This window comes from Bacteroides timonensis (assembly GCF_000513195.1).
Lineage (GTDB): Bacteria > Bacteroidota > Bacteroidia > Bacteroidales > Bacteroidaceae > Bacteroides > Bacteroides timonensis.
Window position 1 is genome coordinate 1 of the sequence record NZ_CBVI010000076.1, and the last position, 51,371, is coordinate 51,371.

Consider the following 51,371-nt stretch of genomic DNA (forward strand, 5'->3'; position numbering starts at 1 on the left):
AACGCATCCCCATCGGTTATCGAAATTCTTTAATAGCAAGAAGATGCCTTCTCGCTATACTATCCGGTATTAATCTTTCTTTCGAAAGGCTATCCCGGAATAACCGGTAGGTTGGATACGTGTTACTCACCCGTGCGCCGGTCGCCATCAGTCTATTGCTAGACCATGCTGCCCCTCGACTTGCATGTGTTAAGCCTGTAGCTAGCGTTCATCCTGAGCCAGGATCAAACTCTTCATTGTAAAAGTATTGTTATTACTAGTATGAATACTAGTGATTTTGCTCTGTTCAGGACGCTCGGTTTATTAAAAGTTTTCAAATTACCTATATATATAAGTTACTTGACGGTTCTTTTTTTTATACCCAGAATGTACGTTCGGTTATTAATTATTCATTACCAACCACTGTAGCATTCTGCTCTTGTACTACTTGTATTGTTTATGTAAATTCTTCAAAGATCGCTTCTTTTTAAAACTGCTTTTCTTTTCAGAAAGCGGATGCAAAGGTAAGAACTTTTAAGTATATCTTCCAAATAAATTCGAAAGTTTTTTTCTTTTTTCTTTTTCTCGTCGTCTCTCTTTGCGAAAGGGAGATAAAAGAGGAAAGAGAAAGGAGTTCTTAGCAACACCGGTTTCTTAATCAGCAAGTCAATTATCGATTGCCTTCGTTCGGAAAGCGGGTGCAAAGGTAAGAACTTTATCACATATCTTCCAAATGTTTCCGGAAGTTTTTTTCTTTTTTTCTTTTAAAATGCTGTATTCTTGGTTGGAATTAAGGCAAAAGAAAAGAAAAACGTTGGAGTTCCTACGCCGTTTCTGTCAGAATGTCAATTTCAAGGCTTACCGTCTCTTGGAAAGCGGATGCAAAAGTAGGGCATATTACGATTCAATCCAAATATATCTATCACTTTTTCACCATATTTCTGAAACAATTTTGTAACTAACTGATTGATAAGGATGTTGTAGAACATAAATTTAAAAGGAAGTATGAAAGGGGGTGGAAGGGGATACATTATATATATACGTGCGCGTGATGAAGGCGAAAAGGAACAGGAGGCTATGATATTATAATCAAGTACAGATATGCTATATAATAAATTTGGTATAAACTCGGTACAGATTCGGTACAAATTCGGTTAATAATGCTATTTTAATAGTTTAAACCGAATTTGCTACATAGATAACAAGAAATTAAAGAGAAAAAGGTACGGAAGAAGAGAACCGGGAGAGAAGAAGAAAGAAACGGAAAGTGAAGAAGAAAAAAAAGAAAAAGAAGTATTCTCCCAGTTATTTATGATAGCTTTGCAGTCAGAAATAAAATACAAAGAACTATGGCAAAAATAAAAGAAGATATTTTCAGCGGCTTTTCAGGGAAATTAGGAAATGTGGTAGGATGCAAAGGAAAAAACGGATATTACCTCCGTACAAGACCCGAAAAATACAGAGATGCAAAAAGCAAAGGACAAATGCAGCAGCGAAGCAAATTCATGTTGGCCAATGAACTCTTGAAAAACTTCACTCCATTGTTACGTATCGGATACAGGTATTGTGACGGAAAACGTTCGGGCTTTACTGCCGCAATGTCATACGTCATGGCCAATGCCATATGTCAAGGCGAGGAAGGAACAAGCATTGATTACGAAAAGGTAAAAATAGCACAAGGCACACTGACCACCGCAACGGAAGCCAAAGTAGAGTTGGAAAAAAGCAAAGCCATCTTCACATGGAAGGACAACAGCGGCCGGGGTGACGCACAGCCGGAAGACAACGTGATGACACTGGTGTACAACAGGATGAAAGGGCAAGCTGTTTATCAGCTCCACAGCGCACAGCGCAGCGACGGTTATTGCGAGCTCCCCTTACCGGAAGAGTGGCAGAAGGAGGATCTCACAGTATACATAGCTTTGGAGAATGAAGAAAGAATGTGTGTATCGAACAGTGAATGCCTATGGAATGGCGTATGCATAGAAAGAAATACGGATTAATTGCAAGGCAATAAAAAGCACGTTGCAATATAATACATTAATTTTCATCTATTTATCTCACCTTAAAAACAAGAAACAATATGTTCACAACTACTATGAATGATGCCGAGATACAACGGGAAGCCCGAAAAGATTTCTTTGAACTCAGCACCAAAGTACGCATTGCCACCGAACGCTTCAATCGCAGGCATTGTGACTTGATAAACTACAGCCAGCTTCAACTAAACGACGTTCCCGTCAGCCTGATAAGCAAAAGTGTGGAAAGCCGCAAATGGCGCACAAGAAGAAATAACACATGGACATCTCACTTCAGATTCAAAAATGAAATTGCAGGAAGCCATATAGAGATAGAATACCACCTCTATACAGCCGTACTTCGTACCGGCGGAACAGAATATATCTTTCTGAATAACCTTATCTCTCCTGTCGTCGAACGTTTTACCATGCATTTTATCGAACGTTACAAAGAGCGTCACCTCAAACCGCACGGCATTGATACGAGGAGCATGCCCGTCCCACTCCACTTCAAGATAAACAATCCGGATTGCATTATGGGACGTTATTACAAGACTACGGATATTGACATAGAAGAAGGTACTCATAAAATGTTTTGGATTGCCCCGGAAGGCATATATGTAACTGATTATATTGAGGGAATGCTGACTTACATCACTTTTATGGACAAAGACGATTTGTCACCCCTTAAAAAACAGGTTTATGAAGAGGAAATTGTATGGGACCTGATGCGTTGCGTTGTCGATAAAAGCCGTAGCGAAGAAGAACGTACAAGAGCCTCCTTCCGTTTGGCAAGTACCGCCAACCTGGGACGCATCTTCGAGCGATTCGCCAAACGAAACGTAGCGGATGACGACAACGGTGAAAAGCAGAAACTGTTGCTGCGTATCAGAAAGGAAATGGCAGGACAAGAAGCCATGTTTCAGGAGGTGAAAGAGCAGGCCCAACAGCGGGAAAAAGAAAAGTTGCGAAAAAACAGAGTTACCGGAGCACTCAATACCAATAGTCTTATTGACGAAGTGGAAATCAAAAGTTACGATATACAGCACTTCGACAAATAAACAAAAAGCGGCTCAAAAAAAAGCTGTAAATGTACCGTTCGGAGAACAAGCAAAACGGAAGCGGGCCGCCACGGAATCGCTTCCACGGCAGCCCTTCTTCATTGAAGTAAAGTAACAGAAAGAGAGTATGATACAGTTTTAATTCTGTCCGCCTCCCAACGCTTGGAATAGGTTAATTAAGCTTTGTATTTCGGTAAAATGATTAGCGGTCTGCGACAATTGTGCGCTAAGCAATGTCTGCCGGGCTGTGAGTACTTCCAGATAAGTGGTATTGCCATGCTCCATCAGCAAGGAAGTACTTCTCAGGGCGGTTTGTAAAGAAGCGACCTGTTTATCCAACAGAAGTTTCTTGCCCTGGCTGGTCTGATAAGCCGTTAAAGCATCGTTCACCTCGCTGCCTGCATTGAGCAAGGTTTGCTGGAAGCCAAGTGCGGCTTCTTCCTGCTGCGCACGGGCAATGCGATACTGGGCAACTACCTGTCCGCGGTTGAAGAGCGGTTGCGTCAACGATCCTACAGCAGATGCCAGAAACTTGCCCGGATTGAGTATCATCACTCCGGCAGAGTTCGTCCAGCCGGCACTTCCACTTAAAGTAATGGAGGGATAGAAAGCCGAACGGGCCTTATTGGTACCATAGAACGCTGCTTCGAGTGAACGCTCGGCACTGCGGACATCGGGACGACCGGAAAGCATCTGCACCGGAATACCTACCGAAAAGTCGGCGGGGAACTGCTGCTGCGCCAGACTACCACGTTCATAATGACGGGGTGTTTCAGCCAACAGAAGGGCAAGACTGTTCTCTGTCTGGTTGATTTGCTTCCTCAAGTCGAGCACGGAACCCTGTACCTGATAGTACGTCGCCTCCATCTGCGATACGGCCGATTCATTCGCCATTCCGGCATTCATCAGGGCACGAGTAGACGCCACGGTTTCTTTCCACGCTTCTTCCGTTTGCCGGGAAATGGCAAGTTGCTCGTCGAGCATCAGCAGCGTATAATAGGTATTGGCTATCCCAGCTATCAGTTGGGTACGGACAGCCTGACGATAATCCTCACTTTGAGCATAAAGAGCTTGCGACTGTTTCTTGGCATTGCGCATACGGCCGAAGACATCCAACTCCCAACTGGCAGTGACGGGCAACGAATAAGTTTGCGTTGCCTTTTGCGTATCGAAACTACTCACGGTTCCCTGCGGAGCAAGAGCAAAGGCAGGCAGGAAAGCTAGTTTGGCAGACATCAGTGTTGCCTGTGCTTCCTCTACGCGAAGCTGGGCAGACTGATAATCAGTATTGGTCTGCAATCCCACTTCAATGAGGGATTGCAGATAAGGATCGGTGAAGAGTTCCCGCCAATCCATATTGCCCAGACTGGCGGTGTCTTCGGCCACTACTTCCCCGCCATAAAGCTGGTCGGGGACGGAAGTAACGGGCTCGTATTTAGTATAGATGCCACAACTGCTCAGCAGCAGGCCGGTGACAGCTAATGTGATGATTTGCTTTTTCATTCTTCAGTATCTTTAATATGTTTCCTAGAATTGATTTTATCAATAATGCACCATAGAATAGCAGCAATGCAATACGCTATCAACTGCTCTACCCAAAATATGTCACCTTGATACATCATCTTTTCTTTCATTTATTTATTATTCCGTTCAGCTTCACTCTTCTCCTTCTCAAGCAACACTTGTACGTCTGCTTCTTCCTCCATCGGCGGACGGATCTTCTCCTGCAAGAATTCAAAGATGATATAGAAGACAGGTACTACGAACAGCAATGCCAGTGTACCTACAAGCATACCTCCTACAACACCCGCACCCAGCGAACTGTTACCATTAGCACCCGCACCGGAAGAGAACATCAACGGAAGCATACCAAAAATCATTGTCAACACCGTCATCAGGATGGGACGCAAGCGGACCTGCGCGGCAGAATAAGCTGATTCCACAATACCCATTCCTTTACGACGACGCTCTATGGCGTATTCCGTAATCAGGATAGCCGTCTTGGCCAGCAAACCAATTAACATAATCACACCTGTTTGTAGGTAGATGTTATTCTCCAGCCCGAGCAATTTGGCAAACAGGAATGATCCCATCAATCCGAACGGTACGGAGAAAATAACGGCAAACGGTACAAAGAAACTTTCGTAAAGACATGCCAGAATCAGATAGATAAGGAATATGCAAATGGCATAGATGAAAATAGTCTGTGCACCACCACTACTTGCTTCTTCGCGTGCCATACCACCATATTCATATCCGTAGCCCGTAGGCAAAGTCTGTTCGGCCACCTCTTCAATCACCTTCTGCACTTCACCGGAAGAGTAACCTTCGGCAGGATTTACATTGGCAGAGATAGAGCTATACAGGTTGAAACGATTGGTTGTTTCCGGTCCCAACACTTTCTTCAGTGTTACAAACTGACTTACCGGAGCCATTTCCGTACCATTCCGTACAAACATATTGTCCAGAGATTGCTCGTCCAGGCGGTATTCAGGCGAAGCCTGCATCATCACACGATACACTTTACCGAACTGGTTATAGTTGGATATGTACGCACCACCGCAATAGCTGCCCAATGCATCGAGCACTGCTCCCGGAGAAATACCGGCACGCTTACATTTAGCCGCATCTACTTCTACCGATACCTGCGGGAAATTGATGGCATATGCCGTGTAAGCCATAGCTACTTCCGGACGCTGATTCAACGCACCGAGGAACTCCATTACCGACTGGTAGAATGTTTCCATATCGCCACCCGTCTTGTCCTGAAGGTTCAGTTCGAGGGAGTTACCCATACCATATCCCGGAATCATAGCGGGCTGGAAACTGAATACCTGTGCTTCCTTAATGCCATAGAACTGTCCATTGAGGCGGGCAACCACGGCATCCGAACTGTGCTCCTTCCCTTTTCGTTCGCTCCAGTCCTTCAAGCGCACAATGATTGTACCGTAAGAAGTTCCCTGACCGGATATAAGTCCATAGCCTGCTACACGGGCATAATGTTCTATTTCGGGCGTATCCTGCAGAATATCTTCCAGTTTATCCATTACCTTCGTTGTTTCATCAAGCGTGCTTCCCGGTGAGATACTGACGTTCACCATGATGACACCCTGGTCTTCCTGAGGAACAAGTCCCGTTTTGGTAGTGCTCATCAGATAAACCAACAATGCAATAGCGGCTATCAATGAAGTCCATACCATCCAGCGGTGGCGGATGAAGAACATCACACCTTTCTTATATTTACCCAGCACAGCGTTGAACGAGGCATTGTAAGCTGCGCGTACCCGTCCGTTAATACTCTTGGCACTCTTGGTCCCGTCCGACGGGCGCATCATGATAGCACACAAGGCCGGGCATAGCGTCAAAGCCGAAATCATGGAAATACCTACGGCAGTTGCCATCGTGATACCGAACTGTGTATAGAATACACCGGAAGTTCCTCCCATAAATGTTACAGGGATAAACACTGCCATGAATACACAGGTACAGGAGATGATAGCCATCGTCACATCGCCCATCGCATCTTTGGTAGCGAGATAAGAAGATTTGTATCCGGCATCAAATTTGGACTGCACCGCTTCCACCACCACAATGGCATCGTCCACCACCGTACCAATGGCAAGCACCAGTGCAAACAGTGTCAGGATGTTCAGACTGAATCCCGCAGCCACCAGGCAGGCAAACGTACCTACCAGCGACACTATAATGGATATGGACGGGATGAGTGTACTCTTCAAGTCCTGCAAGAAGAAATACACCACCAAGATAACCAGGATAATAGCGATGATTAATGTTTCTACCACATTGTGGATAGATGCGAACAGGAAGTCGTTGGAACTCATCATCGTGACGAACTCTGTTCCCTCCGGCAGACTCTTTTCCATCTGCTTCATCTGGGCAGTAATTTCCTTATTCACAGCGGTTGCATTGGAGCCTGCCGTCTGGAATACCATGTAAAGAACCGCCGGTTTGCTATCCATCTCACTGCGGAAGCTATAAGTCATCGTACCCAATTGTACGTCGGCCACATCTTTCAGGCGGAGTACAGAGCCGTCTTTCTGCGAACGGATCACCGTATTCTGGAACTCTTCCACACTCTTCAACCGTCCGCGATACTTCATGGTGAACTGGAAGACATTCTTCGAACTCTCACCCAGAGAACCGGTAGGAGCTTCAATGTTCTGCTCACCCAGCACGGCAGTAATATCCGAAGGAACCAGGGCATATTGTGCCATCCGTTCCGGCTTCAACCAGATACGCATACTGTACGTATCACCCAATTCCATTACATCCCCTACCCCCTCTACACGTTTAATCTGAGGCAGTACATTGATGTCCAGATAATTGGCAAGGAACGTCTGATCATAACGCCCGTCGTTGCAGACCAAAGCACCAATCTGGAGGAAACTGGTCTGACGCTTCTGCGTACTCACACCGATTTTGGTTACCTCGGCCGGCAGTAACCCCTGTGCCTTAGCGACACGGTTTTGCACATTCACTGCCGCCATGTCCGGGTCCGTACCTTGCTTGAAGTAGACCTGTATAATAGCAAGGCCGGAGTTGGATGCCGTAGAAGTGATATACATCATATTCTCCACACCATTGATACTCTCTTCCAGCGGCATGATGACGCTGTTCATTACCGCCTCGGCATCGGCACCCGTATACTGGGCACTTACATATACTGTGGGAGGTGCAATGTCCGGATACTGCTCTACCGGCAGCGTAAGGAGCGAAATAAGCCCTATGACCAGAATCAGCACGGAGATGGAGATAGCCATCACCGGCCGCTTTATAAATACATTTCCTTTCATAATTTGTCTCCCTTCTTATTTTACTTGTGTGCCCTCGCGCATTAATCCGGCACCTTCCGATATAATTTCATCACCGGATTGTAATCCGCTGAGCACCACATATTCGCGCCCGTCGCTTATTCCGGCTACAGTGATCAGTGTAGAGACGGCTTTACCGTCCACTACCTTATATACCACAACTTTGTCCTGCATCTGCACAGTGGCTCCCTGCGGAATGGCAATGCAATCCTTATAGATGCTGGGCACCACTACCGTACCGGATGCTCCGCTATGAAGCAGGCGTGATTCGTTAGGAAATACCACGCGCGCCATTACAGTGCCCGTCTGACGGTCGATAACTCCACTAATGGATTCTATGACACCTTTCTTATTATATACCGAATTATCATTCAGTATCAGTTCCACTTCCGGCATGTTCTTCAGAGCTTCATCCATGCTACCATACTGGCGTGTAAGGGCAAGTAACTGATTCTCAGTCATGGAAAAATAGACATACATATCCGAATTGTCACTGACCGTAGTCAACGGATACGGCAGGTTGGCACCTACCAATGCACCCACGCGATAGGGTAATGCACCCACTACTCCGTCACTGGGACTTTTCACTTCAGTATAGGAAAGATTGTTGCGTGCGTTCACTTCCTGGGCTTCGGCCTGCGTCAGCTGTGCTTTGGCAGTGAGATAGGTGTTCTCAGCTGTTTTCAGACTGAACTCTGAAACTACTTTCTGTGCATACAACTCTTTATTGCTGTTGTAGGTGAGTTCGGCAGTCGCCATTGCAGCACGTGCGGCTTCCACATTGGCAACGGCAGTCTTGAGCGCAGCTCTGTAGGGAATCTGATCGATAACGAAAAGCAACTGCCCACGGCGAACTGTCTGTCCTTCAGTCACACAAAGTTTTTCGATAGTACCCGATACTTGCGGATAGATATCAATGTCCTGCCGCCCACGGATAGTGGCCGAATACGAAGTGGAAAGTTCTTTATCCGCCGCTTTTACTTCCATTATTGCATAAGAAGGTTTCACTCCCGCATCCGTTGCCTGTTTGCAAGATGCCACCCACACTGTACAACCGACAATCCCTATCAGCCGTAACCATTTTTTGTTCACTGTAATCATACTTACTCTAATTGTCTTTTTATTAAAACTGGGACAAATGTAGGAGAAAGGAACAAAGCCATAGTGATCAATTTTCCCCCAAGAATGTCCCATTTTCGTTATTCATCACTTTTAAAGCTAACTAATTATCAATAAGCATCATATAGAACAATATTAAAGGATAATAGGACATCCTGTTTTCCCCATAATTTACCAACTTTGCAAAAAGAAAAATGAAATAATATGGAAAAAGAGAACATTAAGACCGTAACCATAGAAGACTTTAAGAACAGTCAGCATATTCTTGACTATATAGATGATGACTTTGCGATAGTCAACAGTCTGGATGAAATACCTTATAATAATGAGGTTGTCAGACTGGAATGTTTCCTTATTGCCGTTTGCATAGAAGGGTGCATACAACTGGATGTCAATAACCGGACTTACCAGCTACAGCCGGGCGACTTACTGCTTGGCCTTCCCAACACCATTATCGGACACACAATGATGAGTCCTAAATACAAAGTAAGGCTTGCAGGATTTTCCACCCGATTCCTGCAACGTATCCTCAAAATAGAAAAAGATACGTGGGACACTGCCATCCATATCCACAACAATCCGGTGAAATCTGTGAACAGGGAAAGTGATAACACCATTTTTAAACACTATGGAGACTTAATCCTGGCGAAGATTAACGATGAACCCCATTGTTATCATAAAGCGGTGGTGCAGCATCTGTTTGCCGCTATCTTTTGCGAGATGATGGGGTATCTCAACAAAGAAATCGCCGATTCGGAGAAAGCCAAACTACCGAAAGAGGGCATCAAGCAGGCTGACCATATTCTACGGAGGTTCATGGAACTGTTGTCGAAAGACAATGGTATGCATCGTTCAGTGACTTACTTTGCCGATGCACTTTGCTATACGCCCAAGCACTTTTCGAAGGTCATCAAGCAAGCATGCGGGAGGGCTCCTCTGGATTTGATAAATGAGACTGCGATAGAGCACATCAAATACCGACTGAAGCATTCGGACAAGTCTATCAAAGAGATTGCAGAAGAATTCAACTTCCCAAATCAATCTTTCTTCGGGAAATATGTAAAAGGACACCTGGGCACATCACCCATTCACTATCGGAGCACAAAAGAGGAATAATTTTCATTTCTGTAGGGTTATGAGCTAAATTGATACGCGGACGACGCGGACAAACGCGGATTTTTATTTTTCATCCGCAGATGACGCAGATAACGCTGATGCCTTTTTATCTTCCGTTAAACATAGCGCAGCTTTAAAAGATCGGCGTTATCTGCGTTATCTGCGGATGAAAAGTTACTTGCACACCGAAGGGAACCAACGGTCAGCGAAGCTAAATCTTACTCCGCGTTCGTCCGCTCTATCAGCGTCGTCCGCGTACCCATTCTCCCCCTAAATTATCATTTAGCTCATTACTTTCCGGTTATGAACAAAACGATAATCTGATATGATAAACATCTTCAATATAAATAATAAATATTTATAAAACAAAACATTTGCGAGATCAGTCGCATACTTAGGGGGTCTCAGTATGATACTTAGGGTATCTCAGTATCATATTGAGGTACCCTAAGTATGATACTAAGATACCCTAAGTATAACATGCTTGATAATCAAGTATTTACAAAGTTGATTTTCGATGGTTATAAATTAGGACAAATAAACAGCTAAAACAATGAATTAATTCGTTTCTATACGGTTATGAACTAAATGGGAATTTATCTTATACTTTTTCTTTCGCTTGTCCGAAAGAAAAAGTATCAAAAAGAAAGGACCCGGGCTGAGTCTTCGGTGCTACTCCGATACTGCCATGCACAGCCGGGGCTCGAACTCGCTATGCTCAGACAATCGCCCCTTACCTGTGACTGACAGCACCTCCGCTTACCCACCTACGCCTATGCCCGAGAGCTGCGCTGTGGAAGCGGCTGCGCATTATTACATCCGGCACTCTCACCCGCATGGTCTCCCGGCCTCACTGTAGGGGCCTTAAGCGAAGGTAGTGTTTTCAGCGTTAAGAAGGGCAGCCTGTTTGAGCGTAGCCAGTTCCTGCCCTTTAGCTGAAAATACTACCGGAGTAGCCCCGGAAGTGCAGCCTTGATTTTTTATTTGGTATCTTTCTTTTGCATCAAGGCAAAAGAAAGTACATTAAATTAGCATTTAATTCATTTCTTTCCGGTTATGAAGTAAAACAGCTCTTATTGAATCCATTTGCCCACTTTATTTGTTACTTATCTGAACAATTAGTAACAATCCCCGATTATGAAATATAAATCCTTGTCCTTATTAATTATAGTATTGTTTTCTGCCTGTACGCTCGGAGCACAGAACCGTAAGAAAGTGGGAATAGTATTGAGTGGCGGCGGCGCCAAAGGAGTAGCGCACATTGGAGCGCTGAAAGTGATAGAGGAAGCCGGTATTCCGATAGACTACGTAGTGGGCACCAGTATGGGCGCCATCGTGGGCGGCCTGTACTCCATTGGCTACACCCCGCAACAACTGGACAGCATTGTCAATGCACAGGACTGGAAATATCTGCTTTCCGATGCCCTTGATCCGGAAACCACACTGCTGAGCGAGAAGCTAAGGGAAGAACAATATCTGTTGTCTGTACCAATTGCAGGGAAATCGGCACATGTATCCGATGCCGGAATTATTAAAGGAAGAAATATCTCCCGGCTACTCTCCGAACTGACAGTGGGATATCACGACTCCATTTCTTTCAACCGGATACCTATTCCATTCGCCTGTGTATCGGACAACATCGTGAATGGCAGCAAAGTCGTTTTCCACAACGGTATTCTGGCAACTGCCATGCGCGCCAGTATGTCCATTCCGGGAGTATTCGCCCCTGTTTATCTCAATGGCATGGTATTGGTGGACGGCGGACTGACGGATAATTATCCCGTAGACATTGCCCGGCAGATGGGAGCGGAAATTATTATCGGAGTCGATGTACAAAATCCGTTGATGAAAGCGGATGAGCTGACAAGTATGTCGAATGTACTCGGGCAAATTCTGAATCTGGTGGGAGAAGAGAGTTACAGGAAAAATGTAAAGGACAGCAACATCCATATTCAGGTAGATGTAGACGGTTATTCAGCGGCAAGTTTCAATCACGAGGCACTGGATACCCTGATGCGCAGAGGTAAAGAAGCCGCCATGAAAGACTGGGACAAGCTGATTGCACTGAAAAAAGAAATAGGTATCCGTACGAATTACCGGGCGGAATATCCCGGACCGTTCAAAATACCAACACGGGCTATGCTGGATACGATACCTTCCGTAGCACAAATCACTCCCCATGAAAAGCCGGTCAATACTATAAATATTGGAGGACGGTTTGATAATGAAGAACTGGCAGTATTGCTATTGAATGCGAGGGGTTATTTCGGAGCACAGAAGAAATCGCAGTTAAGCCTCACTACCCGGTTGGGAAAGCGGACCTTTGGAAGGCTTGAATATACTTACTCACCACAAAAAAGCTGGGATATAAATACAGGATATCAGATAGGATACAATGATTTTAATCTTTACGAAGAAGGTAAGCGACTGATGAACCTGACCTACGTGCATCACATGGCTTGGGTCGGATTCACGAAGAGCTGGTATAAAATGCTTGTCAAGGCGGGAATCCACTTCGAGAAGTTCAACTACCATGACTGGCCCTCGGGACCGGACGTTTCCATTACAAGATCCAGTGACAAGGCTTTGCTCAGTTATCAGGCGAGTATCATGTACAATAGTCTGAATAATCAGCGATTCTCTACTCAAGGGATGGAATGGGAAGCAGCGTACAGGCTCTATACAGATAACATGGTAACGTATGGTTCGAACAGCCCCGTGTCCGTATTCCAAACTCATTGGAGCGGATATTTCTCACCGAACCGGGTATTCACCATCATGCCATCGGTGTATGGAAGGGTGGTTGGAAAGAATACGCAGTCATTGGCCATATCTAACTTCGTGGGCGGTAATGTGCCGGGACGGTATATGGAACAACAGATCCCTTTTACAGGTATCAATCACATCGAAATGAGTCCGGATGCCATCTTGACAGGAATGTTGGGAGTCAGGGCAAGAACTTACAAGAATCAGTATATCGTAGTTCGGGGCAGTTATGGACGGACAGCCAACAAGATAGAAAATCTGTTTGGCGGAACAAATACACACGGATTGGCGGGCGGCAGTATAGGATACTGCTACAATAGTATCATAGGACCTATCGAGGTGGAACTCAACTATTCCAATCAGGCAAAGAAGTTGGGATACTATATCGGGGTGGGATTTACGTTTTAGCGTTATTCTTTCGCCTCTTCCTGTGGAATACGAATAGCCGTGTACAACTCCAGTACGGCAGCAACCGTCAGACATACAATCCATTCGTTTCCATGAGTAAAGAACATGAATGCACCCGTAAGTACCAGCAGCAACGCACCGAATATTTGTTGGCGACGAAGACGCTTCACATTGGCTCTATTGCTCTTGGAAGGTGAATTGATCTGTGCCAACGCCACCATAGTGGCACCAATCGTATAAACATAGGGAGCAGGCTCCCAACCGGTAATATAGACGGCAGCACCAAACAGCACCATCAAAGCGCCTACAGTAAACAAAGCTGGTATCAGGGATTTCATTTTTCGATGTCTTCTTCAAATACGTAAATATCCTCATTCGGTTTCTTCATCAGGTACTTCTCACGCGCTATGCGTTCGATGGCACCGGAGTCCACAGCCAGTTCGTTCAACCGCTCTGTGTTCTCTTCATATTCTGCCCGGTATTTCTCTATCTCATTATTCAAACGGCTGATTTCATTCGCATAGCCCATGCGGCGCACAATGCTGTTCTCGTCCAGAAAACCGACAATAACCACAAACACCACAAGCGTAATCAGGTATTTACGCCTGCAGACAAAGGCCCAAAGTGTCGCTAATTTATCCATTGATAAACAAATTAAAGAATGAAAGAATTAATTATTAAAGAAGCCCGGGAGAGATTCTTCGCCTACAAAGATAAGAGGAATAACTGAGAAATTCCTTTTTTTTGTGTACATTTGCACAAATTGTAACGGACAAGAATATCCCAAATCATGGAAAACTATATCGTATCGGCACGAAAATACCGCCCTACCACCTTTGAGTCGGTAGTGGGACAACGTGCCCTGACCACTACGCTGAAGAATGCCATTGCCACCGGCAAACTGGCACACGCTTACCTGTTCTGCGGCCCACGCGGCGTGGGAAAAACCACTTGCGCCCGTATTTTCGCCAAGACCATCAACTGTATGACTCCCACGGCTGATGGAGAAGCGTGTAACCAATGCGAATCATGTACGGCATTCAACGAACAGCGTTCATACAATATTCACGAACTGGATGCCGCGTCCAACAACTCCGTAGACGATATCCGCCAGCTGGTAGAGCAGGTACGCATTCCGCCCCAGATAGGTAAATATAAGGTATATATCATCGATGAGGTACACATGTTGTCCGCCTCGGCTTTCAATGCTTTCCTGAAAACGCTGGAAGAACCGCCTCGCCACGCCATCTTCATTCTGGCTACTACGGAGAAGCATAAGATTTTGCCAACCATCCTTTCCCGCTGCCAAATCTATGATTTTAACCGTATCGGTGTGGAAGACACCGTTGCCCATCTGGCATACGTAGCGTCAAAGGAAGGAATTACCGCCGAACCGGAAGCACTGAATGTGATTGCCCTGAAAGCTGATGGTGGTATGCGTGATGCCTTGTCTATCTTCGACCAAGTGGTCAGCTTTACCGGCGGACACATCAGCTATAAGAGCGTAATCGAGAACTTGAATGTACTGGACTACGAATATTATTTCCGACTGACAGATCATTTTCTGGCAAACCAGGTCAGCGATGCTTTACTGCTGCTGAATGATGTGCTGAATAAAGGATTCGATGCCAGCCATTTTGTAACAGGACTGTCTTCTCACTTCCGCGACCTGTTGGTAAGCAAAGACCCCGCCACACTGGCATTGCTCGAAGTAGGTGCCAGCATTCGCGAACGTTACCAGTCTCAGGCACAGAAGTGCCCGTTGCCCTTCCTTTACCGGGCTATGAAGCTCTGCAACGATTGTGATCTGAACTACCGTGCCAGCAAAAATAAGCGCCTGCTGGTGGAACTGACTCTGATTCAGGTAGCCCAGCTTACCGCCGAGGGGGACGATGCAGGCGGTGGGCGTGGCCCTAAACAATCTATCAAACCCATATTCTCGCAGCCTGCCGCCGCTCAGCAGCCACAGGCCGCAAATGCTATGCCCCAACAGCAGGCTACAACCGCTGCTCCGGCACAGCCCCGACCTGTACAACAAGCTCCCGCAGCCCAGGCTGCCCCTCTCTCGCCGGAAGTTCAGCAAGCTTTTAGCTCGCAGACCACCATGCGCCCCACTCCTACTGCCGTATTGATGGCGCAAGGAAAAGAGGAAAAGAAAATACCGGTCATGAAAATGTCCGGTCTGGGTGTTTCCATCAAGCATCCGCGGGCAGACGAAGAGCAACAGAAACGTACTGTTTCCACCGTTCAGCAGAATGCACAACCCGAAGAAGATTTCATCTTCAACGAAAAGGACGTGAACTACTATTGGCAGGAATATGCCGGTCGCTTGCCACAGGAGCAGACTGCTCTTGCCAAACGTATGCAAGTAATCCGCCTGACCATGCTGGATACGACTACCTTTGAAGTTGTTGTAGAAAATGACATTGCAGCCAAAGAGTTTACCGACCTGATTCCTACCTTACAAGGTTACTTACGTAAACGGCTGAAAAACAGTAAGGCCACCATGACCGTCCGTGTCAGTGCCCCCACTGAAAAGGTACGTGCTTACAGCCGTGTAGAGAAATTTCAACTGATGGCTCAAAAGAACAATGCACTGTTACAACTGAAAGATGAGTTCGGTCTGGAGCTTTATTGATAATCATAAGTAAAAGATTGCATTATTTATTCAATAAATAATTTTGTTTTTTTAGTTTTATCACTACATTTGCGAATAAACTAATAAAATATCTTCTACTTTGAGAAAGATTGCTATTATATCGGCAGTGGCTACTATTTTGCTCTTTTCCTTTGCGACGAGAACATACGCTACTCGTACAGACAATGAACATTTGTCTGCATTGCAATCACTTATCAGCAGAGAAATTCCTTACGATGCCAACACACCGATAGACAGCATTATCTCCTGGACAAATCAACTGGCTCCTACTCTGAAATTTCCCCGGACAGAAGAATCCTATTTCACCTTACTGTTATGGCAAGTAAGTGCATACATCATGCGAGGCGACCTCAGTCTGGCAGTAGACCGGGCACGGTATATGTACGAAAGTGCCAAAGATATGAACTCCAACTTCGGTATTGCCCTTGCCAATCAAGCCATCGGTCAGGCATATACTGCCTCTTACATACAGGACAAGGCGTTAAGTTCCTATCTGGATGCCTTGCACCACTTATCCCCGAATAATCCGCAAACTTATCGGCTCCTGGTGAAAATCTCCACTCTTTTGCAACAGATGAACCGACTGGAAGAGGCCATGACGTATGTAAATCCCCTGAACCAGCTTCTGGAACAGCAGCCCGAACATCCGCTCGCCATTCCCATACTCATAGAAAATGCTACTTACTATATTTCCTCGGGAGATCAGCAAACTGCGCTCCGATATCTGCAAAAGGCAGATTCCATATACCAAAACCATACTCACGAACCGGCCCATGGGTTCTCCATCGACTATTATACAGCAGCCTGCTACCGTGCATTGGCAGCAGATGATCATGACAAGCAAAAAGCAGACGAAGCACTTGCCCTTTACAATAAACTGCTCGAACTGGTTTCCGGCAACAAACGTTCCCTGGAGTATCGCTCGATTTCTGCCGAAAAGATATATTTGTATAAATTACTGGGGCGCTTTGATGAGGCTTGCCGGATCTATCAGGAGTTATATACCGTTACTGACACCCTCGCTTCGAAAAGTTACATCCGCCAGATAAATGCATTGAAAGCAACCTATCAGATAGATGAACTGGAACTGGGGAATAAAGCACAGGAAAACAGAATTGTACTTGCTTCCATCTTCATCGGACTTGGATTATTGGCTTTCATCTCCATATTAGCCGTATGGCAAAGAAAACAGAAAAAGAAAGTGGCACTATCCAAGAGGAATCTGGAGCAGTCCCGGTGGAACGCAGAGAGTGCAACGCGCGCAAAAAGTGTATTCTTGTCGAATATGAGCCATGAGATACGTACTCCCCTCAATGCTTTATCCGGTTTTTCTGCACTGCTGACCGAAGAAGGGCTGGATGACGCCACCCGACTACAATGTACTGAGATTATTCAACAGAACTCTGAACTTCTATTGAAGCTGATAAATGATGTGATTGACCTGTCGAGCCTGGAATTCGGTAAGATGCAGTTCTCTATTGGAGAACATGATGCAGTAGCTATCTGTAGAAATGTTACTGACACAGTGGGTAAAGTAAAACAAACACAGGCGGAACTGCTGTTTGTAACCTCACTGGAAGAATTGAAAATAGAAACAGATGATTCTCGGTTACAGCAAGTGTTGATAAACCTGCTGATAAATGCAACTAAGTTCACAGCAGAAGGTGCCATCACACTGAAACTGGAAAAAGATTCGGATGACATGGCTCTATTCTCCGTTACAGACACCGGTTGCGGTATCCCGAAAGAAAAACAAGCTCATATATTTCAACGTTTCGAAAAGTTGGATGAGAACGCACAAGGAAGCGGACTCGGATTGTCTATCTGCCAGCTAATTATAGAGCATATAGGAGGCAGGATATGGATTGATCCGGACTATGACGAAGGTTCCCGTTTCTTATTTACACACCCCATACGCCAGACAAAAGGCACACAAAAAAAGGAGGGTCGCGCATGATAAAGCGTCTGATTATAGCACTGGCATTAGGCACTGGAATTTTATTCACCGCCAATGCCCAAAATAGCGCCGTTAAAGACAGCCTATTGCGCATTTACGTCACTGCGCCGCACGACTCTATGCGCCTGGATGTACTGCATGACATCGCCCGCCTGGACCAGCAGACACCGGTATTCCTCTATTATGAGAATAAATTGCTGCAAGAGGCTACGGAGCAAAACAACCTGCGTTATCAGAGTCTTGCCACCTATGAGCATATCATCTACTTTTTCAATAAACTGGATCTGAAACGCGTAACACAGTGGATGAACAGAATGGAAGTTCTGGCAGAGAAGCATAATTATTACAATGATTACTTCAAAGCCAAGAAGTTACAGATTGAAATGTATACAATCAACCAGCAGATAGAACTTGCCATCCATGAGGCGAACATCATGTATGATAAAGCTAAAAAACTGAATGACAGCAATGGTATGCGGGAAGCCTGTCTATGCCTCATGACCAGCTACATTGCCACACTACGTTACGAAGATGGTGCAAAGGCCTTGGAAGAAGCATTCCATCTAATGAGTCCGCAAGACAGACCTATGGATAAAATAAATCTGTTGTCGAAGGCTGTGCTGGCTTATTCATTCCTGCATAATAATGAAAAAATGTATGCTTCGCTGGAACAGATGAAAGTAGCGATACAAGACTTAATAACCGCCACACCGGCACTCAAGAATGCATACTCAGCCCTATATATGGGAATGGAAACTCAATACGCCCTTTACTATGTCCGCACGGGAAACCTCAAGAAAGCCTGGGAACACCTGCAAAAAGCAGATGAATATGAGACCCCTAACACCTTCCTGCCGTACAGAGTATCCCGTCTGCAAGCTTATGCAGAATATTATCGTGCCCGAAAAGAATACGAAAAAGCCTTGGAATCATTGGATAATGCCATTACCCTGACACTTCAGATGTCTTTCCCGGATGCCATACTATATATGGCTATGAAAGCAGATATTCTAGTGGATATGGGGCATCCGGAGGTTGCTATCAACATCTACAAGAAAGTAATGCGTGATAAGGACTCTCTATACCGAGGGTTGTCTAACGCGCAAATGGAGCAAATACAGAGCTTGTACAATATGGATAAGCTGGTGCTGAAACGAGAACAGCAACAAGAAAAGATACATTATTTTGTATTGATCGTTATCGGGATTGCCCTGCTGGCACTGATCGCTTTCGTTATCCACATGTACTTCAGCAGAAAAAGATTGCAGAAAGACGAGAAAGAAGTAGCCCGTCTGAGTGAAATAGCTGAGGAAGCGAATGAAGTAAAGAGCCGCTTCCTTGCAAACATGAGTTACAATATCCGTATTCCACTGAATAATGTGGTAGGTTTTTCACAGTTACTCTCTACTGATATGGGATTGGATGATAAAGAAAAACTGGAGTATTCTGAAATCATTCAGGCAAATTCTACTGATTTGATTCAACTGGTGAACGATGTACTCGACCTCTCACGACTGGAAGCTAAAATGATGAAATTCCAGATACAGGATTGCGAAATGCGGGAAATATGCAACGACCTGATATATATGGCCCGGAGAGACAGTAACGGACATATACATGCCGAACTGGAAAGTGATGTGGAACACCAGATGCTTAGAATGGACGCCAACCGCTTCAACCAAGCTGTATTGAGTATGCTGATTTATCCTGTACCTAACGATACCGATCGTGAAGTGAAGATGCAACTGAGCAAAGACGAAGAAAATCAATTACTGATATTCCGTATCACAAACAGCCCGTTAGTTGATCCTGCATTCGCCTCCCAGCAAGTTTCCATACGACTAAAAATCAATCAATTGTTGTTTGAACATTTTGGTGGTAGCTTTATGGTAAGTGAAAGTGCCGAGGATGGCTATCCCATCACTTTTAGTATTGCTACTCTGTAGTGAATCTTATTCAAAATAAAAAGTGAGTACAATCATTCGGGAAGTAATTTTGTCGACTGACTGCGTGAACTTCAATAATGATTGGTCCGTAAGATCTTTACGGTCTTTCTTTATAAGGTTTGCCAGTCCGAAACAGAACTTCAGTTCCGGGATTAACTTGAAATAAGGCAGATAAAAATCACACCCCAACCCTACTTCTACATAACAATCGAAAGGCTTTACCAATAAGGCCCCCTGCTTCTTCACACTGAAATCATACGTAGGAGCAATACCTGCCACCAGATAAGGACGGTAATTATTAAAACGTTCAGCAGAAAACTTCAAATCTACCGGTACAGAAAGATAGGCGGATTTCATCGACTGCGAATGTTCTTCACCACTGGCTTGCTCGCGGAATACTACTTTCTTATCCCCGAAATGTAATGTCGGGACGAGACGCAAGGAAAGAAACTGATTCAAATAAAGTTCGCCCAGTACTCCGACCGTAAATCCGGGAGAATATTCAGGCACATCGGCAAACCAACTCTGACCATCTTCCGTCACATATCCGGTATTCACCAATTTATAGTCCTGCACATGGATACCTGCCAAAAAACCATAGTGCCACCTCCGTTGATCGATATACGGACGGTTCTGTACCTTCCGCTTCTGTGCCGAGGCACCAAAAGCAAGGAGTAAAGTAAGGATTATCAGACAAATGCGCTTCACATTCTTAAAACGCTGAAAGTGACATTTTATTGCACTTTCCTCCGGTTTTCTTCCCATTATTATTTAGACAAGGTACAAATTAAGGGAATTTAAACAGGTTTGATAACAACTAATCAAGAAAACCATTATTTTTGCCGAACTAATTAGTACTAATAATTTAAAATCTAAAGAAAATGGCTTACGTAATTAATGACAGTTGTGTTGCTTGTGGTACTTGTATTGACGAATGTCCGGTAGGAGCTATCTCAGAAGGTGATATCTACGCTATCGACCCTGAAACTTGCACAGATTGTGGTACTTGTGCTGATGTTTGTCCGTCTGAAGCAATTCACCCGGCAGAATAATAAGGTTTCTCTTTAAGAGATCAAAGCCTCGACTTCTTACGAATCCGAGGCTTTCCTTTTCTACAACAACCTATTTCAACGAAGGCATCCTGTCGCGAGTTATCACAAAACTCTGGTTCACCGCATCTACCCACCATGACTTATCGGCATGTCTGTGTGCTGTTCCCATAAAGTCCTCCGAATGCAAATCATGCGTCAACGAACGGCAGTACCATGGCATGAACCATGCCCACCGTGCTCCCGACTGCCATTGTTCACTCATTGTAGATACTTTGCCGCACTCACTCAACGCCACCAATTTACCGGGATATTCATTGCTCAAGCGCTGATAACTGTTTGCTATCTCTTCGTTCGTCTTGTTATAAGAATCCCTCCCCACTATATCAACATAAGTATCCCCCGGATACCAATCCATATCTCCCTCTTCACTGGTCCAAACCCAAATAAGATTATTCAAGCCCTTTTTCTGAAATGTATCAAACATCAGCTTCCACAATGCTTTATAAGCCTCAGGTCCATTCACTCCCCACCAGAACCATCCTCCGGAAGCCTCATGCAACGGCCGCCAGATGACAGGTATATCCTTCTCCTTCAGCAAGAGCAAACAATCCGCCACTTTATCCATATCCGCTTTTACTACTTGATTCTCATAAGTGCCTTCTTGAACAGCCTTTGAAATATCGAAAGTCGTCAGCCGTCTGTCCTTCATGTTACCAGCATAAAAAGCATACTCCTTGCTGCCTTGTTCTACCGGAACATTCCAATGCCAAACGAGTGCAACCAAACCATTGCATTTCCACCATTGTTCCAATACACTGACATCTTCATAATTCGGGCGATTGGTCGTTGAATGCAAATGCAGATAGTCAAAACAGTTCATTGCCGGGTACTTGCCAGTATGCTGATGCACCCACTCTGCTTCATTCGTATTCCAGTCAACAGTTGCCATTGTAGCAGAAAGCATGTTCTTCCCCACATTCTTCCTCAGAAACTCAAAGACCTTGACAGCTTGCCTGGAAGCATCAGGAGTACACAAAGGAACTGCCTTTGAATGATTGCCGTCATCTCGTTTACCATTTTGAAAGGTTGTCAGCATTGCTGCTATCAGCAAAAAAGACACTATTGGTTTCCAAAGTTTCATATTTTTCCTTCTTTATCTAAATATTATTTCAGTACCAGCAAAAGATGCGGCCAGTCTCCATCATATATTTTCTGTATATCACCAGCACAATCTATTTATTACTGAATTAGATAAGGTTCTATTACCTCAGCAAACCTCTCATAAGCAAGTTTACTGGGATGCAGTCTGTCACTGATATAATATTTTTCAGGTAGTTTTCCATTTTTATCATAAAGACAAGATGTTATATCAACATAAGTAACCTGCTGACTATTTTTATAAAAATTCAATACCAACTCATTCACCTTTTTTTCTTTTGGAATCCAATCAGGCATGGAGGGTGACGGATGGAAGGAAAGAAAAAGAATAGGAACACCTGGCAGATGAATATCCATCAAACGGCAAAAACACTTGATATCTTCAAAAACGCGCTCAATAGAAACACCGCCATAAAGATCATTAGCACCGCAAAGCAAAACTATCTGTGCCGGTTTGTAGGCCACTACCAAGCGTTGGTAGTGATACAAATAGTCACTAATCCACGAACCACCGTATGCACGATTCAACACTCTATGATTTGGGAAATAGTCATTAATATTTTCCCACATTCCAAGTGAAGAGCTACCGATAAAAAGTATGCTACCCGACTTTGGAAAACTTTTTTCATCCAAACTATAGTAATAGTCCAATTGCTCTTTGTAAGCATTTGCTCTGAAATACACAGAGTCCTGGGCTTTCACCATACTATACGCAAGCAGTAGAAAACAAATGATTAAAATATTCTTCTTCATTCTCTTTACATTTTATTTATATTGTCAATACATGTCGGTATATCCTAATATTGCTACTGTTCTAAACTTTATCTAGCAAATTATCAAGCAAATACGTCTAGTCTCCATTACAGAAGCATTCACTCGTGGGGCTTGCCCAATATCCTCTTAACATGTTGTTGCAGGATATAAAACGCCGGTTCTCCCATCGGTCCATGACCATGGCCTCCTATCTCATATAAATAAGTTTCTTTATGACCGACCAATTTCATCATCCGCCACATATAAGCATTCTCTTCATACCGCCCGAAAAGTTCCAATTCGCGGTCACCAGTTATGAGAACCAAAGGAGGAGCATCTTTGCGGACATGAAACAGAGGCGCATACTCATCAATAGTAGGCTGCAAATTGTCTATCCCCTTCATTTTCCGATAAGAAAAATGGCTGACTACCTGTCCGCTGAAAGGAATCAATCCGGCAATAGAATCGGCATCCACTTGATACTTGTTCAGCCATTTCTTATCCAATCCAATCATGGCAGTCAAGTATCCTCCTGCCGAATGCCCTGAAATGAATATCTTGCTTTTACTTCCTCCATACTTCTCCACCTCCCGAAAAGTCCAAGCCACAGCCGCCGCCGCATCGTTCAGACAGGTATCAATCGTAACATTGGGCAGCAGACGATAATTGACTGCCACAACTACCAACCCCACATTTTTCAACTTCCAAGGGATGGATTTATTTCCACTGGTCAGCCCCCCTCCATGAAACCAAACAACGGTGGGACAGTCTTTTAGATTTTCCGGATAATAGATATCCAGTTTACAGCGCTCTTTCGCATAGCTTTCTTCCGAAGAAGAATAAGGTACATTCTTTACTTCCTTGTATGTGATTTCCTGAGCAAAGACGTCTAGGAAAGCCAGTAATAAGGATAATGTCAAACAAATCTTTTTCATTCTAATTTTATTTATTCCTTCAAAATAATCAATATCCGTAATTATTCCCACCCAACAACTTGTTTTCTGCTACTTCGGCAGCAGGAATGGCATAAAGGAGGTTTTTCTTTGAACGGACGGTAGAACGGTTAGCATTGCCGCAAACAACAGATTGCGTTTCGTTCATCACATCCAGATACAGTCCCCAACGCAACAAATCAAATTTCCGGTTAAACTCCTGGCAAAGCTCCAACCCACGTTCTTTCAACACCAAGCTGCGGGCTTCTATTTTATCGGTCACCTTACCGGCATACAGTGTTTCGGCTTTAGCACGTTTTCTGATTACATCCACATCTTCCATGGCAGCTTCGATGTCATCCAATTCAACTTCTGCCTCTGCACGAAGTAAATAAGCCTCAGCAAACCGGATTAATATAACATCTTGGTCTTGTGCCGTTGCCTGTCGTGCTGAGAAAAACGAGGGATTGGCAATATCACCGTTGTAATGCTTGGTAAGGCAAGCTACACCATATTGATAAGTACTGTTGAAATCCGGACGGAAAGCTTTTAGATTTTCCGGCAGATTGTCTGCATTATACACATCGGAGTTGGAGGGGAAAGAAACCCACTTCTGGGTGGCACCGTAAGCGGTCTGATAGTAGTGCCATACTCCGTGAACGATGCGGTCGTCGACCGTATCATATTGTTCGTACAGATTGGGAGCCATATAAATCCATGCGCCTGCACCTCCATAAGGAGCCGGATTGTGATAATAGTGTAAATAACTGTTGTTAAAGTCCGTATCACCTCCATTGGCAGATGCGCCCCATACAAATTCCTTGTTCCTACGGTTATTGCTTCCCCAAAGACTCAGATAGTCCGTTGCCAAGTCATAATCCGTTCCTCTACGAGCAATTACCATGTCACACAGTTCTTTAGCTCTGCCATAACACTGCTTGGCATTGATATTGGCTGTACCTTCTACCGCCGCACAATTAAATTTCTTTTGTTCACCTTTAATATCCACTATTATTTCCACACCACCATTGGACAGTGCAGCCGATCCCATTGTGCAGTAAACGCGTGCCAATAACAGAGCAGCTGCAGTTTTATCCGCATGTCCCCATGCACCAACATTGCCTTCGGAGTTGTAGTACATATATTCAAGGGCAGTTTCCAGATCTGCTGTAATCTGCCTATAAACATCCTCTACAGAAGAACGCGGACAGTTGAGCTCTGTTTCAGCCATCAGCCTCAACGGAACAGCACCATACATTCTCACCAAATGGAAATAGGCAAACGCTCTAAGAAAAAGAGTTTCTCCATAAAGCTGCCGGATAGCGGCTTGTTCCGTGTAGGCATTGGAACTTTCAAATGATTCTTTTGCCTTATTGGCCCGGTTTATCATTCGGTAGAACACACTCCACAAATCATTATTGGTATTGTAGGCATAGTGCCCTGTAATGTCTCCGCTACCGGCAGAACTAAGCACCCAACCCGGTGCAGCACAATGGTCGTGGTCCTGATCTATCCATGCCTCATAAGTCTGCTCCATGCACCAGTTATCCCAAAAGATGGCATAAATTCCGGTTACCAATTGTTCGGCTCCTTTCTCACTTTGAGCCAGTTGTTCAGAGGTGATGGAGTAAGGATGTTCGTCTAAGGAGCAACTTGCGACAAAGAATGTGGCAAGAACTAATATCATCATTTGTATCTTTTTCATACTTCTATTTCTTTTTTATAAATTAGAAAACAACATTAAGACCGAATGTAAAGCTGCGTTGCTGAGGATAGGCACCAGAGTCAATGCCTCTCAGCGAAGGTGTAGAGCCAAAAGAGTTGACTTCCGGATCATATCCCTTATAGCTTGTAAAAGTCAGCAGATTATTTCCAGTAGCACTGAACCGGATACTGTTGATGTGCGGCAACGGATTCTTGACAGTATAGCCAATGGACAAGGAACGAAGTTTCAGGTAAGAACCGTCATCCAAGTATAGTCTGGAAAAGCGAATGTCCCTTCCTGTATAATAGAAATTTTTAGGTGCCACTGCAGTCTGCGGATTGACACTCCATGACTGCTCATAGACGTAGTAGGGCTTATTCTGTGTAGTACCTACATCATAAAAACGGAGCGAGTTCATGTTGAATATGTCATTTCCCTCTACTCCCTGAAACAATATGCTGAAGTCAAGGTTCTTCCAATTCAAGTCGAGACTAAAACCATAATAGAAGTCTGGATTGGCATCACCTATCCAGTCCTGGTCCTTGTCAGTGATAAATCCGTCTCCATCCAAGTCCTTATACTTGATTTCTCCTACCCAGTCGCGGCGTATGATTTCTTCTGCCGCCGCATCCGAGCTGTCTGCCTTATAGTTAGGATATTGAGTCTTGAATTGATGGCTGTTGACAACCTCGTCTCGCGACTGCCAGATACCATCATGTGTCCACCCATAGAAAGCCCCGATGGAGTGACCATCAGCAAGAGCATAAGGACGCATACTGTTATAGATGGAATTGGGAAACATCGGTTCTTTCCCAAAGTCACAGATTTCATTCTTGTTGAACGAAATATTTCCTCCGAATGTCAACGAGAAGTCTTTGCTCTGAATGGCAAACACTTTCATGTTGGCTTCAAATCCCTTATTAATAACCGAACCACTGTTGGAGAGTATCTGTTCGATACCGGTACTGGAAGGTGTCTGCTTATACTGCAGTAAATCCGTTGTTTTCTTGTAATAATAATCAAATTCTAGAGATACCCGTTTGAAGAGCATCAGTTCCAAGCCTGCATCATGCTGCCAAGTGGTTTCCCATGTCAGGTCTTTATTACCCGGATTATAAGTATTCGTAGCATAACCGTTCTCAATGTTCGAACCGAAAGGATAGTTGGCAGCCGCCATGATGGCAAAAGTCTGATAAGAACTGATGGCCTGATTACCAGAGGAACCGTAGCTATAACGCAATTTCACGTTACTCAGCACCTCAGACAGTCCTTTCATGAATTTTTCTTCGGACAAGCGGTAAGAAACACCAATGGAGGGAAAAAAAGCAGCCCGCTTCCCTTTGGCGAACTTACTCGAAGCATCATTACGTGCCGTAAAGGTAAGGTAATACTTACCAGCATAGTTATAAGCTAAACGTCCAATGAGAGAGAATAGTTGGGAATCTCCTTTACCGGAAGAGACTGAGGTCATTGTACCTGCATCCTGCAAAAGCCACCCTTCTGTATCGTCGGTACCAAATCCCTGCACAGTAATTGCCTTGTTGTAATAGCTTGACTCTTCCCATGACGTGCCCACCGTGGCACTGACGTTGTGCTTCCGGTTGAATGTTTTGTTGTACATAAGCAGGTTATCAAACAGTAAGGAGGTGCGCCAATTGTCGCCAGCATTGGATTTTCCTCCGATACCTTTTCCTTCTGCCAGGTAGCTGGGCCAATACTTGTTAGCATCGTTGCGCGTATAGTTATATCCCAATACAGACCGGAAAATCAAGCCATCCATCAGCGTTATGTTCAGATAGTTCGATGTTCTGAATGTCATGTTCTTATTTTCGTTCAGCGCATTGATGTAACGAGTCGGCACTGCTACCATACTATATTCATTGTCCAAGTCCTCTTGCGTCTGTGAAGCAGGATAGGTGAGGGCCGAACGGATTACTCCTTCCGTACCGTTATTCTGATTATTAGTCGCCGTCTTCAATACATTCGAGTTGGCAAATGTGCCCGATACAGACGTACCGAACTTAAGCCACGACTTTATCTGTTTATTCAGGTTAGCTTTCATTGTGTAGCGGGAGTAGTCTGAACCATTTATAATACCTTCCTGATTCAGATAACCTCCACTTACAGAGTAGTCGAACCCTTGTGATTGACCGGAAATATTTAAATTCAAGTCATGCGTCAAGCCCGACCTGAATATCTGGTCCTGCCAGTAGTACGGATCGTTGTCAAAATCATCCGGACCTTTCAAATAAGTTCCCTCACTGTTTGTTGTGCCGGGAAAAGGCAAATCCGTCTGTACCCATTCAAAGTTGGAGACTTCTTGGGTATTGATATAGGAAAGGTTTCTGTATTCAGCGTAGTCTTTGGCACCCAATACTTTTATCTTTTTGGCTACATGGCTGCTTGTCAGTTTATAGGACAGTGAAACTTGATCTTTTACACCCAGTCCACTGCCGCTTTTTGTAGTAATCAGAACTACACCGTTAGCACCGCGCGAACCATAGATAGCAGTAGCTGATGCATCTTTCAGAATCTCAATGGAAGCGATGTCATTGGGGTTCAGTGAAGAAAGTGCATTGCTATAGTTTGGTGAACTTGAGTCGAAATTAATGGTATCGTCATTGCTGTCAGAAATAGGCACTCCGTCAATCACATACAAAGGCTCTGTAGAACCTTGGAAAGAGTTCGTTCCACGAATCTGAATACTGATGCCACCGCCCGGAGCACCATCATTGGACACCACATTCACACCTGTCAGTCGACCTTGCAAGCCTTTTTCTAAACTCACCGGAGAACTTTTCAATAGTTCCTCGCTTTTCACTTGTGCCACCGAACCAGTAAGGTCACTCTTCTTCACAAAGCCGTAACCCACCACCACCACTTCATCCAAGGTTTGACTGTCTTCTTTTAAGATAATCCTCATATCGGAAGCGGCTTTCACGTTTTGCGACAAATAGCCAATAAAAGAGATGGTCAACGACGTACCTACCGGACAATCTATCGCAAACCGTCCGTCCAAATCAGTAATTACACCATTAGCTGTACCCTTTTGCAAAATGTTGGCTCCTATCACTGGCTCTCCATTTTGATCGACAACGATACCCGTTATCTTCTTATTCTGTTGCACCATCTCTATCGTAGAGTTTGCAACAACTCGCATCGGAGGCACTCCGACTAAAAGAAGAGCCATACAGGTTCCTCCAACCCAAAGAGTTTTTTTAGAAATGCTTTTCATGTTTTTGTTTTTAGTTATAAAATCTATTATCAAAGGTCCTTAAAAACACTTGTATGAACAGGCTTCCGCCCTTTCGCCCACAAAAGTAAGGATATCATCCACAAGTTTACTTCCCATTTGAATATCCGACTATCCTATTTGTGTCTGTACCCAAAACGGAAGTCTTTTTACCCAAAAGGGAAGCCCGTATATGCTTCCCAACTCACAGAAATACCTATCTTTGTGGCAAGAAAAACATTCAAGAACCTACTAATGAAAGCCCTTTTTATAACCTTACTCCAATTAATAGTCTGCATTACGCAGGTACATGCCCGACTAAGTTTCCGCACATTTGATGTGAAATCGGGGATATCGGACAATTACGTACAATCCATCCTGCGTGACCAATATGGATTTATGTGGTTTGCCACCCTCAACGGCCTGAACCGCTACGACGGTTATCAATGTAAACGATATACCACCATCCAGTTGGGTACTTATAACAACTGCGTCAACACTATTGCCGAAGATGCGTCCGGTATCATCTGGCTGAAGACACCCCAATATTATTTCTTCTACAACAGGGAACTCGACAAAATTGACAGCGACATCCACAGCCAGCTAAGCCCATTGGGAATAGAGGGAAAAGTGGAAATGCTCTGTGTAGATAACGAGCAAAATCTATGGTGCACCACCGACAATCGTCTATATTATTATGTATATAAGGAGAAACGTCTCCACCAAATGCCCCTAATCGGCAAAAAAACATTAGTGGTAACGGCCAAGCAATCACATCACTACATTCTGTTTGCCGATGGAGAGATAGCACAAATAAACTGGAAAGCGAAAACCATCCAAAAAGAATGCCAAGCACCACCTTCACCATCAGGAGAATATCGCATGTACATGGACAATCAGTTCAGGTTATGGATTTATACAATCTATGCCTCCAACATCCAGTGCTATGATACCGGCAACCAACAATGGGTACACTTCGCCGGAGAAGAACTACTAGAAAATGACTTTGCTAAATCCGTCATAGACGATGGGCAAGGAAACATTTGGATAGGGACTAACAGCAAAGGGATATATATCTTGAATAACCGGTTAAACGAATACACTTCCATCCATAGAGATGATGATACCCCTTTCTCCCTGCCCAGTAACCACATTAACTGTTTCTACAAAGACAGTCAGGAAATCATGTGGGTAGGAACCAGTAAGCAAGGAGTCGCCTTTACTTGCCTGGACAATATATCCTTTGAAATATGCCGTACACCGGAGCAGGAAGACATCAGCTGTATTCAGGAGGATGAAAAAGGATATTTATGGTTAGGCTTCGACGGTAAAGGGTTGGTACGCTATGACAAAAAGCGACATACTTACCAGCTATTCAACACCAGCAACAGTAACATTCCATCGAATCTAATCATAGGTTCCTATCTTGACACCAAAGGAAGAATGTGGTTCGGGAGCTATGGCAGCGGGGTATTCTATGAGCAAAACGGAACTTTTCATTCCATATCATATCCAATGGAGAAGAGTGATGAAAATCCCATAAGCTATACTCGACATATTATCGAAGATAAAGAGGGTAACTTATGGATGGGAACATTTATGAACGGATTATACTGCATGGATTCCAAAGGAAAATTCACGGCTTATACCCAAACTAACTCGTGCTTGCAGACCAACAGTATCATGGGCTTGTCTCACTCAAACGACTATGCCACGCTCTATATCGGGACAAGCACCGGACTGTATAAGATGGATGTCCTGACCAAACGGCTTACGCAGATAAACGGAGAAAGTGAAGAATGTTCCCCGCTAAACAAGATACACGTCAATTGTTTGCACCGAGACCAACAAGGACTACTATGGATTGGCACACGAAGCGGAATCTACATCTACGAGGAGAAAAGGAAGAAGCTGACGCACCTCTCTACTGATGACGGCATATCCCACGCCTACATTCGCAGGATTGCAGAAGACCATAATAAAGACATCTGGCTGACGACAGACAGAGGGATCACGCACATAATCAGCATGAACGATTCTTCTACAAACTCCTTCCAATTCCGCTGCTATCCCTATTTTGAAGAAGACGGAATCGGAAATATCGCCTTCAACAACTACTCCGTCTATTGTAACCGAAAAGGGAACATCCTGATAGGAGGTACCGGAAAATATTTGAAAATATATCCTGAACTAAACAAAGTCCACCCCAACAAACACAAAGTCATCTTCACCGGACTCTACTTGACCAATCAACGGATAGACGTAGGCAATTCTACACATGATGGACGGGTGTTACTTGACAAGAACATTCTGTTACTTGACAAAATCATCATGAACTATTCTGATAACAACTTCGCATTAGAAGTGTCCGCTATGGATTATGGAGCACAGCACAAACTTCAATTTGCCTACCGAATGGGAAGCAAAGAAGAATGGGTAAAGTTAGAAGGTAACCGTATCTACTTCAACAAACTGTCACCCGGCATTTACCGGTTACAAGTAAAGGTGAACGAGCCTATCGGCAACCAAGCACCCATATCTACCCTTATCATCCAGGTACGTCCCCCTTTCTGGTTATCAACTACAGCTTATATTCTTTACTCCGCACTGTTGATAATAGGTACGACCTTACTATTAAAAAAGATGCTCCATAAGCATCAACGAATATTGCAACAGCAGAAACGGGATTTAGAAACCGCCAAACAACATGAAATGGATGAAGCCAAAATGCGCTTCTTCACAAATGTAAGCCATGATTTGCGCACTCCTCTATCGCTTATCATCACACCGATAGAGAAATTATTGCACTCCGAGAGCGCCCAAGCCTTCAAAGATGATTTGGCATTAATACACCGCAACGCCTCTACCTTGCTCGACGAAGTAAATCAGTTATTGGATTTTCGCAAACTGGACCAACAAAAGACAACATTCTCTCCATCATACGGAAACTTGCCAGACTTCATTGCAGATGTATGTATGGGGTTCAATGTCTTGTCACAGAAGAAGGGAGTATCTCTGCAAATAAATATGAATACCCCAAAGATAGAAATGGATTTTGACTGCAACAAAATGCAACGCATCATATTCAACCTGCTGTCCAATGCCATCAAATACAATCACGAAAATGGCAGCGTCACCGTCACAATAGACAAGATACTAACAAATGACGGTGAAAGAGCACGCATCCAGATAGCCGATACCGGCATCGGCATCAGGGATGAGAACAAAGAAAAGATATTCGACCGCTTCTTTCAAGAGCAGCATAAAGCAACAACTTATATGGGAAGCGGCATCGGGCTACACATTGTGAAAGAATATGTATCCTTGCATGGAGGTGAAGTAAAAGTGGAGAATAATCATCCTAAAGGTTCCATCTTCATCATCACTCTCCCCATCACCCGAATACCCCAAATCACTCCTGCCGAAGACACCTCTTCACTCAAGACAGAGGAAAGTTCCATGCAAAAGATCATAGAACCATCGAAAACCGAAAAAGCCTCTCTGTTAGTGGTGGAAGACAATGATGATTTCCGCGAATTCCTCATCAGTTGCCTAAAGGAGTATTATGTAGTGTTCGATGCTCCTGACGGAAAGGAAGCTCTTTCCATTCTTTCCCAACAACAGATTCAGATAATCATCAGCGATGTAATGATGCCGGTGATGGATGGCATGAAGTTATGCCACAAGGTCAAGACGGACATACGCTATTCTCATATCCCCATAATTTTACTTACAGCCCGCACCACTGAAGAACATATCCTGAGCGGACTACGAGAAGGCGCCGATGAATATATCACCAAGCCATTCAATCTGGAAATCCTTCTACTGCGTATTCACAAAATGCTGATGTGGACACGAAATAATCATGAAAAGTTCAAGACGATAGACCTTTCACCGGCCGAAATCACAATCAGTACCTTAGACGAACAACTCATAGAGAAAGCTGTCCGGATTATAGAACAGAACATGGATAACTCGGAATTTACCGTAGAAGAATTTAGCTCGCAAGTAGGTATGAGCCGTAGCGGACTCTATAAGAAACTGATGCAAATCACAGGAAAGTCACCGTTAGAATTTATGCGGATTCTACGTTTGAAAAGAGGGAGGAAACTTTTGGAAGAAAGTCAGCTAAGTGTATCGCAGATTGCTTATCAAGTAGGGCTTTCGCCCAAACAATTTGCCAAATTCTTTAAAGAAGAGTTCAGCTATCTGCCATCCGAATACAAGAAAAAACAAGAAACTACCGAAGAATAATAAAAGTTCTCTCATATCAGTGGATAGAGAGAACTTTTTTTCTTGGAGACCTTCTCTAGTCAGCCCTGCAAACAATACTTATTTCAGTTCAGCCAATGCTTCCTTAATGCGGCGGATAGATTCCACTATATTCTCATCGCTGGTCGCATAACTCATACGGATACATTCAGGCGCACCGAATGAAGCACCACCCACACAAGCTACATGAGCTACTTCCAACAAGTACATTGCCAAATCATCCGAATTTTCAATCTTACGGTCACCGGCAGATTTTCCAAAGAAAGAATCACATTTCGGGAACAGGTAGAAAGCCCCCTGCGGTACGTTTACCTCAAATCCCGGAACTTCTTTTGCCAACTTCACAATTAAATCACGACGACGTTCGAAAGCCTTACGCATTTCTTCTACAGGAGCCTGTGTTCCAGTGTAAGCAGCTTCAGCAGCTTTCTGAGATACTGAACAAGGACCTGAAGTATATTGCCCCTGCAACTTATTACAAGCTTTTACAAGCCATTCCGGTCCGGCAATGAAGCCTATACGCCAACCAGTCATGGCATATGCTTTAGATACACCATTTACGATTACCGTACGATCTTTCATTTCAGGGAATTGGGCAATACTCTGGTGCTTGCCGATATAGTTGATATGCTCGTAAATTTCATCAGCAATAACAATAACTTGCGGATGTTTTACCAACACGTCAGCCAAACCTTTCAATTCCTCCTGGGAGTAAACTGAACCGGTCGGATTAGAAGGTGAACAAAGAATCAATGCTTTAGTCTTCGGAGTGATAGCAGCTTCCAACTGTGCAGGAGTAATCTTGAAATCCTGTTCAATACCTGCGGTAACAATCACCGGAGTACCCTCAGCCAACTTCACCATTTCCGGATAACTTACCCAGTAAGGAGCAGGCACAATCACTTCATCACCTGGGTTCACCAACACCAATACTGCATTACAAACTGATTGTTTAGCACCATTGGCACATGAAATTTGTGCGGCTGTATATTCCAGACCGTTTTCCTTTTTCAGTTTCTCCACGATTGCATTACGCAAAGCCGGATATCCCGGAACAGGAGAATAGCGAGAGAAGTTGTCGTCTATCGCTTTTTTCGCAGCCTCTTTGATGTGGTCAGGAGTATTAAAGTCAGGCTCTCCCACACTCAGGTTAATTACGTCAACGCCTTGTGCCTTCAACTCGGCGCTCTTTTGCGACATAGCCAGCGTCGCCGACGGCGACAAACTGTTCAAACGATCTGATAATTGATTCATTTTTCTATCTATTTTATGGTTATTGCATAAATTTGGCTACAAATTAAGCTGTTTTCTTTGATATTAGAAAACAAAACAGCAAATTACTTATTAAAATGCAACGTATGTCCCATGCGTTCCTTCTTTGTACGCAGGTAACGTTCATTGTACTGATTCGGGGTTGTTTCAATAGGAACAATCTCTGTAATCTCCAGCCCATAAGCCTCCAGTCCCACACGCTTCACAGGATTATTAGTCATCAGTCTCATTTTGTGCACACCCAATTCACGCAGAATCTGAGCACCTACACCATAATCACGCTCATCAGCCAGGTGTCCCAGACAGATGTTGGCATCCACCGTATCCAGTCCGTCTTCCTGCAACTTATACGCTTTCATCTTCTCCATCAAGCCAATACCACGCCCTTCCTGGTTCAGATAAACAACTACTCCTTTACCGGCTTTATTAATCATTTCCATAGCCTTATGCAGTTGTTCGCCGCAGTCGCAACGCTTGGAGCCGAATATATCTCCTGTGGCACAAGAGGAATGCACACGTACCAGAATCGGCTCATCTTGCTCCCACGTACCTTTGAATAGAGCCACATGCTCCAGACCATTAGATTTCTGACGGAAAGGGATCAATCGGAAATGTCCGTGTTCGGTAGGCATATCTACTTCTACTCCTTCTTCCACAATGGATTCCTGCTTCAGGCGATAGGCAATCATGTCACGAATAGAAATCAACTTCAGGTTAAATTCGTCAGCCATCTTACGCAATTCGGGCAGACGAGCCATTGATCCATCTTCATTCATGATTTCCATAAGTGCACCCGCAGGATAAAGACCTGCCATACGGGCCATATCAATCGTAGCTTCTGTATGCCCGGCACGACGTAATACCCCTTTTTCCTGAGCATACAAGGGGTTGATGTGTCCCGGACGTCCGAAGGTTGCCGGAGTAGAAGCCGGATCAGCAAGCGCCTGAATGGTAGCGGCACGGTCGGCAGCAGAAACACCGGTAGTACAACCTTCCAGCTTATCGATAGTCACCGTAAAAGGGGTGCCCAATACGGAAGTATTGTCACTGACCTGGTGAGGCAAGTCCAATTCTTTACAGCGTGACACGGTAACCGGCACACAAAGCACACCACGTGCATGCTTCAGCATAAAGTTTACCTTCTCAGGAGTTATTTTCTCCGCAGCGATAATCAAGTCGCCCTCGTTTTCACGGTCTTCATCATCCACCACAATCACAAAGTTACCGGCCTTGAAGTCTTCAATCGCCTCTTCTATTGTATCTAATTTCACTTTTTCCATTCTGTATTCTCCTTTATTTATTTAGGTTATTTCAGATTCGTTTCTATTATCTTTTGAACGTCTCCATTAGTCTTGATAATCCGCTCCATATCCTTATTCAACCGGATACGGAATGCCCAGATGCGGAAGTAGAAGAACAATCCTATCGGCACCAACAATCCACAGGCCATATTCAGCCAATAATTACGGAAAGGACGCAAGTGGGCGTGAACCGGGATAATAGGATAGTTATTCAATGCATTCAGCAAATGAACAGATTTAGTATTGGACATCTCTTCTACTAATTTCTCAAGACGCTCATTTATATCTTCTATTTCTTCATCGATTGAGTCTGCCATCCACAACTTGAAATAGTTGGGAGCACGCTTCAACGCTTTCCTTTCAGCATACACACGACAATCAGCGGACAGCGCCTGCAAGTAGGCAGGTAAATGAGTATAATCAGGATCGTGTATGATCACCTCTTTACGGAACAGATGGCGCACACTGCGTATACCGACGATCTTCTTAAACCACCCCGCATAGGCATCGGCATTCAATACCACAGAGTCATTGTTGGACTTATAAGTAAGGAATGCACCCAATGGGGCCAAGATAGCCGTACTGGTCCACATACCCATCCAGACAACCCACTGTCCATCACGTGCCATTTTATAGCCCGTATTATTAATAATGTAGTAAATAATAAAAATAAGAACGGATACCACAACCGGCATACCTAAACCGCCTTTACGGATAATTCCACCCAGCGGAGCACCGATAAAAAAGAAGATAAGGCATGCCACCGAGAGTGTCAATTTCTCATGCCAGGACGTCATGTGACGGCGAAGGCTGGTATCTGTCTGCGACATACTATAACTCTTAATACTCCAATCACTCCCCGCACTCTCTGCACGGTTCACGGCAGTAGAAATAATCTTCTGCTTCTGCGACAAGGTAGCCACATTGAAAAGACTGTCCACATTGTATTCTCCCAAATGTGCCTGCTCTATCTTCAACGTATCAGCTTTCTTCAAGTCAGCAGAAATCTTGTAAGTGCCATTCATCGCTTCCTTGAAATAGACACGTCCCACACTGTCATTCTGCACCCTCATGGAGTCAATGCCCGCTTGCAGCATCGCCATATCCTTGCTGTTGGACTGATTGCTCATGATGCCGGCATCCACCATATTAAAATCGGAATTGAACTCAATAATAGCATGCTTCTCCCGGAACGCTTCCCGACGATAAGGCACATTCTTCTGATTCATATTCTGTGATTTCAGATTTTCAAACTGCTCACCACTATAAAGATGCAAATACAAATGCTGCTTATCAGCCGTCATTTCCAGCCTTCCAGAATCAGACTTGATAATCTGAGCATTCTCAAACCCTTTTTCAAAATTATAAATCAGCACATCGTAAAGCATACCCGTTTTACGGTTCTTATGCTTTACATAAAGATTATAGCCATCAATCTCGTCATAGAAAACACCTTCCGGTATATCCAATTCCGGAGATTTCTGCTTCATGGAAATCAGCAATGTCCACAGTTTAGTCTGCGCCTTCGGTCCTATTACATTTTGGAAATAAAAAGAAACGCCACAGATGAAAATGATAAACACAATCAACGGGCGCATAATCTTAAGTAGTGAGATACCTGCCGCCTTCATGGCCAGCAGCTCAAAACGTTCGCCAAAATTACCAAAAGTAATAAGTGCCGCCAGCAGAATAGCCAACGGCAATGAAGCCGGCACCAATGTCAGGGCGGAATAAAAGAAAAATTGTGCAAGGACACTCATTTCCAATCCTTTCCCCACCATTTCATCAACGTACTTCCATAGGAACTGCATCATGAAGATGAAAAGGCAAATGAAAAAAGTGCCCATAAAGAGCATGCAGAAGCTCTTCAATATAAATATATCTAACTTTTTTATGCGCAGCATTTTACTCGTTTCATGCAATGAAGACACAAAATTAGCATAAAAAAGGGAGTGTGGAAAATTTTTATATCAAAGTTAACTAAAAACCGCACGTTCTCCGCAGAGTATCTACCTGAGAGTCCCATAACTCGCGCAAATCTTTCACCTCATCCGCCGCAGCGAAATCAGTAACTTCTAGCACGGAATCGTTAGTCAGTTCATTGTTTGTCATCTTTAATTCAAAATATTCCCGCTCATATTCATCATCCAGCCAACGGAAGCGAATAAAAGAGAAAGCCCGCACAGCGATAATCTCTGCGTCACGACGTTCCGTCTTTCCCCAGAAGAAAGTGACAACTTTATCGTCCGACTGTACCCTGTCTGCAAACCAGCCCTCCAAACCGGTGGGGGTACTTATCGCGGACCAAAGAATGCTTTTAGAAGTTGCATTCAAGAGGTATTCCCGATGAATCTTTTGTCTTTCCATAGTTCATATTTGCTTTTTATTGCGGCACCAAGATAGAGACTTTTTTCTAATTACAAAAAAGAAAGTATTATTTTTATTCTGCTTTATGTTATTAGCAACGTTGTATGTAGCTGTCGAAGCTATCTGCCGGTAACAAACCCAGTTTCCGTTTCAGCCGTTGCTTGGCTTTTACTACCGATGAAGTAGTAACATTGAAAAGCAATGCAATCGCTTTATTATTCAGGTGGGCACGCACCAGATAGCACAGTTTTAATTCCTGGGCGGTAAGCTGACGCTCCCCAAAATTTGCCAGGAAGCCACCCCCATAAAGCATATCAAGCAAGGCAAAGAGATTCTGCCATTCCCGTTCACTCTTAATAATACCGTAAGCCGGAGTTGTATGCAGCTTCAATAACTGAGACATTGCCAGTAGTTGCGAAGCAGAAGAATCTATAGCCGCCGATACAGAACGAAGTTCCTTCACTTCTTTCGTCAACTGCTTGTTTCTAAACAATAAACATGTATTCCATTCGTACTGAGACTGAATTGTGTTTTCCGGAACTTGCTTATTCATGCTATTCATAATTATTGGTATTCTACTTTATTTTCTTCACCTCCCTACGCATTTCTTCTATAGCTGTTGAATGAATCTTCGGGTCTTTTGTAAGAACAATCCGTTTCATCTCTTCCAGTTTATCCGGCTGCCTAAAATCCGGTTCAGCATACAACTTTGCCAGCAGATAATAGGGGTAAATCCGTCCCGGCAGACGATAAGTTGATCGTATCAACCATTCTTCCGCCGCCAGATAATCTCCCGTTTGTTGGTAATTTTTGCCTATAATATTCAGTATCATCGGATCACTGCTATATTTCAGAGCCTCCATCAGAATACAGATAGACTCTTCCGGTTTCTGTTGTTTATGCAAGATATGACCATACTCAAACAAAAACGCTGCGCGCTTTTTGAGTAAAGGATAAAGTAATCGATATTCTTTTTCTACCGAACCATACGCACCAGCGTTATAGAATACTCGCGCATTCATCCAGTTCTTGCATGCTTGCTCCATACACAAATCATTCTTTAGGCGACTTGCTCCAATTACCCCTGCCAATATCACCAATCCTATCCACTCCCAACGGTTATTTCTCAAAATACAAGCTAAAAGTAAACATATAGCCGTCACCACAAACACCGGCAATTGCAGCGGATAGGAAGAAAATGAAAAGATCATTAAGGAGAACACAGCGCCACAGATACCGAAACGCTTATTCCTGATTCCTATATGCAGGCAGAGCAATACAACCGCCAACAGGCAGAGCGTCAGAAGTCCTCCCAGTTCTACCGCAGACTGTAAATACTCATTAAAGGCATATTCAGGGCTACCTGCTACACGTTCTTCCCATAATTCATAATCCCCTGTTGCAAAATAAGCTTCTTGCGCATCGCCATAAGCAGCCGCAAAACCTCCCATGCCATACCCCAGCAAAGGTTGCTCCACCACAGCCCGACATGCAATTCTCCATATAAACAGTCGTCCACGGGCAGAATCAGGTTTCAGTGCAAACATTAGCCAACCAGCCAGTACCAACACACACACTCCCCCAAATGCCGATACAACAACCAATCTTCTGTATTGCTGCCACACTTTTTTCAGTTTACTTCCCCAATCTGCATAACAAGCATATACCCACAAACAGGAAATGCCTCCCGCCAACCAAGCCGAGCGGCTCATTCCGGCCGGCAGGACACAAAGTATAAGCAAACCCGCCCCACCTGCCAATATACGCCCCATCTTCCCATCGCCAGTTAAATATTGGTGTAAGCAAACGGGAAGCGCCATCGCCAGATATCCCGAATAAGGACCGGGGTTAAAGAAAGACCCCGTCATGGCATATAATGAATGTCCGGAGTCTGAGAAACCATAGAGCTGACATATTCCCCGGATAGCTTCCATACTCCCCCAAAAGATCAACGCCCACGACACAATATCAGGAAACTCCCCACCTTTCTTATCCGCCCATACAGCAAGCAGTATGCAACCTGCTGCCACCAATACCCTTTTATCAAAAGCAAGCCATTGACCAACAACCTCTCCTGAAGGAAGTCCCGGATTTTCCACACACACCAGAGACAGCAAAATAAGACAAGCTATCCCTTTTAAACCAACCGCCAATATTGTTCGTATACGCCTCATTTTATTTTCTTCAAAGTCCTATTCCATCTCACAGTATCCATATTTTTGTCTATTGACTTCCAGATACGCCAGGCTCTGCCCACAATAAAGGATTCCGGCAATAATCCCCAATAACGGGAATCCAACGAGTTTTCTATTTTATCGCCGGAAACAAAATAATAATTCTCACGGAACTGATACTGATATATGATGCTGTCTCCCAACAAAACGGTATCCCCACGTACCGTCAATTTCCTTTCTTGCTCCCACTCTATCACATTTCTGTAAAGCACTTTAGTTAAAGGCGTCATTTTTATCATACTTCCTTTGGCAGGGATATAAAAAGGCCCGAATTCTCCTATATTCCAGTCAAGCAGTTTACTTTTAGGATAACTTCTCACAGCAATTCTCCACTCCTTTACTTTCCCCGATTCGAACACGCTTTGCAAGAAATCCTGCCCTTCTACATTTCCCAGCGGTTGCGTACAGTTACGTACGAGGTAATGAGCATCCCTGATTTCCAATGTATCTCCTGGCAGTGCCACACAACGCTTCACATAATATACCATCGCATCCAAAGCTATGCTATCCCGCCGTTTGGAATAAGGATAATTAAATACCAACACATCATTCCTCTTAAATTTTCTCCAACCCGGCATACGATAAATATCAACTTTCTTCCCTTCCAACGATGTAATCACATTAAATAGCCTCGCCCCTTTTGAACATTTTTCTACCAGAATATAATCTCCACCCAGAAGAGTCGGCTCCATTGAATCAGAAGGTATTTTAAAAGAGGTTATAAAAAACAACTGTAACGCTAAAAATACGATAATGGCAATACAGACACCAAAAGCAATATTCACGATTCTGTTACAGCATTTGCCTATCAACTTCTTTACATCTACCACCATACCTGCCTGTCATTTTCGTAAGTGAAGATACGCTCCTCCTTACCTTTCGTCCTGTTTTTAAGTAAATACAAAGCATCGCCAGGAACATTCTCGTAAACCAGCTCTCCACTTTCAGCCGTCATTATTCCCAATGAATGCCAGCCGCCCCTATCATAGTAGAATAATTCGTACACCTCACCGGCTACAATAAAGTTATCATCATTGCGCGGATAGTACACCAACTTATCCAGACGACATGGTTGCCCCAAGTCAAGACCGACCCAATAATCCTCTTGTTGAGGATCAGCTATCGTCATTAAGTCATGGTCAAAAGCACGTTTCTGCGAAGGAGGGCTTAATCCTTCTCCCATAGCTATCCCTTTTATCTCTTTCTCATCACAAAAGAAAGCAAGCTCCGCCAATGCACTCTTAGAAACTTTAGAAGAAACGTAACGAACATAGCGATAAGATTTCACGGTTTGCAATTTTACTTCATTACAATAAACCGGAAAATCACAGATTGTATGCAACAGCTCAGTTTTACGGAAACCGCTATCATTACTCGCTTCAAAGCGCCCGCCAATCAATTCATACCATCGGTTTGTCCAATTTGTCAACAGGATGTATTTGCGGTTCAGCCGCATCATCCGCTTTTGTTTCGAGGGAATAAGCTTCTTCACAGCTCCTCCTTTTCGTAATATGAAAGGAGCGTCCAACACTTCGGTCTTATCCTTTTTTACCACAACAGGCAAGTAAACGATAGAAGCTCCAAGATTACGAAAGACACAATTCCCCTTACAGATTTTACTTCTCGCAATAGTCTTCCAGTCTTCACCGGTTGTGAAAGTACAAAGTTCTGCATATTCCGCCGCGCTATTAATCCGGATTACAACACTATCCGTCAAGCCATATTCCGCTGAAACATCCATTACCGAGTATTCTCTATCTTCTTCTCTGAAATAATTCTGTCGATAGACCTTTGCAGCCCGTTTCAGAGAATCTACCCGATATGAATAATTCGAATCCGGCAGAGCCAACGGTTTGAAAAATGAGGAATCAATCCACGTGGCCGGACGAGGTATGGAATCTCCCTCATACAAAGTATATGTTTTTCCGTCTGTTCCCATCAGCACAATCCAAGAATGCCCATTTTTACTATAATTAGCCCATCTTTCAACACAATCATAAGCTATCGGAATCCCCAACGCCCTCATAACGTTTCCTGTTACTATGCAACGCTGCTCACAACGGGAAAATCTCGCATCTCGCATTGTCAGAACATCCAGTAAATACGGACATTTTGATGAAGCCGAACGGAGTTCTTTATCTACCACTCTTGCAAGCAAGGCAAAAGCCTGTTTCATATCCGTTACACCACGAATGCATCCGGCATAGTCTTGCATCAGACTATCCCGCCAGTGCTCAACCAACTGTTCATCACTGATGCGGTAAGGCAGAATATACCGACAAAACATTTCAAAGTTTACCTCTTTGTGCCAAGGAGCAGACTCCCAAGCCTGAAATGCCCTGTCTATGTTTTCAATGAGATAGGAACTTTCAATCACTTCAAGATCATAAGACTTCACAAAGTCTTCATTTGAGTATCTCACAGAAGTTTCTCTCCAAAGACTATCTAGGAAATCACGGTTAAAGGGTTTTGCTCGCGTAGCCAGCTTTTCTTTATATATGTTCATCGCCTCTCCTTGATTAGAAAAATGCCCTACCATATTTTCAATCAAAAAACAGGCGGCTTCATATTTCAATGAATCACTCTGATAATGCAATAATACTTTTTCCAACTCATTACGATTGCTTCTTGAACTCTTTAATGCATACTTTATACCAATAGGAGTATTTTCCAAGTGGTTATTACAAGAAACACACATAAAAAGAGACAGAAAAATAACGATACAAGTTGATATATGATTCATATTTCTAAATATTGTATGAAAGTCACTTTGCATTTCCCGTTATACGAAGATGAATAGGAGATTTTTTTGCGTTACAATATACAGTTATCGTTTTATCAAAATATTCCGGATCATCAGCTTTATAAGTCACCTCTAACTTTATATCCTTGCCTGACAGTATAGGCTCTTCTGAGTAAACCACAGACACACAGCCACAAGAAGCATTTACGTCTTCTATGACTAAAGGATTGTCACCTATGTTAGTCAAAACAAATATAGTCTTTTGTTCTTCTTGCCAAGCAAAATCACCAAGGAACACAGAAGCTTTATCAACTTTGACTTTTGTTTCAATAGCTTTATTCTTCTTACTTTTCACCACTTCCTTTCCTTGAATAATACTCAAATATAATTCTTTTACATTAGGATTATGTATAGGGTTACCTATTGCAGCAACATGACTATTAGAATCTAACAGGAAAGTTTGCAGTTGCATATCTGCAGGAAATCTGTTTAACCGGTCAAAGCTACTGTGTTCATCAATATATACAGGATAATCAAATCCTGCTTTTTTAAGAAAGTGAATTAAATCCTTCTTCTTGTTTGACTGAAATACAAAAACAAAAGGAACAGATCCATTTGATATAGAATCTACCACATATATAAATTCGCTCCACTTAGGTAACTGCAATTTACAACTCATACATCCTGTTGAATCAATATAACTAAAAATCGTATATTTTCCTTTTTGTAAATGTACTTTTCGCTCTTTATACTTCCTATTATAACTAACGAAAGATGTATCTTTTGGGAAAACAATCTCACGACTTTGCCAATATGAAACAACTTGCGCTATCTTCTTTCTCTCGGCATCTTCACAAGAGCAGATAAAGATTATCACAATAACATAAATAAACGTTCTCATTTACGTAAATAATATTTCAATATTACAGGATTATCATCTTCATTTAGCCGCTCCATTTTAGATATTTCTTCGGGCGACATCAAATGAGTATCCACCAGCCTCGACACATAATAAGGATCCGCAATAGACATTAATACATTATCAACAATACCAAAACAAGGCAGCATAAAAAACGGGCTCCCTTCATTCAACAAAAAGCCCTCCTTCTTCTTTCTATTATAAATATAGTTTCCACCGATACCTGTTTTACCTTTAGCAAAATAGATATAAACAAAATCATCATTAAAAAATTTCACCAAAGGAACTACAAATGCTGACTTACGTATATACTGGGCTCTCTGTCTAATTCCCTTTGACAATTTATTTCTTTCATTATCTGTCTTTGTTTTTTCTGTGCCTATCCTTTTTCCTACTGCTACTCCGGGCAGTCCTTCTTCTTTTATTTCAGAATCACCAAAGTCAAGATAAATAATAGGGATTAACTCTTTCTTTTCCTCATCTATTTGATAGAAGTAATAATTAATACCTCTAGGAACAAAATACAAATTATCACCATTTTTGTAAAAGCATTCTCTATCCATTGTATTATCAGAAGAGATTGTTCCACCATAATTGGCAACTTCTACTTGCTGTGTCTTCAAATTTGCAAAAGTGACCTCTTGATCAGTCCAAATAGTTGGGACTGTAAATACATAATCATCAGCACTCAAAGCCATTAAAGCATCAAAATAGAACTCTGTTTTTATTGTTCTTTTAGCTATCAACTCAAATGTAGGACTATAAGTATATATCGTACCATAAGGACTTAGCAAATCAATACCTTTCAAATAAGGGTTGAATTTAATATCTACCGCCATATGATATTCTTGTGGTCCTTCACCTTTCATTTTTCTTGAACTGCCAACGAACTCTCCCTTTCCTGAAAATGTATGTACTACTTGCTTTTTGCCATATATAGCATAAATATCCATATTCTTATCATATATCGTCTTCTTATAACCGTTTATTAAAGAAGAATCAGTCGTCTCTAAGGGTACGATTTCAATTTTCTCGATGAATAACGAAGCATCAGAAGTGACCTTATGCACATTAACAGGTATTCTTTCAATATCAACAGCTGTCTTTGAATGCTTAGATGAACATGCACAAACAATCATCATCAAAATTACTATTAAAAATTTATTCATAACACTATATTTTACAAACTTGTATCAAAAGCCTTAAAGAATCTCAACAGTCTCTTTTATTACAATACGTATAAAAAGCAATTAGAGTAAAGACTTTCAATACAAGCTCTATTAATTACATACAAGGAGACAAGCACGAATCCGACATATAGCCACTAAATTTACAATCATCATAATGGATAAACCAACTCACATAGCAATCACCAGATGTAGTCCAACAAGTTCCGCCATAGTCATCACAAACAATTTCTACTTCTGGTAATTCATATCTAGCCAAAGCTTCTATATTAGCCAAAGCCAAATCAGACATAGTGTCAGACTTCTGTGAAGCATAGACACCGTAACCCGCAATTGCTGCAAATGCTGCAACAAAAGCAATTTTCAAAAACTTTTTCATTGTAAAATTGTTTTTTAATTTAAAAATACGCTCAATTATCAATATCAAGCACAAACCAATATTGTGCTTCAGAGAAGCAAGATACAGAATATCTCACTGAGATCATTTCACATCATGCTGTCGTCACAGCTTAAAACCGGTTTATTTTTTTATTCTCACTAAGTGAGTCTTTTCCTTTGCAGCAGAATGATAACGATATTCTATTATCGGCTCATCCTTATTCACATCCGTAGCTATTATAACACCCTTCTGCTCATCTACTGAAATCCCATGAATATAGTGATCCAACACGTATTTCCGAAGCGGCTTACCTTCCAGACTGAATACATAAATATTTTGTCCACCATCCGGTAAATTAATGCCTTGCTTCGCTTTCTGCATAATATCCTTAAATGCACGTCCTTGAAAGACAACATAAATAGCACTATCTGTCACTTGTATATCACTGAACCCCATGATACCGGTCGGTATGCCATAACCTTGGGAAATCTGAAACTCCGGTTCGCCATTAGGACCAATACGTACAATATGCGTACTATTTTTCAGATTATAAATTTCAAGAACTTCACCCAATTGAGTAACTGCTACCAGCACTTCGCACAACAACTTCTTTTATACAATCAAAAATACATTTCCCTCATTTTATCTATATAATATTTAGTCAATTCTCGAAAATCATCATCAGGAAAAAAGATATTAGAAATTACCCCCTTAAAATAGATACAAAAATAAGGAGTTCTATTTTCACCATCGATCAATCCTTCACAATTATAAATATGATTATTAATGCCATTTGAACGCTTAAACAACCCAAGATTCCTTTTATTTGAATAGTCAGCTATTATCATATATTTTATCTGTTTCTCATTAATAATTTCTTTTAGAACCCCTATTTGATTTATCACGCAATCAGAACAATCAACCTTTGAGAACCGATAAATTAAAATTGGTTTTTCAAATTCAAAAAAAATGGATGTAAGTTTTGCCCATCTTCATTAGAAATCCCATCTATATTCAATGCCTTTCTTTCGAAATTCCAACTGTCTATAATATTGTATTTCAATGTTTTTACATCGTTAGATAATTTATTGTTTTTATTATTCACAGAGACAATATTTATAGATTGTTTCTTAATTAAAATTGCAGTATAAATTCCTGTTAATAATACCACAAACAACAAACAGGTTAATAAAATATTTTTCATTACAATAGGCTTTAGTTGTAATTATCTAAGTAAAACTTTAACAATAATAATATTATCACTTATATCAATATTTTTTATATTAAAAACAGAGTCAAAGCATGTGTTTAATTCATTTCCATTGGCTTGATTCTCTATCAGTGTGTATGGTTCATAATATCCATATAAAAAGATACCATCAGAAAAGAAAAAGCGTGGAGATCTATTAAAATCCCAAAGACCAAATTTAACTTCTTCAGTCTTTTTGTCAATAAGCCCTTCATACGTCCTTGCATCAGGTCCAATACATTTAAAGTATATATGTTCTTTTGTTTCCAAAACATTTGAAATCGCTTTATAAAAGTTACTCTTTAAATAAGCATTTCGTTCTTTACTTTTGCGAAGTTCATCTATTTTTTCCGGTGATATAGCATATTTCCCAAAATCAAGGGCAAAAGAAGCAAGGACGGAATCTTTAGTTAGCTTATATACTATATCTTCTCCATCAATTGGCTTTAAGTAATAATAAGCTCTATTGAAATAGAAACGAGGGTCGTCCGATGTGCGATACTCATATTTAAAATACTCTTTCTCTATACTTCCTTCGTTCATTTTTCTTAAACGATAATACTCTCCTTTGTCTTTATCCCAAGTATCAGGATTGCTACACCATAAATAATAATCATTTTTATCAAATACTAACAACTGTGACGGATTAAAATTATTCTGACTATCTATAGCCCACGACTCTACAAACTGCCTTGTACTTCTATTAAAACAATGTATCTTTTTATAGTCCAATATATAGATATAATTTCCAGCAACACAGAAATCTCTCAATTCCAAATATTCTCCCGGACCGCTTCCCTTTATTCCCACTAACCCTTTGTATTCACCTGTTATGCTAAAATTAGCAACTTTCCCTAATCTTATATCAAATATATAAATATCCTCTCCATATATTACCCCTTGAGTAGAATTAGCAATTAAAGCATCATCGACAGTCGCTAATTGAATAGGGACTACGTCGCTAACCAATTCATTCCATTGAAAAAAAACATTACTATATTCTACCTTATACTTTTTTAACCCATCCGTAGATATCGTTCCTTTTTTATTGCAACTTGTAAAAAGTACAATTACAGTTATTATGCATATATATATTCTTGACATGATTTTAGAATTAGAAATTAATATATTTTAAGTTCTCTGAACTTTAAAATAATAAAATATAAAGTTCAGACAACTTAAAAAATTACTTGCCACTAACAACAGGGACAAGAAGGAGAACAATCAACAGAACCCTTCATGCACATTACACATTCACAGTTTTTTCCCTCACCGCAATCATGTATAAAGCATTGATCTTTTTCATCATCATCATCACCAGTTTCACTTGAGGAAGCAAGAGCTTCAACTTCATACAAATTTAATAGCGAAAGGCTACTACCTGTAAAACTAAGATGTATATTGTAGATACTAATCGAAACAATAAGAGCTACAAGCCCATACAAGAATTTTGATTTCATAATACAAAAATTAGTTAGTAAAATGACCACACAGTTCATTAATACTGGTCATTTTTTAATTTATTTAATTTTCCCGATTAAACATTTACTGTTTAAAATATATTTTTTGTCAAGATTATAAATCTTGTGAGAACTTTTTTCATGCCATCCTATCGCAATGACAGAAAACACTTTTCATTTTAGTTTTAATTAGTACCTTTGCCAAGACCTCCCTTCTCTTTAGATGGTTATGGAGCAAACGGGACACAATACACCTACAAAATGTTCACCGTTTGTTCCTTTTAATTGCATTATCTCTAATCTAAAAAACTAAATTAATTTATATTCTATTATCGGCTCATCCTTATTCACATCCGTAGCTATTATAATGCCCTTCTGCTCATCTACTGAAATCCCATGAATATAGTGATCCAACACGTACTTCCGAAGCGGCTTACCTTCCAAACTGAATACATAAATATTTTGTCCACCATCCGGTAAATTAATGCCTTGCTGCGCTTTCTGCATAATATCCTTAAATGCACGTCCTTGAAAGACAACATAAATAGCACTATCTGTCACTTGTATATCACTGAACCCCATAATACCGGTAGGTATGCCATAACCTTGGGATATTTGAAACTCTGGTTCGCCATTAGGACCAATATGTACAATATGCGTACTATCTTTCAGATTATATATTTCAAGAACTTCACCCAATTGAGTAACTGCTGCCAACACTCCATTGCGAGGATTGTAATCAATGAAACTCCGCCACGCCTGCGCTAAAGCAGGGCGGGCACTCTTCAAGGCATCCTCATTGGCAGTGGGAATAGTCCCTATTTTACGGAGTAACCTACCCTGCCGACTTACCAAACAGAAACGACCGTCGCCGGAATAATCGGGAATGATGAAGGTAGAATCATCATATTGCACAAAGTCCAGTGCCCGAAGAAGTTCTTCATCCAGACTCACTGCTTCCAACCGAAGCAATGAGTCACCGGATGAAGCAAAACCTAACCGGGTTAATTCAGACTTATTGGAATCAAGTGTCCACAAAAAGTTCCTATTCCATCGAAGATTTTCGGCTGAAAGCATCTCTTCGGGAGCATCGCCTCGCTTGCCGAAAGAGGACAAATAATGAAAGCCGGGATAGTGAAAGGCATGGAAGAAATATTCCGTTCCATGTAAATCAAGCACTACAGCCTTGTCGTCCTGTACACGTACCCTATAAGGATAACGAAACAAAGCTGAATCCAATGACAAAGTCCGGGCTGTCAACTCTCTTGTTTCAGGAAAATCAACGTAGGACATCATTTTCTCATCGGGCACGGAAGTACAAGCCGTGAAAAGAAACACTAATAATATATTAGTAAAGGTTCTCAAGGCTATAACCGCTCATTACATATTCAACTTTATATTGAGTAGTAGGGCAATCAACACTACCTACACCAAAACAACTAGTATATCCTCCTCCTTCACCCCAAGCTAAAGCTTCTACGTTCTTCAATAGCAAATCATCCATTTGTTTACCGGAAGATTTCTGACTACAAAAAACAGTTATTGAGCTAACTGCGCACAAGCTGATTACAGCAATTTTGATTTTGTTTTTCATATTCCACTACATTTATATTAGATATCCGTATGAAGCATACAAATAAGGTTGCCTCATATTTGTCCATAAAGGTAGACGGAATTTTCTATCATACCAACTATTTTGCCTTACAACGACTTACCAACTTTACTTGAAAGCCTTTTGGTAAGCATCGGTAAGGCTGCTTTTTTATCCTTTTTCTGTGTTTTTCTCGATGGAATGGGGCATTTTCAAACAATAATATTCATCTCTATATTCCACGACAAGAGAAGAGATACCTTTCAATGATTCACGCAAATGATGAATAACACCATAGAGTTGGTTAGGCTTTCCTTTCCCCTGCCACAGTTCCTTATCTATTTCTTCTGCAGTTAGTCGATAATTTTGGGTCTGTAAAAAAAGCTTCAACAAGGCAATTACTTGAGGCCGGAGTTTCTTCGTCTTTTCCCCATTCATCAGGATGCCTTTTTCTGAGTCCAAAATAGTCCCGTCAGCCAATTCATATAATCCGGTTTGCCCGGCTTCTCCCTCCAAATGCATTTTCCTTTCAACAATTATCTTTTTCTCTTGAATACAGACGACTGTTTCCTTTTTCACCAGTTTTTGCCGCAAGAAGGAAGAAATCTGTTTATAATATAAAAGAAGAAGGAAAAAACAAAACCAAAGTAAGAGTAATATCATGATGGGCGGCCATACCTTTAATACCTGCCACCAGTCATAAGCAATGAACCCCGTTGCCTCCACTTCACAACGAAATCCTATATAGCGAGACAACAGGCTATCTCCCTGTAGCACTTTTATGCTATCGGAAGAATAAACGGCGGACGTCTTCTTCAACAAATCAGTAGTTGAAAGACGAATACCGGTATTAGCCGCTACAGATTTCTCGACCAACAGACTATCCCAAAATAGATTCAACGCATCCGCATCCAGAGGATGTTTCTCAAGTACATAGCTGAGCAACATCCTCTTTTCGGTATCTTTAATAAGACTATTATCAAATTTCACACGCGGTATTTCATAGCTATGCGTTCCATACCTGCTTGTCAAAGTTACAGGACTTTTGAACGGGGTTTCCAATGTTTTCACTTCAGGATAATCAACAGCCACAAATGGCACAACAATGCCCCCTCGTTTCTGCACCTCCAGATTCAGCGCCTCCACGAATGTTTCTTTCGCCAATGCATTCCATTCCGGTATCTGTTCTTTATAGCTACTATAGAAGATATAGACATATATCCCTGTAACCATAGTACAGATGAAAGTACCTATCCACAAGCATATTAATCTACCGGATTCCGCAGTTCCGCCTTTTTTATTCATAGTTCACCAAACATATTATTCTGCAAAATTAGTATAAAAAGGTCAATAAATAGATTAATCTACTATTAATCTGACTAATAGGAGGAGAGAAAAGGGTAAAACATCACATCAGAGCCAAGAAGAGAGAAGAAAAGCACAGAAAAACATGCAAAAGTTTTGGAGATTTCAAGAAAAGCTATATCTTTGCACCCGCAAACAAGAAATGATGGCGGGATAGCTCAGCTGGTTAGAGCGCATGATTCATAATCATGAGGTCCCCGGTTCAATCCCGGGTCCCGCTACAAAGAAGATTTAGACTGTTAGGAGGCTTCCACTCTTGGCGGTCTTTTTTGTTTTCAACAACAAGTAAAGCCACATCTTTTTTAGGCTCATCCATGCTTGGTATACGACTTAATTATG

The 51,371-nt window shown here is 42.5% G+C and carries 37 protein-coding genes, 1 tRNA gene, 1 rRNA gene and 1 pseudogene; 10 read left to right on the forward strand and 30 right to left on the reverse strand.

Annotation, left to right across the window (positions count from 1 at the left end):
- A 16S ribosomal RNA gene (locus tag BN161_RS14270) occupies positions 1 to 240 on the reverse strand; the annotation flags it as partial.
- 1,088 nt (positions 241 to 1,328) lie between these two features.
- Here BN161_RS14270 and BN161_RS14280 point away from each other — a divergent pair.
- Together BN161_RS14280 and BN161_RS14285 are read left to right on the forward strand one after the other, a co-directional pair.
- On the forward strand, positions 1,329 to 1,982 hold the full coding sequence (locus BN161_RS14280; protein WP_044267329.1) for a DUF6266 family protein: 654 nt from the start codon (positions 1,329 to 1,331) through the stop codon (positions 1,980 to 1,982).
- An 80-nt stretch (positions 1,983 to 2,062) separates the two neighbouring features.
- Positions 2,063 to 3,058, forward strand: coding sequence for a hypothetical protein (locus tag BN161_RS14285; protein ID WP_044267331.1), 996 nt, complete (start codon positions 2,063 to 2,065; stop codon positions 3,056 to 3,058).
- A 138-nt stretch (positions 3,059 to 3,196) separates the two neighbouring features.
- Here the strand turns inward: BN161_RS14285 and BN161_RS14290 are convergent, their stop codons facing one another.
- The 3 genes from BN161_RS14290 to BN161_RS14300 form a co-directional block, all read right to left on the reverse strand.
- Entirely contained in the window at positions 3,197 to 4,561 is a 1,365-nt protein-coding gene (locus BN161_RS14290) for an efflux transporter outer membrane subunit (RefSeq protein WP_044267333.1), read from the reverse strand.
- A gap of 131 nt (positions 4,562 to 4,692) precedes the next feature.
- A complete protein-coding gene (locus tag BN161_RS14295; RefSeq protein ID WP_044267335.1) occupies positions 4,693 to 7,872 on the reverse strand; it encodes an efflux RND transporter permease subunit in 3,180 nt (1,059 codons plus the stop codon).
- A 15-nt stretch (positions 7,873 to 7,887) separates the two neighbouring features.
- Positions 7,888 to 8,991: an efflux RND transporter periplasmic adaptor subunit gene (locus BN161_RS14300; RefSeq protein ID WP_044267338.1), complete on the reverse strand. Its 1,104-nt coding sequence runs from the start codon at positions 8,989 to 8,991 to the stop codon at positions 7,888 to 7,890.
- A 222-nt stretch (positions 8,992 to 9,213) separates the two neighbouring features.
- Here BN161_RS14300 and BN161_RS14305 point away from each other — a divergent pair, with 222 nt between their 5' ends.
- The gene (locus BN161_RS14305) at positions 9,214 to 10,125 is read left to right on the forward strand and encodes an AraC family transcriptional regulator (protein WP_044267340.1); all 912 of its coding nucleotides are present in this window, start codon (positions 9,214 to 9,216) and stop codon (positions 10,123 to 10,125) included.
- Positions 10,126 to 11,262: 1,137 nt separating this feature from the next.
- Positions 11,263 to 13,299 carry a patatin-like phospholipase family protein gene (locus BN161_RS14310; RefSeq protein ID WP_044267342.1) on the forward strand — a complete coding sequence of 679 codons (2,037 nt, stop codon included), beginning with the start codon at positions 11,263 to 11,265 and terminating at the stop codon, positions 13,297 to 13,299.
- Between the two features lie 2 nt (positions 13,300 to 13,301).
- Here the strand turns inward: BN161_RS14310 and BN161_RS14315 are convergent, their stop codons facing one another.
- Entirely contained in the window at positions 13,302 to 13,637 is a 336-nt protein-coding gene (locus tag BN161_RS14315) for a hypothetical protein (RefSeq protein WP_022208652.1), read from the reverse strand.
- The gene (locus tag BN161_RS14320; protein ID WP_007211125.1) at positions 13,634 to 13,942 is read right to left on the reverse strand and encodes an FtsB family cell division protein; all 309 of its coding nucleotides are present in this window, start codon (positions 13,940 to 13,942) and stop codon (positions 13,634 to 13,636) included. Before BN161_RS14320 ends, BN161_RS14315 begins: the two co-directional genes overlap by 4 nt.
- A 147-nt stretch (positions 13,943 to 14,089) precedes the next feature.
- Between BN161_RS14320 and BN161_RS14325 the strand changes: the two genes are divergently transcribed.
- The 3 genes from BN161_RS14325 to BN161_RS14335 all read left to right on the forward strand — a co-directional run bounded on the left by BN161_RS14325 (position 14,090) and on the right by BN161_RS14335 (position 19,861).
- Positions 14,090 to 15,937 carry a DNA polymerase III subunit gamma/tau gene (locus BN161_RS14325; RefSeq protein ID WP_044267345.1) on the forward strand — a complete coding sequence of 616 codons (1,848 nt, stop codon included), beginning with the start codon at positions 14,090 to 14,092 and terminating at the stop codon, positions 15,935 to 15,937.
- 100 nt (positions 15,938 to 16,037) lie between these two features.
- A complete protein-coding gene (locus BN161_RS14330) occupies positions 16,038 to 17,915 on the forward strand; it encodes a tetratricopeptide repeat-containing sensor histidine kinase (RefSeq protein ID WP_044267348.1) in 1,878 nt (625 codons plus the stop codon).
- The gene (locus BN161_RS14335) at positions 17,912 to 19,861 is read left to right on the forward strand and encodes an ATP-binding protein (RefSeq protein ID WP_044267350.1); all 1,950 of its coding nucleotides are present in this window, start codon (positions 17,912 to 17,914) and stop codon (positions 19,859 to 19,861) included. Before BN161_RS14330 ends, BN161_RS14335 begins: the two co-directional genes overlap by 4 nt.
- A 6-nt stretch (positions 19,862 to 19,867) precedes the next feature.
- On the opposite strand, the gene porT is transcribed toward BN161_RS14335, so the two are convergent.
- Positions 19,868 to 20,569, reverse strand: coding sequence for a type IX secretion/gliding motility protein PorT/SprT (porT, locus tag BN161_RS14340; protein WP_025725828.1), 702 nt, complete (start codon positions 20,567 to 20,569; stop codon positions 19,868 to 19,870).
- A gap of 173 nt (positions 20,570 to 20,742) precedes the next feature.
- Here porT and BN161_RS14345 point away from each other — a divergent pair, with 173 nt between their 5' ends.
- A complete protein-coding gene (locus tag BN161_RS14345; RefSeq protein WP_007211130.1) occupies positions 20,743 to 20,913 on the forward strand; it encodes a DUF362 domain-containing protein in 171 nt (56 codons plus the stop codon).
- A 70-nt stretch (positions 20,914 to 20,983) separates the two neighbouring features.
- Here the strand turns inward: BN161_RS14345 and BN161_RS14350 are convergent, their stop codons facing one another.
- From BN161_RS14350 to BN161_RS14370, 5 genes are all read right to left on the reverse strand, one after another.
- Complete coding sequence (locus tag BN161_RS14350; RefSeq protein ID WP_052356294.1) at positions 20,984 to 22,054, reverse strand: glycosyl hydrolase; 1,071 nt, start codon at positions 22,052 to 22,054, stop codon at positions 20,984 to 20,986.
- A 98-nt stretch (positions 22,055 to 22,152) separates the two neighbouring features.
- Entirely contained in the window at positions 22,153 to 22,824 is a 672-nt protein-coding gene (locus BN161_RS14355) for a GDSL-type esterase/lipase family protein (protein ID WP_044267351.1), read from the reverse strand.
- A gap of 119 nt (positions 22,825 to 22,943) precedes the next feature.
- Positions 22,944 to 23,759: an alpha/beta hydrolase gene (locus tag BN161_RS14360; RefSeq protein ID WP_044267386.1), complete on the reverse strand. Its 816-nt coding sequence runs from the start codon at positions 23,757 to 23,759 to the stop codon at positions 22,944 to 22,946.
- 28 nt (positions 23,760 to 23,787) lie between these two features.
- Positions 23,788 to 25,461 (reverse strand): RagB/SusD family nutrient uptake outer membrane protein, encoded by a 1,674-nt coding sequence (locus tag BN161_RS14365; protein ID WP_044267352.1) that lies wholly within the window; start codon positions 25,459 to 25,461, stop codon positions 23,788 to 23,790.
- Between the two features lie 22 nt (positions 25,462 to 25,483).
- Positions 25,484 to 28,696, reverse strand: coding sequence for a SusC/RagA family TonB-linked outer membrane protein (locus BN161_RS14370; protein ID WP_052356295.1), 3,213 nt, complete (start codon positions 28,694 to 28,696; stop codon positions 25,484 to 25,486).
- A gap of 252 nt (positions 28,697 to 28,948) precedes the next feature.
- On the opposite strand from BN161_RS14370, the gene BN161_RS14375 reads away from it, so the two are divergent.
- Positions 28,949 to 32,947: a two-component regulator propeller domain-containing protein gene (locus BN161_RS14375; RefSeq protein WP_125910841.1), complete on the forward strand. Its 3,999-nt coding sequence runs from the start codon at positions 28,949 to 28,951 to the stop codon at positions 32,945 to 32,947.
- 78 nt (positions 32,948 to 33,025) lie between these two features.
- Here the strand turns inward: BN161_RS14375 and BN161_RS14380 are convergent, their stop codons facing one another.
- The 18 genes and pseudogenes from BN161_RS14380 to BN161_RS14465 all read right to left on the reverse strand — a co-directional run bounded on the left by BN161_RS14380 (position 33,026) and on the right by BN161_RS14465 (position 50,972).
- The gene (locus BN161_RS14380; RefSeq protein WP_044267353.1) at positions 33,026 to 34,219 is read right to left on the reverse strand and encodes a pyridoxal phosphate-dependent aminotransferase; all 1,194 of its coding nucleotides are present in this window, start codon (positions 34,217 to 34,219) and stop codon (positions 33,026 to 33,028) included.
- Positions 34,220 to 34,302: 83 nt separating this feature from the next.
- The gene (locus BN161_RS14385; RefSeq protein WP_044267354.1) at positions 34,303 to 35,517 is read right to left on the reverse strand and encodes a bifunctional 3,4-dihydroxy-2-butanone-4-phosphate synthase/GTP cyclohydrolase II; all 1,215 of its coding nucleotides are present in this window, start codon (positions 35,515 to 35,517) and stop codon (positions 34,303 to 34,305) included.
- A gap of 26 nt (positions 35,518 to 35,543) precedes the next feature.
- A complete protein-coding gene (locus BN161_RS14390) occupies positions 35,544 to 37,442 on the reverse strand; it encodes an LptF/LptG family permease (protein ID WP_044267355.1) in 1,899 nt (632 codons plus the stop codon).
- A 76-nt stretch (positions 37,443 to 37,518) separates the two neighbouring features.
- Positions 37,519 to 37,905 (reverse strand): START-like domain-containing protein, encoded by a 387-nt coding sequence (locus BN161_RS14395; protein WP_044267358.1) that lies wholly within the window; start codon positions 37,903 to 37,905, stop codon positions 37,519 to 37,521.
- A 91-nt stretch (positions 37,906 to 37,996) separates the two neighbouring features.
- Complete coding sequence (locus BN161_RS14400) at positions 37,997 to 38,458, reverse strand: helix-turn-helix transcriptional regulator (RefSeq protein ID WP_167332544.1); 462 nt, start codon at positions 38,456 to 38,458, stop codon at positions 37,997 to 37,999.
- 22 nt (positions 38,459 to 38,480) lie between these two features.
- A complete protein-coding gene (locus BN161_RS14405) occupies positions 38,481 to 40,079 on the reverse strand; it encodes an O-antigen ligase family protein (protein ID WP_044267361.1) in 1,599 nt (532 codons plus the stop codon).
- A complete protein-coding gene (gene lepB, locus BN161_RS14410) occupies positions 40,076 to 40,972 on the reverse strand; it encodes a signal peptidase I (protein ID WP_044267363.1) in 897 nt (298 codons plus the stop codon). The genes BN161_RS14405 and lepB overlap by 4 nt, the downstream gene beginning before the upstream one ends.
- A complete protein-coding gene (locus tag BN161_RS14415) occupies positions 40,963 to 42,750 on the reverse strand; it encodes a hypothetical protein (RefSeq protein ID WP_125910838.1) in 1,788 nt (595 codons plus the stop codon). Before BN161_RS14415 ends, lepB begins: the two co-directional genes overlap by 10 nt.
- 154 nt (positions 42,751 to 42,904) lie before the next feature.
- Complete coding sequence (locus BN161_RS14420; protein WP_044267367.1) at positions 42,905 to 43,783, reverse strand: DUF1573 domain-containing protein; 879 nt, start codon at positions 43,781 to 43,783, stop codon at positions 42,905 to 42,907.
- A complete protein-coding gene (locus BN161_RS14425; protein WP_044267368.1) occupies positions 43,780 to 44,970 on the reverse strand; it encodes a 6-bladed beta-propeller in 1,191 nt (396 codons plus the stop codon). Before BN161_RS14425 ends, BN161_RS14420 begins: the two co-directional genes overlap by 4 nt.
- Before the next feature lie 115 nt (positions 44,971 to 45,085).
- A complete protein-coding gene (locus BN161_RS14430) occupies positions 45,086 to 45,367 on the reverse strand; it encodes an NVEALA domain-containing protein (protein WP_044267370.1) in 282 nt (93 codons plus the stop codon).
- A gap of 141 nt (positions 45,368 to 45,508) precedes the next feature.
- A pseudogene (locus tag BN161_RS14435) lies at positions 45,509 to 45,961 on the reverse strand (BF3164 family lipoprotein); the annotation flags it as partial.
- 26 nt (positions 45,962 to 45,987) lie between these two features.
- Complete coding sequence (locus BN161_RS14440) at positions 45,988 to 46,215, reverse strand: hypothetical protein (protein ID WP_125910839.1); 228 nt, start codon at positions 46,213 to 46,215, stop codon at positions 45,988 to 45,990.
- Positions 46,216 to 46,307: 92 nt separating this feature from the next.
- Positions 46,308 to 46,571 carry a hypothetical protein gene (locus BN161_RS14445; RefSeq protein WP_125910840.1) on the reverse strand — a complete coding sequence of 88 codons (264 nt, stop codon included), beginning with the start codon at positions 46,569 to 46,571 and terminating at the stop codon, positions 46,308 to 46,310.
- Between the two features lie 21 nt (positions 46,572 to 46,592).
- A complete protein-coding gene (locus BN161_RS14450; RefSeq protein ID WP_044267375.1) occupies positions 46,593 to 47,720 on the reverse strand; it encodes a 6-bladed beta-propeller in 1,128 nt (375 codons plus the stop codon).
- A 665-nt stretch (positions 47,721 to 48,385) separates the two neighbouring features.
- A complete protein-coding gene (locus tag BN161_RS14455; RefSeq protein ID WP_044267377.1) occupies positions 48,386 to 49,441 on the reverse strand; it encodes a BF3164 family lipoprotein in 1,056 nt (351 codons plus the stop codon).
- Positions 49,425 to 49,670, reverse strand: a complete 246-nt coding sequence (locus BN161_RS14460) for an NVEALA domain-containing protein (protein WP_044267379.1) — start codon at positions 49,668 to 49,670, stop codon at positions 49,425 to 49,427. The genes BN161_RS14455 and BN161_RS14460 overlap by 17 nt, the downstream gene beginning before the upstream one ends.
- 168 nt (positions 49,671 to 49,838) lie before the next feature.
- Positions 49,839 to 50,972 carry a hypothetical protein gene (locus tag BN161_RS14465; protein WP_044267381.1) on the reverse strand — a complete coding sequence of 378 codons (1,134 nt, stop codon included), beginning with the start codon at positions 50,970 to 50,972 and terminating at the stop codon, positions 49,839 to 49,841.
- Between the two features lie 207 nt (positions 50,973 to 51,179).
- On the opposite strand from BN161_RS14465, the gene BN161_RS14470 reads away from it, so the two are divergent.
- Positions 51,180 to 51,253 (forward strand) — tRNA-Met (locus BN161_RS14470).
- The last annotated feature ends 118 nt before the right edge of the window (positions 51,254 to 51,371 follow it).

Bases quoted from the DNA above. Each gene is read 5' to 3' on its own strand.
- BN161_RS14280 (WP_044267329.1), top strand. From the start codon at position 1,329: ATGGCAAAAATAAAAGAAGATATTTTCAGCGGCTTTTCAGGGAAATTA.
- BN161_RS14285 (WP_044267331.1), top strand. From the start codon at position 2,063: ATGTTCACAACTACTATGAATGATGCCGAGATACAACGGGAAGCCCGA.
- BN161_RS14290 (WP_044267333.1), bottom strand. From the start codon at position 4,561: ATGAAAAAGCAAATCATCACATTAGCTGTCACCGGCCTGCTGCTGAGC.
- BN161_RS14295 (WP_044267335.1), bottom strand. From the start codon at position 7,872: ATGAAAGGAAATGTATTTATAAAGCGGCCGGTGATGGCTATCTCCATC.
- BN161_RS14300 (WP_044267338.1), bottom strand. From the start codon at position 8,991: ATGATTACAGTGAACAAAAAATGGTTACGGCTGATAGGGATTGTCGGT.
- BN161_RS14305 (WP_044267340.1), top strand. From the start codon at position 9,214: ATGGAAAAAGAGAACATTAAGACCGTAACCATAGAAGACTTTAAGAAC.
- BN161_RS14310 (WP_044267342.1), top strand. From the start codon at position 11,263: ATGAAATATAAATCCTTGTCCTTATTAATTATAGTATTGTTTTCTGCC.
- BN161_RS14315 (WP_022208652.1), bottom strand. From the start codon at position 13,637: ATGAAATCCCTGATACCAGCTTTGTTTACTGTAGGCGCTTTGATGGTG.
- BN161_RS14320 (WP_007211125.1), bottom strand. From the start codon at position 13,942: ATGGATAAATTAGCGACACTTTGGGCCTTTGTCTGCAGGCGTAAATAC.
- BN161_RS14325 (WP_044267345.1), top strand. From the start codon at position 14,090: ATGGAAAACTATATCGTATCGGCACGAAAATACCGCCCTACCACCTTT.
- BN161_RS14335 (WP_044267350.1), top strand. From the start codon at position 17,912: ATGATAAAGCGTCTGATTATAGCACTGGCATTAGGCACTGGAATTTTA.
- BN161_RS14345 (WP_007211130.1), top strand. From the start codon at position 20,743: ATGGCTTACGTAATTAATGACAGTTGTGTTGCTTGTGGTACTTGTATT.
- BN161_RS14350 (WP_052356294.1), bottom strand. From the start codon at position 22,054: ATGAAACTTTGGAAACCAATAGTGTCTTTTTTGCTGATAGCAGCAATG.
- BN161_RS14355 (WP_044267351.1), bottom strand. From the start codon at position 22,824: ATGAAGAAGAATATTTTAATCATTTGTTTTCTACTGCTTGCGTATAGT.
- BN161_RS14360 (WP_044267386.1), bottom strand. From the start codon at position 23,759: ATGAAAAAGATTTGTTTGACATTATCCTTATTACTGGCTTTCCTAGAC.
- BN161_RS14365 (WP_044267352.1), bottom strand. From the start codon at position 25,461: ATGAAAAAGATACAAATGATGATATTAGTTCTTGCCACATTCTTTGTC.
- BN161_RS14370 (WP_052356295.1), bottom strand. From the start codon at position 28,696: ATGAAAAGCATTTCTAAAAAAACTCTTTGGGTTGGAGGAACCTGTATG.
- BN161_RS14375 (WP_125910841.1), top strand. From the start codon at position 28,949: ATGAAAGCCCTTTTTATAACCTTACTCCAATTAATAGTCTGCATTACG.
- BN161_RS14380 (WP_044267353.1), bottom strand. From the start codon at position 34,219: ATGAATCAATTATCAGATCGTTTGAACAGTTTGTCGCCGTCGGCGACG.
- BN161_RS14385 (WP_044267354.1), bottom strand. From the start codon at position 35,517: ATGGAAAAAGTGAAATTAGATACAATAGAAGAGGCGATTGAAGACTTC.
- BN161_RS14390 (WP_044267355.1), bottom strand. From the start codon at position 37,442: ATGCTGCGCATAAAAAAGTTAGATATATTTATATTGAAGAGCTTCTGC.
- BN161_RS14395 (WP_044267358.1), bottom strand. From the start codon at position 37,905: ATGGAAAGACAAAAGATTCATCGGGAATACCTCTTGAATGCAACTTCT.
- BN161_RS14400 (WP_167332544.1), bottom strand. From the start codon at position 38,458: ATGAATAAGCAAGTTCCGGAAAACACAATTCAGTCTCAGTACGAATGG.
- BN161_RS14405 (WP_044267361.1), bottom strand. From the start codon at position 40,079: ATGAGGCGTATACGAACAATATTGGCGGTTGGTTTAAAAGGGATAGCT.
- lepB (WP_044267363.1), bottom strand. From the start codon at position 40,972: ATGGTGGTAGATGTAAAGAAGTTGATAGGCAAATGCTGTAACAGAATC.
- BN161_RS14420 (WP_044267367.1), bottom strand. From the start codon at position 43,783: ATGAGAACGTTTATTTATGTTATTGTGATAATCTTTATCTGCTCTTGT.
- BN161_RS14425 (WP_044267368.1), bottom strand. From the start codon at position 44,970: ATGAATAAATTTTTAATAGTAATTTTGATGATGATTGTTTGTGCATGT.
- BN161_RS14430 (WP_044267370.1), bottom strand. From the start codon at position 45,367: ATGAAAAAGTTTTTGAAAATTGCTTTTGTTGCAGCATTTGCAGCAATT.
- BN161_RS14440 (WP_125910839.1), bottom strand. From the start codon at position 46,215: ATGATAATAGCTGACTATTCAAATAAAAGGAATCTTGGGTTGTTTAAG.
- BN161_RS14445 (WP_125910840.1), bottom strand. From the start codon at position 46,571: ATGAAAAATATTTTATTAACCTGTTTGTTGTTTGTGGTATTATTAACA.
- BN161_RS14450 (WP_044267375.1), bottom strand. From the start codon at position 47,720: ATGTCAAGAATATATATATGCATAATAACTGTAATTGTACTTTTTACA.
- BN161_RS14460 (WP_044267379.1), bottom strand. From the start codon at position 49,670: ATGAAAAACAAAATCAAAATTGCTGTAATCAGCTTGTGCGCAGTTAGC.
- BN161_RS14465 (WP_044267381.1), bottom strand. From the start codon at position 50,972: ATGAATAAAAAAGGCGGAACTGCGGAATCCGGTAGATTAATATGCTTG.